Annotated in this window: 40 protein-coding genes (1 of these 40 running past the window's edge); 19 read left to right on the top strand and 21 right to left on the bottom strand. The window is 59.5% G+C overall.

Annotated features, from left to right (window positions below):
- Positions 1–5,220: beta strand repeat-containing protein (locus AC1RME_RS26630; protein WP_493091976.1), on the top strand; the 5,220-nt coding region annotated here is incomplete at its 5' end.
- A gap of 67 nt (positions 5,221–5,287) precedes the next feature.
- Here the strand turns inward: AC1RME_RS26630 and AC1RME_RS26635 are convergent.
- Positions 5,288–5,659, bottom strand: a complete 372-nt coding sequence (locus tag AC1RME_RS26635; RefSeq protein WP_096822247.1) for a DUF6124 family protein — start codon at positions 5,657–5,659, stop codon at positions 5,288–5,290.
- Positions 5,660–6,180: 521 nt separating this feature from the next.
- The gene (locus AC1RME_RS26640) at positions 6,181–9,996 is read right to left on the bottom strand and encodes an immunoglobulin-like domain-containing protein (protein WP_176504893.1); all 3,816 of its coding nucleotides are present in this window, start codon (positions 9,994–9,996) and stop codon (positions 6,181–6,183) included.
- Positions 9,997–10,409: 413 nt separating this feature from the next.
- Here AC1RME_RS26640 and AC1RME_RS26645 point away from each other — a divergent pair, with 413 nt between their 5' ends.
- From AC1RME_RS26645 to AC1RME_RS26655, 3 genes are all read left to right on the top strand, one after another.
- Complete coding sequence (locus AC1RME_RS26645) at positions 10,410–12,335, top strand: hypothetical protein (RefSeq protein WP_096822246.1); 1,926 nt, start codon at positions 10,410–10,412, stop codon at positions 12,333–12,335.
- A gap of 167 nt (positions 12,336–12,502) precedes the next feature.
- Positions 12,503–14,431, top strand: a complete 1,929-nt coding sequence (locus AC1RME_RS26650; protein ID WP_493091977.1) for a hypothetical protein — start codon at positions 12,503–12,505, stop codon at positions 14,429–14,431.
- 243 nt (positions 14,432–14,674) lie between these two features.
- The gene (locus tag AC1RME_RS26655; RefSeq protein ID WP_255261963.1) at positions 14,675–16,909 is read left to right on the top strand and encodes an autotransporter outer membrane beta-barrel domain-containing protein; all 2,235 of its coding nucleotides are present in this window, start codon (positions 14,675–14,677) and stop codon (positions 16,907–16,909) included.
- Positions 16,910–16,978: 69 nt separating this feature from the next.
- On the opposite strand, the gene AC1RME_RS26660 is transcribed toward AC1RME_RS26655, so the two are convergent.
- The 6 genes from AC1RME_RS26660 to AC1RME_RS26685 all read right to left on the bottom strand — a co-directional run bounded on the left by AC1RME_RS26660 (position 16,979) and on the right by AC1RME_RS26685 (position 29,360).
- Positions 16,979–21,493, bottom strand: a complete 4,515-nt coding sequence (locus AC1RME_RS26660; protein WP_255261962.1) for an immunoglobulin-like domain-containing protein — start codon at positions 21,491–21,493, stop codon at positions 16,979–16,981.
- 125 nt (positions 21,494–21,618) lie between these two features.
- On the bottom strand, positions 21,619–23,220 hold the full coding sequence (locus AC1RME_RS26665; RefSeq protein WP_096822244.1) for a hypothetical protein: 1,602 nt from the start codon (positions 23,218–23,220) through the stop codon (positions 21,619–21,621).
- A gap of 32 nt (positions 23,221–23,252) precedes the next feature.
- Positions 23,253–24,161: an immunoglobulin-like domain-containing protein gene (locus AC1RME_RS26670; RefSeq protein WP_096822243.1), complete on the bottom strand. Its 909-nt coding sequence runs from the start codon at positions 24,159–24,161 to the stop codon at positions 23,253–23,255.
- Between the two features lie 70 nt (positions 24,162–24,231).
- Positions 24,232–28,248, bottom strand: a complete 4,017-nt coding sequence (locus AC1RME_RS26675) for an RCC1 domain-containing protein (protein WP_493091978.1) — start codon at positions 28,246–28,248, stop codon at positions 24,232–24,234.
- 118 nt (positions 28,249–28,366) lie between these two features.
- Positions 28,367–28,762: a YbaN family protein gene (locus AC1RME_RS26680; RefSeq protein WP_085710384.1), complete on the bottom strand. Its 396-nt coding sequence runs from the start codon at positions 28,760–28,762 to the stop codon at positions 28,367–28,369.
- Between the two features lie 10 nt (positions 28,763–28,772).
- Positions 28,773–29,360, bottom strand: coding sequence for a UPF0149 family protein (locus AC1RME_RS26685; RefSeq protein ID WP_096822240.1), 588 nt, complete (start codon positions 29,358–29,360; stop codon positions 28,773–28,775).
- A gap of 277 nt (positions 29,361–29,637) precedes the next feature.
- On the opposite strand from AC1RME_RS26685, the gene recQ reads away from it, so the two are divergent.
- The 3 genes from recQ (at position 29,638) to AC1RME_RS26700 (ending at position 34,260) form a co-directional block, all read left to right on the top strand.
- Positions 29,638–31,767: a DNA helicase RecQ gene (gene recQ, locus AC1RME_RS26690; protein ID WP_096822239.1), complete on the top strand. Its 2,130-nt coding sequence runs from the start codon at positions 29,638–29,640 to the stop codon at positions 31,765–31,767.
- Positions 31,768–31,901: 134 nt separating this feature from the next.
- Positions 31,902–32,336 (top strand): MarR family transcriptional regulator, encoded by a 435-nt coding sequence (locus AC1RME_RS26695; RefSeq protein WP_007962151.1) that lies wholly within the window; start codon positions 31,902–31,904, stop codon positions 32,334–32,336.
- Positions 32,337–32,463: 127 nt separating this feature from the next.
- Positions 32,464–34,260 carry a motility hub landmark protein FimV gene (locus AC1RME_RS26700; protein WP_493091979.1) on the top strand — a complete coding sequence of 599 codons (1,797 nt, stop codon included), beginning with the start codon at positions 32,464–32,466 and terminating at the stop codon, positions 34,258–34,260.
- 6 nt (positions 34,261–34,266) lie between these two features.
- Here the strand turns inward: AC1RME_RS26700 and AC1RME_RS26705 are convergent, their stop codons facing one another.
- The gene (locus AC1RME_RS26705) at positions 34,267–36,456 is read right to left on the bottom strand and encodes a patatin-like phospholipase family protein (RefSeq protein WP_493091980.1); all 2,190 of its coding nucleotides are present in this window, start codon (positions 36,454–36,456) and stop codon (positions 34,267–34,269) included.
- Between the two features lie 71 nt (positions 36,457–36,527).
- Between AC1RME_RS26705 and AC1RME_RS26710 the strand changes: the two genes are divergently transcribed.
- A complete protein-coding gene (locus AC1RME_RS26710) occupies positions 36,528–36,815 on the top strand; it encodes an Rdx family protein (protein WP_096822237.1) in 288 nt (95 codons plus the stop codon).
- On the opposite strand, the gene AC1RME_RS26715 is transcribed toward AC1RME_RS26710, so the two are convergent.
- Together AC1RME_RS26715 and AC1RME_RS26720 are read right to left on the bottom strand one after the other, a co-directional pair.
- Complete coding sequence (locus tag AC1RME_RS26715) at positions 36,809–37,702, bottom strand: DMT family transporter (RefSeq protein WP_096822236.1); 894 nt, start codon at positions 37,700–37,702, stop codon at positions 36,809–36,811. The two genes, AC1RME_RS26710 and AC1RME_RS26715, sit on opposite strands and share 7 nt — an antisense overlap.
- A 72-nt stretch (positions 37,703–37,774) precedes the next feature.
- Positions 37,775–38,539, bottom strand: coding sequence for a helix-turn-helix transcriptional regulator (locus tag AC1RME_RS26720; RefSeq protein ID WP_096822235.1), 765 nt, complete (start codon positions 38,537–38,539; stop codon positions 37,775–37,777).
- A 132-nt stretch (positions 38,540–38,671) separates the two neighbouring features.
- Here AC1RME_RS26720 and AC1RME_RS26725 point away from each other — a divergent pair, with 132 nt between their 5' ends.
- Positions 38,672–39,487, top strand: coding sequence for a UDP-2,3-diacylglucosamine diphosphatase (locus AC1RME_RS26725; protein ID WP_007958385.1), 816 nt, complete (start codon positions 38,672–38,674; stop codon positions 39,485–39,487).
- A 14-nt stretch (positions 39,488–39,501) separates the two neighbouring features.
- Here AC1RME_RS26725 and AC1RME_RS26730 read toward each other — a convergent pair whose 3' ends face one another.
- On the bottom strand, positions 39,502–40,092 hold the full coding sequence (locus tag AC1RME_RS26730; RefSeq protein ID WP_096822234.1) for an HD domain-containing protein: 591 nt from the start codon (positions 40,090–40,092) through the stop codon (positions 39,502–39,504).
- 24 nt (positions 40,093–40,116) lie between these two features.
- Positions 40,117–40,428 (bottom strand): Mpo1-like protein, encoded by a 312-nt coding sequence (locus AC1RME_RS26735; RefSeq protein WP_096822233.1) that lies wholly within the window; start codon positions 40,426–40,428, stop codon positions 40,117–40,119.
- Between the two features lie 167 nt (positions 40,429–40,595).
- Between AC1RME_RS26735 and AC1RME_RS26740 the strand changes: the two genes are divergently transcribed.
- Positions 40,596–41,657 (top strand): AraC family transcriptional regulator, encoded by a 1,062-nt coding sequence (locus AC1RME_RS26740; protein WP_217993314.1) that lies wholly within the window; start codon positions 40,596–40,598, stop codon positions 41,655–41,657.
- Here AC1RME_RS26740 and AC1RME_RS26745 read toward each other — a convergent pair.
- Positions 41,614–43,068, bottom strand: coding sequence for a TrkH family potassium uptake protein (locus AC1RME_RS26745; protein ID WP_096822231.1), 1,455 nt, complete (start codon positions 43,066–43,068; stop codon positions 41,614–41,616). The genes AC1RME_RS26740 and AC1RME_RS26745 overlap by 44 nt on opposite strands.
- Positions 43,069–43,189: 121 nt before the next feature.
- On the opposite strand from AC1RME_RS26745, the gene AC1RME_RS26750 reads away from it, so the two are divergent.
- Positions 43,190–43,756: a nitroreductase family protein gene (locus AC1RME_RS26750; RefSeq protein WP_096822230.1), complete on the top strand. Its 567-nt coding sequence runs from the start codon at positions 43,190–43,192 to the stop codon at positions 43,754–43,756.
- A gap of 12 nt (positions 43,757–43,768) precedes the next feature.
- Here AC1RME_RS26750 and AC1RME_RS26755 read toward each other — a convergent pair whose 3' ends face one another.
- The 6 genes from AC1RME_RS26755 to AC1RME_RS26780 all read right to left on the bottom strand — a co-directional run bounded on the left by AC1RME_RS26755 (position 43,769) and on the right by AC1RME_RS26780 (position 47,882).
- Positions 43,769–45,109: a sensor histidine kinase gene (locus AC1RME_RS26755; protein WP_102620316.1), complete on the bottom strand. Its 1,341-nt coding sequence runs from the start codon at positions 45,107–45,109 to the stop codon at positions 43,769–43,771.
- 67 nt (positions 45,110–45,176) lie between these two features.
- The gene (locus AC1RME_RS26760) at positions 45,177–45,626 is read right to left on the bottom strand and encodes a Spy/CpxP family protein refolding chaperone (RefSeq protein WP_102620317.1); all 450 of its coding nucleotides are present in this window, start codon (positions 45,624–45,626) and stop codon (positions 45,177–45,179) included.
- 141 nt (positions 45,627–45,767) lie between these two features.
- Positions 45,768–46,445 carry a response regulator transcription factor gene (locus AC1RME_RS26765; RefSeq protein WP_096822228.1) on the bottom strand — a complete coding sequence of 226 codons (678 nt, stop codon included), beginning with the start codon at positions 46,443–46,445 and terminating at the stop codon, positions 45,768–45,770.
- 7 nt (positions 46,446–46,452) lie between these two features.
- On the bottom strand, positions 46,453–46,863 hold the full coding sequence (locus AC1RME_RS26770) for an SH3 domain-containing protein (RefSeq protein WP_096822227.1): 411 nt from the start codon (positions 46,861–46,863) through the stop codon (positions 46,453–46,455).
- 121 nt (positions 46,864–46,984) lie between these two features.
- Complete coding sequence (locus tag AC1RME_RS26775; protein WP_096822226.1) at positions 46,985–47,284, bottom strand: YciI family protein; 300 nt, start codon at positions 47,282–47,284, stop codon at positions 46,985–46,987.
- Position 47,285: 1 nt separating this feature from the next.
- Complete coding sequence (locus AC1RME_RS26780) at positions 47,286–47,882, bottom strand: septation protein A (RefSeq protein WP_085710410.1); 597 nt, start codon at positions 47,880–47,882, stop codon at positions 47,286–47,288.
- Positions 47,883–47,969: 87 nt separating this feature from the next.
- Here AC1RME_RS26780 and AC1RME_RS26785 point away from each other — a divergent pair, with 87 nt between their 5' ends.
- The 7 genes from AC1RME_RS26785 to AC1RME_RS26815 all read left to right on the top strand — a co-directional run bounded on the left by AC1RME_RS26785 (position 47,970) and on the right by AC1RME_RS26815 (position 55,132).
- Complete coding sequence (locus tag AC1RME_RS26785) at positions 47,970–48,833, top strand: PHP domain-containing protein (RefSeq protein ID WP_493091981.1); 864 nt, start codon at positions 47,970–47,972, stop codon at positions 48,831–48,833.
- Positions 48,834–48,846: 13 nt separating this feature from the next.
- On the top strand, positions 48,847–49,476 hold the full coding sequence (locus AC1RME_RS26790) for an L-threonylcarbamoyladenylate synthase (RefSeq protein ID WP_096822250.1): 630 nt from the start codon (positions 48,847–48,849) through the stop codon (positions 49,474–49,476).
- Positions 49,477–50,295 (top strand): segregation and condensation protein A, encoded by an 819-nt coding sequence (locus AC1RME_RS26795; RefSeq protein ID WP_096822223.1) that lies wholly within the window; start codon positions 49,477–49,479, stop codon positions 50,293–50,295.
- An 11-nt stretch (positions 50,296–50,306) separates the two neighbouring features.
- Positions 50,307–51,320: an SMC-Scp complex subunit ScpB gene (gene scpB / locus AC1RME_RS26800; RefSeq protein WP_493091982.1), complete on the top strand. Its 1,014-nt coding sequence runs from the start codon at positions 50,307–50,309 to the stop codon at positions 51,318–51,320.
- Positions 51,321–51,322: 2 nt separating this feature from the next.
- A complete protein-coding gene (locus tag AC1RME_RS26805) occupies positions 51,323–51,514 on the top strand; it encodes a DUF1289 domain-containing protein (RefSeq protein ID WP_102620320.1) in 192 nt (63 codons plus the stop codon).
- 155 nt (positions 51,515–51,669) lie between these two features.
- Positions 51,670–52,887 (top strand): 23S rRNA pseudouridine(2605) synthase RluB, encoded by a 1,218-nt coding sequence (gene rluB / locus AC1RME_RS26810; RefSeq protein ID WP_096822221.1) that lies wholly within the window; start codon positions 51,670–51,672, stop codon positions 52,885–52,887.
- An 826-nt stretch (positions 52,888–53,713) separates the two neighbouring features.
- Positions 53,714–55,132, top strand: a complete 1,419-nt coding sequence (locus AC1RME_RS26815; RefSeq protein WP_096822220.1) for an amino acid permease — start codon at positions 53,714–53,716, stop codon at positions 55,130–55,132.
- Positions 55,133–55,226: 94 nt separating this feature from the next.
- Here AC1RME_RS26815 and glyA read toward each other — a convergent pair whose 3' ends face one another.
- Positions 55,227–56,576, bottom strand: a complete 1,350-nt coding sequence (gene glyA, locus AC1RME_RS26820; protein ID WP_493091983.1) for a serine hydroxymethyltransferase — start codon at positions 56,574–56,576, stop codon at positions 55,227–55,229.
- Positions 56,577–57,128: 552 nt separating this feature from the next.
- Between glyA and AC1RME_RS26825 the strand changes: the two genes are divergently transcribed.
- Positions 57,129–57,671 carry the 5' portion of a helix-turn-helix transcriptional regulator gene (locus AC1RME_RS26825; RefSeq protein WP_096822249.1) on the top strand. The gene runs 57 nt beyond the window's last position, so 543 of the gene's 600 nt are visible here — the first part of the coding sequence; its start codon is at positions 57,129–57,131; its stop codon lies off the right edge, out of view.

The following is a 57,671-nucleotide window of genomic DNA, read 5'->3' on the forward strand; positions in this document are numbered from 1 at the left end:
GGTGGTGGCAACGGGACCGAAACCTTCACCTACACCATCATTGATTCCGACGGCGATACCAGCACCGCGAATCTGGTTTTGCAGATTCACAACAACGATGATCCAGTGGTTATCAGCGGCCTCGATGTGAACGGCGGCGAACTCACTGTCTTCGAGAAAAACCTCAGCACCGGTAGCGCGCCGGATGCCACCGCCCTGACTCAGAGCGGCACGTTCACCATCACGGCGCTGGACGGTGTGACCACGCTGACCGTGGGTGGCATCGCCGTTGTCACTAACGGTGTAGCCGCAGGCTTTCCGCAATCGGTCACGACTCCGCTGGGCAGCACACTGACGATTACAGGCTTCAACGCTACGACCGGCGTCGTCAGTTACAGCTACACCCTCGACCACAACGATGCCCATCCGACGGCCAACGGCGAGAACAGTCTGAGCGAGCAGTTCGCCGTCACCGTGGTGGATGACAACGGCACCACCGCCAATGCGTCGCTGGACGTGAACATCGTCGACGATCTGCCAAAAGGCGTGGACGACAGCAACGCCGGCACCGCTTCGGAAACCAACCTGACGCTGACCGGCAACGTCCTGACCAACGATGTACAAGGCGCCGACCGCGTCCCAACTGGACCGAATGCCGGGCCGATCACTGCTGGCACTTTCACCGGGACTTACGGCACCCTGGTGCTGAACGCCAATGGCACTTACACCTACACCGTCAATCCGAATGACGCGGACTTCAAAGCCCTGCACGGTGGCGGCAATGGCACTGAAACCTTCACCTACACCATCACCGATTCCGACGGTGACACCAGCACCGCGAATCTGGTTTTGCAGATTCACAACAACGACGATCCAGTGACCATCAGCGGCCTCGACGTAAACGGCGGTGAACTCACCGTCTTCGAGAAAAACCTCAGCACCGGTAGCGCACCGGATGCCACCGCCCTGACTCAGAGCGGCACGTTCACCATCACGGCGTTGGACGGTGTGACCACCCTGACTGTCGGTGGCATTGCTGTCGTCACCAACGGTGTAGCCGCAGGCTTCCCGCAATCGGTGACCACGCCATTGGGCAGCACGCTGACCATCACCGGCTTCAACGCTACGACTGGTGTCGTCAGCTACAGCTACACCCTGGATCACAACGACGCCCACCCAACCGCCAACGGCGCGAATACCCTGAGCGAACAGTTCGCCGTCACCGTGGTGGATGACAACGGCACTACCGCCAACGCCAACCTCGACGTGAACATCGTCGACGATCTGCCAAAAGGCGTAAACGACAGCAACGCCGGCACGGCTTCGGAAACCAATCTGACGCTGACCGGCAACGTGCTGACCAACGACGTGCCAGGCGCCGACCGCGTCCCAACCGGCCCCAACGCTGGCCCGATCACCGCCGGCACCTTCACCGGGACTTACGGCACGCTGGTGCTGAACGCCAACGGCACTTACACCTACACCCTCAACACCAACGATGCGGACTTCAAAAACCTGCATGGCAATGGCAATGGTACTGAAACCTTCACCTACACCATCACTGATTCGGACGGCGATACCAGCACCGCAAACCTCGTACTGCAGATCCACAACAACGACGATCCGGTGATTCTCAACGGCCTGGACGTAAACGGCGGCGAGCTCACCGTCTTCGAGAAAAACCTCAGCAACGGCACTGCGCCGGATGCGACGGCGTTGACTCAGAGCGGCACCTTCACCGTCACCGCCCTCGACGGTCTGCAAACCCTCACCGTCGGCGGTATCGCCGTGGTGACCAATGGTGTAGCCGCAGGCTTCCCGCAATCGGTCGTCACGCCGCTGGGCAGCACGCTGACCATCACCGGTTACAACCCGGCCACGGGCGTGGTGAGTTACAGCTACACCCTGGTGGATCACGAAACCCACCCGACCGGCAACGGCGCCAACAGCATCACCGAGAACTTCAACGTGGTGGCTACCGATGGCGATGGCAGCACCGCGTCCGGGCAGATCAACGTCAACATCGTCGATGACCTGCCGACCGCCAAGGCCGACACCGGCTCGGTGGTGGAGGGCGGCACCGTCAATATCAGCGTGCTGGGCAACGACGTCACCGGTGCCGATGGCCCGGCGGCGGGCGGTGCGGTGGTGGGCGTGCGGGCCGGCAGCAATACTGCGACCTCGGCCATCGGCGGCCTCAACAGCAACATCAACGGCACCTACGGCTACCTGACCCTGGATGCGGCCGGCAACGCGGTCTATCACAGCAACCCGAACTCGGTGAGCCCAGCGGGCGCCACCGACACCTTCACCTACACCATTCGCGACAGTGACGGTGACGAAAGCACCACCACCATCACCGTCAACGTCGCCGACAGCAAACTCGTGGCCTCGGTCGATCAGGACGTGACCGTCTACGAAAAAGCCCTCGACCTGACCAAGGACGGGCAAGACCTGGCCCCCGGCACGGTCACCGGCAGCGATCCGACCAACACCGGCGAAACCGCCACCGGCACGCTGGTCGGCGCGGTCACCGGTGGCAGCGGTGCGATCACCTACACCCTGGTCGGCAGCGCCACCGGCACCTACGGACAGATCTTGCTCAACCCCGACGGCACCTACACCTACACCCTGACCTCGGCGCCGAAAACAACGCCGAACGCCAACGACGGGCCGAACACCCTGAGCGAAAGTTTCACCTACAAAGCCACCGATGCGCTGGGCAACAGCACCACCAGCACCATCGTGGTCAACATCGTCGACGACGTGCCAAAAGCGGTGGCGTCGGATCGTTCGGTGGCGGCGGTGGAGATCGACTCCAACATCCTGATCGTGCTCGACATCTCCGGCAGTATGGCCGACGCCTCCGGCGTGCCGGGCCTGTCGCGGCTGGACCTGGCCAAGCAGGCGATCAGTGCCTTGCTCGACAAGTACGATGATCTGGGCGATGTGAAAGTGCAGCTCGTCACCTTCAGCAGCAACGCCACCGACCGCACGACGGTATGGGTCGATGTGGCGACGGCCAAGACCCTGCTCGCCGGCCTCAGCGCCGGTGGCGGCACCAACTACGATGCGGCCGTGGCGACGATGCAGACCGCGTTCAACACCTCGGGCAAACTCACCGGGGCGCAGAACGTCGGCTACTTCTTCTCCGACGGCAAACCTACCACCGGCCAGGAAATCGGCACCGCCGACGAGACCGCGCTGAAAAACTTCCTCGATGCCAACAACATCAAGAACTATGCGATCGGCCTGGGCAACGGCGTCAGCAACGCCAACCTCGATCCACTGGCTTACGACGGCATCAGCCACACCAACACCAATGCAGTAGTGGTCACCGACCTCAATCAACTGAACTCGGTGCTGTCCGGCACCGTGGTCGGCGCGCCGGTCACCGGTTCGCTGCTGGGTGACAGTGGTTCGTTCGGCGCCGATGGCGGTTTCATCAAATCCATCGTGGTGGACGGCACCACCTACACCTATGATCCGAAAGCCAACGGCGGCCAGGGTTCGCTGACGCCGAGCGGCGGCACCAACCACGGCACCTTCGACACGGTGAACAACACCCTGAGCATCGCCACCAACAACAGCGGCACCCTGGTGATCAACCTCGACACCGGCGACTACAGCTACACCTCGCAAAAAACCACCACGACGGTGATCACCGAGAACATCGGCTTTACCCTCAGCGACAACGATGGCGACCTCGCCAGCTCGACGCTGACGGTGAAAGTGATCCCCAACTCGCCTCCGGTGGCGGTGGACGACCACATCATCACCAACGTGCTGTCGAGCAATGTCGTGGTGCCGGGCGAGTTGCTGCTGGCCAACGACACCGATCCGGACAACGACACACTCAACGCCTCGCCAACCACCTTCAACACCGGTTGGGTCGCCAAGGGGGCGGACTTCACCGGCAGCGGCGCGATCAGCTTCACCGGCACCAGCAACACCGCCGCCAATCAGAACCTGGCGGATGTACGCAATTCCTTCGCAGCCAACACGGCGGCCATGACGGCGGTGCTGGTGGTCAGCGGTTACCTCGGCGCGGTGACCAACGCCAATGCCAACGATGAAGACCTCATCACCGTCAAACTGAAACAAGGCGAGACCCTCAACCTCGACCACAACCTGGCGGCCGGCCACATCACCATGGAGTACTCGGTGAACGGCGGGGCGTTCGTCAGCATCGCCGATGGCGGCACCATCACCGCCAGCGCCGATGGCACGTACCAGATCCACGTGACCAACATCACCAACACCAGCGGCAGCAACACCAATGCTGCGGAAAACTATCAACTGACCATGACGGTCAACTACGCCGGGGCCCACGACATCACCCCGGATTTCCACGGCACCTACACCGCCAACGACAACCACGGCGGCAACGACACCGCCAACGTGACCATCAGCTATCAGGACGGCCACACCCTCACCGGGACTTCCGGCGATGACGTGCTGGTGGCGGGCAGCGGCGACAACATCCTCAACGGTGGCGACGGCAACGACGTGCTCACCGCAGGCTCCGGCAACAACGAACTGCACGGCGGCGCCGGCAATGACTTGCTCTACAGCGGCCCGGGCAATGACCTGCTCGACGGTGGCACTGGCATCGACACCGCCAGCTACGCCCATGCCACCGCCGGGGTGACGGTCAACCTCGGCTTGCTCGGTGCGCAAAACACCATCGGTGCCGGGACGGACACCTTGACCGGTATCGAAAACCTCGTCGGCTCGAACTTCAACGACACCCTCACCGGCGACAACAATAACAACGTGATCAACGGCGGCCTGGGCAACGACATCCTCAATGGCGGTGGCGGTGACGACCTGCTGATCGGCGGCATGGGCAACAACACCCTGACCGGCGGGCCGGGCGCAGACACCTTCCAGTGGCTCAAGGGCAACAGCGGCCACGACACCGTCACCGACTTCACCCCGGGCACCGACAAGCTCGACCTGTCGCAACTGCTGCAAGGTGAAAACGGCACCGCGGCGTCGCTGGATGACTACCTGCACTTCACCGTCACCGGCAGTGGCGCTTCGGTGGTCACCAGCATCGATGTTAGCGCCATGGCCGGCGCCACGCCGAACCAGACCATCGACCTGGCTGGCGTGAACCTCGCCAGCCATTACGGCGTGACACCAGGGGCGGGTGGGTTGATTGCCAGCGGGCATGACACGGCGACGATCATCAACGGGATGTTGAATGATCATTCGTTGAAGGTGGACACGGTGTGAGCCTGGGTTGAAACGACAAAACCCGCCGTCCCGATCTAACGGGGCGGCGGGTTTTTCTTTGCTCTGGCTACAGTGGCGCCTCAGTCTTCAGTTCCAGATTATCCAGCACCCGATTCACCGCCAGTTCCGCCAGCATGATCAGCTGCCCGATGCCCAGCAGCACATGCCGCTGCGGCGTATCGATCATCCCGGCGAAATCACTGGCCATGGTTTTGGCCGAGGTCAGGGTTTCGCAGGCGTCGGCCAATAGTTCTTCGCTTGGGAGGCCGGGGGCGATGAGGTAGCGGGTGTTGGGTTTGAGCAGCGGCTTTCTGGGGTGGAATGGATTGAGGTAGTGGTCGAGGGCGCGTTCGGCGGCTTCGTGGAATTTTTTGGAGTCGAGGGTTTCGTAGGGCGAGGTGGTGTCGGTTTCGGGTGGGTTTGGCGTGGGTTTGACCATGGCGAATCTCCGTGATGGGATTTGGCCGCCACGACTCATCGCTAAACAAGTAAAGGTGGCGGCTGTACGCAGGTTAGCGATCCGGGTCACAGAAACCCCGGGTAGACCCGAAGGTCTCCCACGCACAGCCACCATTACGCCAAGTGCAGAGAAGAGACTGCATTTGAGATGGGGCATTGTTGCGTCTGTAGGGAACCGGATCGCTAAACCCGATCGCTGCTTTTCAGCGACCGCCAAACAATAGAACCCGGCCTCAGGGCGCACAAGCCGGCGGATTCTGGCGGATGCGTAGGCAAAGGCGCAAGGTTGCGTGGCTTTGCGGACATAACCTTAAACACACTTCAACATGGTTTTTCGATGGCGCTTAAAAGAAACCCGCCCTCCCAGTTGAAGGGAAGAGCGGGGGGGCATGGTTGGGACTAGAAAATAAATGCGCCCCATTTATTACGCATTTATTACATTTTTCTTGACTTGTTGCGTCCGCTTTTTCTCGCCGTAAACAAGCGAGTTCACTTTCGGCGCTATTGATTCAAAATTGCAATACTCTCGAATATATCAGAATGCCCTGGAGTTCCGGGCGCAGGGTAATTTCCCTCATGTTGAGCTATGATGTAATAAAGGTTGCCGGAGTATATGTGAGTTGATGCATTCAGTAGTGGTGAGAAAGGCTTGAGGACAATAAATTTGATCTTAAGTATTGTAGTCCAATCGCTAGTCATCTGTTGCCATGATGCGTACGGAGTTGCGTTGTTTTCTCTTGCCCATTGAAGGTATTGGCTGCGATTTATGGGTGAATCGCTTTGTGTATGTACGTATTTTTTTACATTGCTGCAAGTAACTTTATAATTTTTAACTTGGCCTATTTTGTCCTCCACTGTGATGTCGGCCGTTCCGTTCCCCTCACTGCACACCAATCCATTATCATCAACCGAGGCAATCAAACTGTTAGAGGTTTTATATTTGTAAGGACCGACTCCACCTATTGCTTGGCGGATTGAACTAGTTCCGGAAGGATTCCCGACTTTCTCCCATTTGAGCGAAGTGCCCTCGATTGAGATATTGGCTCCGTTCAAATTCATCTGAGATGGATCAATCCATAGTGGAGTTACTACGGTAAAAGTTCGCGCTGCCGAGGTCGCCCCCGGCGCATACAACGCCTTGGCACTGAAGCTATGTGGTGCGGCCGTCAGGTCGGTCGCCGTCAGGCCGGTCACCGTCAGGCCGGTCACCGTCAGGTCGGTCACCGTCAGCGTCCAGATCCCGGTCGTTGGATCGGCAGTGGGCTGACCTTTGGACACGGTGCCCAGCAGCACATCGACCTTCTGGCCCTTGGCGGCGGCGCCGGTCAGGATCACGCTGGTTTCGACGGTGTAACCGGCGTTAGGGATTTCCACATTGCTCGGCAAGCCCTTGACCGAGGTGATGGTCGGCTCCGTGGCTTCCGTTACCGTCAATGAGCGCGGGTCGGATGTCAGTCCTGAACCGTACAACGCTTTTGCAGTGAATGTGTGCAACGTGAGTGTCCGGCCGTTGAGTGTGTGCCGCCAGATGCCGGTGCCGGGATCGGCTGTGGGTTGGCCATCGGGCGTCGCGTCATCGCGTAGCTGAACCTTCTGGCCCTTGGCGGCCGTGCCGATAAGCGTCACGCTGGTATCGACGGTGTAGTCACCGGGCAGGATTTCGTCGCCTTTGGAATCCTCAGCTTTTGTGATGACCGGTTTTACATCTGGAATTGCCTTGACTGTGTAGGTCCGCAACGGAAAAGGTACCGCCTCGGCTTCGTTCGGGCTGCCTCCCAACGCGGCTTTGAATTCGACGACCAACGACGTGGCATCCTTGAGCCCTTGAAGCTCGTTCAGGACCGCAACCGGAATGTTGTAATCGTAATAACCACCGGGAGCGACCCAATTTGGGTTGGTAACAGAGGTCGGTGCCGTGAAGAGCGTTTTCTCGTAGTCACCACCACTGGCCAATGTGCCCTTGAGGCGCAGCCATACGTACTGTCGCAAGGCAATCAGATCCCACCTTGGGGCATGAACTATGGCGGCAGTTTTGATCAGACTCAAATCGAGCTCGGTGCCATCACCGTTATTGGCGGCCTGAACGATCTTCGGCACGTTGGAAAGATCCAGCGCCAGCGACTGTACCGCCAGGGTGCGGATGCCCGAAGGCAACGGTGTCGCACTCCCGCGTTTCATTGTGTAGCTGACCGTCACCGCTTTGTTCAGGTTGAAAGCCACCACGCTGTTGGCCAGTGGAATCTCTTGCGGGCCGAGCACGGTGACGATTTTTTCCGGCGCCGTGTGTGAGCCTCCCGCCGGCGTACCCGCCGCACCGGTGAAGGTGACAATGATTTTGTCCTGCAACTTCATGCCGACATAGTCAACGATAGCGGTCAGGGCATCCTTCGCGGCATTCGGGACCAGGCTGGTGTCGTTCGGCGCTTCCTTGATGCGCGGGGCGGTCAGGTCCAGTGCCACGCCCACACTGAAGGGCTTCACGTCGGAATAACTGGTAGGTCGCCCATCCGCCCATTTGATGTAGTAGGACGCCTCGATCGTCCCGCCTTCATTGTCCTTGATCAGCTCGGCCTTGATGGTGAACGGCACCGGTTGGCCGGCGGTAAACGAGGACAGCTTGACCGAGTCAGTGTCCGGACCGGTTTTCGATCCATTCCAGACGCGGAAAACCTCGTCATCCTTGACCGTGTTCAGGTATTCCACGGTCAGCGTGGTGCCGTCCGTGTCTGCCGGCAATACGCCGTTAACCACGCCGTCCACCTTCGGCTCTGGCAGCTCTTTCCTCGGTTCGCCGACGTTCAGGATCTCGGCGTGGATCGACTCGCGAATGGCATGGGTGGCGTTGACGCGGTTCATCGTCCCCAGCACCGCGTCCTCGACCAGCAAGTGGTAATACAGCTCCAGCGTGCCACCTTCGATCTGTTTGAGATGAAGGCCCGGGACGTTGATCAGCAAGGGCACGCCGGCCTTGATATCGCCATCGCTAATCGGGCGCAACGGCAGGTCGGGTAAATAAGTGCTCAGGTCGGCTCGGGTGCCGAGCCAGAACAGTCTGATCGCCTGGCCGGCAACGAAGGACTTGTCGAATGGAATCTCGATGCGGGCCTGTGTAAGGTCCGGATCGAGGGCGCCTTGCAATGCGTCGCGGGCGACCGGAGCCAGCAGACGCTTGATCTCGCCAATGACATTGATGAACTGGGTCTTCGACAGCAGGTCGGCGGAACCGTCGGCTTTTTTCAGGCGAAAGGACAAGCCGATCTGGGTCTTGGCCAGTTGCCGCAGAGCGGCATTGGGTATCTTGATTTCGGGGATGTTCGGCACGCTGACCAGCGGCTCGCCGGTGACCTCGATGTTGATCGGTGCCCCTTCAACCGGTGTGCCCTTGAGCCGGACGATGGGGGTGTCACCGACCTTGAACTTGCTGCCGTCCACGGCCAGGATCTGCGCCGTGCCATCGGCATCTCCCAGTTTGTCGGCGTCCAGCACATTGTTCAGCGTTTCCTTGCACAGTGGTGCACCCAGTCTGTCGGCGTCGACGGCCACCACCACGCGTTGCTCGTGACTCCAGTCTTCGGAGCGGTTGTCGACAGCGTCATAGACCTCGAAGGCCACGGCGAGACCGGCATCCCCGGAGTCCTCGGCATCGCGAATGTCCTGCTCAGTGACGTGTACGACAACCGGAATTTTGCCGTCGGCCTCATCCTGAGTCAGCGGTCCGTAGAGCACGAAAACCCCGCCCCAGGTCACCTGAATCCAGTCGCCGGCCGCAGCGTTGAGGTAAGGCTCTGGCCCGTCGTCAGAGGGACCGATCGTGATCCACACGCCGTCGGCAACGTTGTCCTTGTCGATGCCGCCCTCGAGAATCTCCTTGGGGATGGTCATTTTAAGGTTCGGGTGGCCTGGGCCTCCGTCGCTGTCATGGCCGCCGGGGCGGGTGAGCTTGACCCGTACCTGCATCACTTCGGACGGTTCGGGCGTTCCGCCCTGTCGGGTGACGGCGTAGGACAGCGTGGACGAGCCATCACTGAAGCGCGCGGCGGGCACAAACATCGACAGCGTCGTGTTGACTTCATGCTCGTCGACGGTTTTGTTGAATACCGATTGCCCGCCCAGGGAAATCACCAGCTTGTCACCTTGGCTCATGACCCCCCACGGCCCGGCGCGACACAGCAAGCCCTGTCTGGGAAAGTTGTCCTGCACGGCCGCAATGTTGAGCCCCCACACATCAGGGTTTTGCGAAACGGGGCCGGTGCGGCCGGGAACGTCGAGTTCGGCGAGCACCAGCGGTGATGAGCCAGCGGGGTTGTTGACAGCCATGGCGCGTACTCCGATCGAATGGTGGGACGATGGACGCATTGAACGGTGAGGTGGCGGAGTTGGCTACTGTCAGAAATTACAGGTGCGTGTGGGTTTAGGACGAGTGGTTGGGCCTAAGCGCTGAGACAACAGAACCCGCCGTCCCGATCAATCGGGACGGCGGGCTTCTAGGGTGGGGCTGGTAAATAAATGCGTCCCCTTTTCCGCTTTCCGTATCCCCTTTTCCGTAATGACGTTCTGCCAAGTTGACAGTGGCCGTCAATCTCCGACGAGCGGTAGCAAAACCTGTAATTTCTGACAGTAGCCAGCGAATGTGCAACGCCGTTAAATCACGTCAGAGCAACGAATCCTCAACCTGCAGATAACGTGCAGTTGTTCAGGGAGCGTGACCATTTCGTGAGAGGGCGTCTGTAATGCCGATTACTCAAGACCAGATCGACCTTGTAGTTCCAAAGCTGGAAAAACCCAGGGTTCCGGTCATTCTCAAGGATGAGTACGGCGATGAAAGTCCCGATGGGCTGCTGCCGCGCAGTGCGTTGAGCGATGATTTGCAAGTGATTGTCCCCAACTGGATACCGCCCCCCGTCGCTGATCCCATCCCCTACATCATTTCCATCAGTTGGGTGCTGGAGGGCGGACCGTTCACTCCGGTGTACAAAGAGACATTCGATACGCCGGGTGAGAAGGTCTTGAAAGTCCCGCGGGACAAGCTGGCGCATGGCATTTACGCCTTGTCCTACGAGTTGAATTACGGTGGGAACAAGCAATATTCCTTTGATACTCGAGTGACGGTTGATCGGCTGCCCCCGGATGATGGGCAAAGCCCAAGAGCCTTGGTCATGCTGAACGTTCCCGGCGACATCACCGACGACTATCTCACCCGTTTTGGCGAGGTCAGGTTTCAAGTCACGTTCTATCCGGATGCCAGGGCCCGGGACCGTGCGATCTATTTCCTGACCGACAACGACAACCCGCCGGACTCCGAGCAGGAAATTAGTGAGCAAGCATTCAGCCAGCAGGACATCGATCAGAGGCAACTGATCATCACGATTTATGAAGTGGACATTCGGGCCAAGGAACACGGCCAACGTTACGTTTATTACAGGTTGCGGGACTGGGCGGGCAACATCGGACCGAACTCTATTCTGTTGCCGGTGTTCGTCGATCTGAAACCCGGGCCCGGCAAACTCAAGCCGCCACGTGTGCCTTTGTCGGCCAGGGGATTGATCGACCGCGAGCATGCCCGCGAAGGGGCTACGAACCAGAAGGCTGTTACGGTCGAAATCGATAACTATGACAATCCGGATGCTTTCGATCAGCTTTTGATCCAGTGGAATGGTCATGATCTTGCACCGCTCGATGTCGATCCTTCGAAGCCGGTACAGACCGCGACCGTGCCTTGGGCAACACTGACGGCCGACGGGCTCGGTCCCATGGACGCGCGTGTCGACTACCGCGTCAGTCGGGGCGGGACGCCGACGCCGCCGTCACCCGAAACACGCGTGTCCTGCAACTTTAAAGTCGCAGGTCAAGACCATCCCGACGCGCCCGCACTGTTGAACACCAGACTGGCGAAAATCGAGATTTACGGCGCCGTTTCAAAACAGCTGAACAAGCTGCTTCCGGATGACTACGAATTGCCCGCCGAAGGGCAACTGGCGCTCCATGACAATCCCGTACCGGGGGAAAAAGTCTTTCTGTATTGGGGGGCCATCAGTGCACCCGTCGCGGAGTATGAGGTTCAGCCCGGTGATACGGCCGGGAAAATCATTCCCTTCAGCATCCCTTGGGAGTCTATCGACCAGGACAAGGAAAATCCGGCGCTGCCTGTGCGGTACTTCACCGATAACGGTGTGAACCAGCAGTTGGCGCCGACAACCCTGGTGAACGTGGCAATCATCATCATCAGGAATCTGCCCGAGCCGACCTTCCCGGATGGCGGGCGACAAGGGCTACTCAATTGCTGCGCCAACCCGCGGTTGTGGGTGCATGTAAAAGTCCATGTCAAAGGGAATGACGCGTTCGACAAGAACGACGTTGTCGAGCTGCATTGGCAAGGGTGTCTGGGCCCCAACGGTACTTCTCCTATTCCCGGCGTCGCGGACTCTTTCGAAACGACGCTGACTCTTGATCAGGCACGCAATGGTTTTGACGTGTTGGTGACGAACTATCAAAAGTTGATTGAGCCCATGGTCAATAACGGATCGGCGCTCTGTCGTTACTTTTTGAGAAAGAGCAATGGTGGACGGGGTGAGTCGAGGCCGGATTTCGTGGTCATCAATAGAACCATGCCCAGCGGGGAAGTCTGTGGGCCGGATAGTGATCTTTGTGATCAGTGATTTCGCCGAAGGGGCAAGTGTTTCAGGAAGTTGGTGCGTGTAATAACTGCTGATGCGCACAGTCGTGCCAATGCAGTGTTTTTTGATTTGCGGTTGGTTCCAGGTGTTCTGGCACGGGGCTGCAATACCCTTTGTCATTTAATCAAGTCATTGAAAGGATGAACAAGATGAACAATGTCATTAAGTTGACCCCGGTACAAAGTCGTGAGCGTTATTTGAGTATTCTCCGAAATTCACCGAAAGCGGACTTTGCAGCGCCTGTGCTGGATGATGACAATCCTCTGCTGGCTGATGAGGTGGACGATGAACCGAATCAATTGCACAAACAGTATCAGGGTTTTGAATTGAAAGTGAATGTCCTCAGGTTCGACGGGGCTGACGATGATCCTCCCGTTGACGGGTTTATACATCTGACTTGGGATGGCACTCGGCAAGGCACCCGGTATACCTACCAAACCCCTCTTGATCCTGCGCTTCTTGAAATTCCAATGGTATTGCCAGCAGGGCTTACGAATGTCTCAGGCCCCCACTTGTTGAGCTATGTACTCAATCATGGCGGGAACACTAAAGATATTCCGGATCTGCTCATCAATATCGACACTACGCCACCTGATGTCAGCGGTCTCGTTACCCTTCCTGCCGAGGTGGATGCCAACGGGATTACCAAGCCTTATCTGGATGCCAACGGTTTTGTCCTGATTACCATGCCAACAGTCGCCGATATAAAAATAGGGGACAAGTATGAATGTTATTTTGGCTCGACATTTCCGACCCCGGTATTCGTAGGGGAACTTACTGTTGTCGATCCTCTTCTTCCCGTTACCTTTAATCTGACGACCGTAATGGTCGGAACTGAAGAGGGTGAGAAAGCGATTTTTTACTATCGTACGGATCGGAAAGGTAACCGAAGTCCAAATTCGCCTTTCAAACGAGTGAGCGTAACATTGACGGATCCTCCAGCGAATCTGGAGGATCCAAGCATTCCGCTGTTTGATAACGACACGGCACCGAAGAAGATCGACCTCGCCGACGCTCGGATGCGTCCAGGAGTAGGGATCGAAGCTGAGTACGACAATTTTGTGGAAGGTGATGAACTTGAGGTCACCGTCGATCGCGTTGTAGTGCCAGCACAAAAAATCGCTGGCTTCCCTACTTATGTAAAGATTCCTTATTCGTACTGGCATAACGGTGATCTCGGAGAAAAAACCATTGAGGTCAGCTATCAAATAAAACGTGGAACGGTTCGACATCCTGCCAGTAATCCCCCCAAAAACGACGCTGTACTAGTCGATCTGCGTCGGCCAGGGGACGGCGAAGGTCCAGATGACCCAAATCCCGATTTTCTTCCAGTCGATGTTCAAGGGGCGGGCGGCAATCCGATAAACGTTTTGACGGTGCTGGACAAGGATCAGGATGTTGACGTAACAGTGGCCGCTTACCCGGGTATCAAGGATAAGGATATTGCCACTCTGATCTGGAACGGAGTTGAAGTAACAGACGCTGAAGGCGGTGTTCTTCAGTTGGATGGTACGGAGACTGACCTGGATTGGACAATTGATTGGTCAGTTGTAGATGCTGGTGGGAACGGCACTAAAGTTCCAGTGACTTATAAGGTCACCAATCCTGATGTGAACGATAACGAAGAACGCTCACTGCCGCGGGATGTAGATGTGTTCATCAGACCGGGGAGTGTGCCTCAGGCAACCTTCCAGCATCTCGATCCGGATTTTGGTTATTTGAATTGCCCTTCATTGCAAAGCCATCCAGTGCTTATAAAATGTATCGAGGTTTTTATTCTGGGGGGAGAGCCGCAACTGGAAGGTCAGACGTTGATTTTTACTTATCAGGGCTACAGTGATTCCGCTGGTAATACTGTGATACCGAATAATAAGGATGAAGTTACATATCAGCCGGATTCTTCGGATGTGCAAAATGGTTTTACCATACGCTTTCCGTATCAGCAGTTTCTTAATACAGGAAATGCATGGGGGGCGGTGAGTTACAGCGCCGTGATTGATGGGCGGCCTACACCGTCAGTGCGACACCTGGTCAGGGTGCTCATGAGGAATGGTGATACGACACCTTGTAGTATTTGAAAGAAAAAACGGGAGGCTGTTGCCTCCCGTTTTTTTATAAAATCAGTGTCAGGGATTTTTCTTCCTTGTTTATCGGACTTGTCCTACATTTTTTTGTGAGGAATCCGATTAGCTTCCGCGCTCTATTTTTTCACGCAAATGCATTTCGCACTTTTGCACCGGTATATCAGAGGTGGGTAAGTCATGAGAATATTTGGCGGGCGGCTTGAACGTCTTTCTGTAAAAGACGCGTTGAGTATTCTGATGGTCATGCCAGCCATTTCCATTTCCAGCGGCGGCATACTGGCAGCCACCATTGTCGATAACACGACGCTGAATATCGATTCGACGACAACGCCGATCGATTATCTGGTGCGTAACAACGCAGTGTTGAATGTCAATGATGCCACCACCCAGTCAATTACCATCCAATCCGGATCGACGCTGACCATCAATGGCGCTACGGTCGTCAGCAATCCCGGCGTCGAAGGCATTCTGGTCACCAGCAGCCGCGGCACCATCAACCAGGCCACTGTGACCAGCGATGACATCGGTCTGGCCGTCAACCGTTCTTCGATTGCCGCTGGCGGCTCCACTGTGGATGTTTCCAACAGTCAAATTCGCGGTGACGTCTTTGGCGCACAGGTCACCGGGTTGAGCACTTTGTCGTTGGTCAATACGCAAGTGACTGGCGCGGGTACCAGCGGCATCGGCGTGAACATTCTGGGAGGGCAGGTGAATGCCTCCGCCGAGACACAGATCACCGGACAGACCACAGGCGTGCGCATGGTCAACGATACGGCCAATGTCGGCGCTCGTACGCTCTCGCTGGATAACGCCACTGTTCAAGGCGTCAACGGTTCTGCGGTTCTGGTTGATCGCGGGACCAATGCCACCATCAACCTGTCGAACGGCGCCCGGCTGCTTGCCGGGAACAACAATCTGCTCGACGTCCAGGGCGCCTCCACCGCCGACCTGACCGTCGGCAACAGCGAGTTGCAGGGCAACATCAACATCGCCGGCAACAGCACCGGCAACCTGACCTTCGATCAAGGCCGCATGACCGGCGATGTGCTGGTCGAAAACGGTTCGACCGCCAACGTCTCCCTGCAGAACAGTTCGCAATTCACCGGCCGTCTCGACAAGGTCAACGGCGTGACCGTCAACAGTGGTTCGATCTGGACCCTGACGGGCAACGACACCGCAGGAACGCTCGCCATGAATGGTGGGACGGTTCGCTTTGGTGCGCAGGATGTGCCGAATACCTTCTATCAGTTGAATGTCGGTACGCTCGCTGGCTCGCCGGATGGTTCCAGTACTTTTGCCATGAAGGGCAACTTCGCCACGGGGCAGCATGACTTCCTAAACGTTACCGGTGTGGCGACCGGGCAGTTCGGCTTGCTGGTGGCGGCGTCCGGCCTTGATGCGCTGAATCCGCAGCAACTGACCCTGGTGCACACGGCCGCGGGCGATGCGCACTTTGCACTGAAGGGCGGGCGAGTGGATCTCGGTACCTGGTCCTATGACCTGGCCCAGCGACAAAGTGGAACGGGCGGCACTGAATGGTTCCTCGATCCGACCACCCAGGTGATCAGTCCCGGCGCCAGTACGGTACTGGCCTTGTTCAACTCTCCGATTACCCTGTTGTACGGCGAAGCCAGCTCATTGCGCAGCCGCATGGGCGAGTTGCGGTTCAACGGTGGCCAGTCGGGTGCCTGGATTCGCACCTATGGCAATCAGTACAACGTGGCCCAAGGTTCCGGTGTGGCGTACAAGCAAAATCAGCAGGGGCTTTCCCTCGGTGCCGATGCCCGGTTGGGTGACAGCAATGTGCTGCTGGGTGTGACGGGTGGTTTCAGCGAGTCCGATCTGAATGTCGAGCAAGGGACGTCGGGTACGGTCAAGAGTTACTACTTCGGGCCCTACGTGACGTGGATGGACCGCGACACCGGTTACTACGTTGACGGTGTGTTGAAATTCAACCGTTTCCGCAACGAGGCCAAGGTCGGTTTGAGCGACGGCACACGTGCCAAGGGCGATTACGATAACTGGGGTGTCAGCGCATCGGTGGAAGGCGGTCGTCATATCAAGTTGAGCAACGATTACTTCATTGAGCCGTTCGTTCAGTTGTCGGCAGCGCAGATCCAGGGCAAACGCTTCAGCCTTGACAACGACATGGAGGCCGATGGCGATCGCACCCGCTCATTCCTGGGCAAGGCAGGCGCCACGGCCGGCCGCAACTTCGACATTGGCAACGGTGCTGTTGCGCAACCTTATGTACGTGCGGCGATAGCTCACGAGTTTGCCAAAAACAACAAAGTGAAGGTCAACAACAACGTGTTCAACAACGACCTGTCGGGTTCACGGGCGGAGTTCGGCACGGGTGTAGCGGTGGCACTGTCAGACAAATGGCAAGTGCATGTCGATCTGGATTACGCCAATGGCGAGCATATCGAGCAGCCTTGGGGGGGGAATGTGGGGGTGCGGTATAACTGGTAAGTCGCTGAGTCTTTTAAAAGCGCCTCATGAACAATGAGGCGCTTTTTTCGTTCTACAATTGCAGCCGTTTTATCTTATGCCCACCCCGTTTGCGTTACCGTAATGTTGAACGTGAGCTTCCGTTCCGGTGACGAGGTTTTTCATGTAATAACGGGTTATGGGAAACGAGGCCGCCAGGTCTGTTGACCAGTAATAATAATTCCCCATGGGCCAACGGCTTCCATAAAGGTTATGGATCTCCCTGAGTTCGCCCAGGGAGGGTAATCGGGCGCCGTTGTTGGCAGCATTGTTTCTCATGGTTGTCCAGTTACCCTGTCCGAGCCCTATGCAATGGATGACGCCTGTCACGTTTACGGTATAGCTCTTTGACTGGTTGGCAGCATCCGTGGCTGTAATGCTTGCTGTACCTCTTCCCCTTACGGTTACCAGACCGTTTCCATCAACATGAGCCACCGCAGCGTTACTGGATGAATACCTATAACCGGGTTGGCCGCCAGATGCTTGATGCTGAACGTAGGTTCCTGGGCCGAAAGCAGGAAGGATCTGCGGGTTGCCGGGAATCAGGTAGATCTTGCCGCTCAAAGTGACTGGGCTGGTATTGAAATTCAGTGGCGGAATCGGCGATATGACCCTGAACGTGCGCGCCCCCGTGGACTGTCCGGTACTCACGGCCTTCGCCGTGATTGAGTGACCGCCCAGCCCGACGCCCAGTGTTGTGTTCCAGATATTGCCGATGGCACGCACCGTGTGTTTGGGCGTGTTGTTGTCGTAGATTTGTACCTCGTGGTCGGGGGTGACATTACCTCGCAGTGTGACGGAGGTGCTTTTGGTTTCCGCACCATTCTGCAGCTCACTGATGCCATCGTGCACAGACGTGATTGTCACCGGGGTGTGGGCGGCAACATTGAAGTTGAACGGCTGACTTTCTACCGGATCAACGGGGTAGAGCGCCTTTGCGGATAGGCTGTGTGACGTCACTCCCAGCCCTGTAGCAGTTGAGCGCCACTGCCGATTGGCACCGACAGTGACAGGCGCGCCGATAGGCGTGCCTTTGTTGTAAACCTGGATCTGTTCTTTGGGCGTCGCCTGTCCCAGCAGGGAAACCGTTGAGTCATAGGTGGTTCCGCCGGGATTGACCGGCCCTCTGCTGTCAGTCACCGAAGTGATGGTCGGGGAAATGAAGGCGGCAACCGTGAACACTCTCGGCGGAGCCGATACAGGCTCGCTGCCGTATTCGGCTTTGGCCGTCAGGTTGTAGGTTTTCAGCGACAGGTTGCTGTAGATGTAATCCCATTCACCATCGGATTTCACGCTCACGGTATCGATTGGGCTGACCCCGTCGATCAGTGTGATCTCTTCATCGGGACTGGCTTTGCCTTGCAGGGTGACGTTCTTGTAGTAGGTCGTCCCGCCCGGCTCGACGTCGCCTTTGGCATCGACCACACGAGAAATGGTCGGTGTGACGGCTCGCTCGACGCGGAAACGATAGGCTGGGCTCAGTGGTGGCTGAATGTCATACAGCGCCTTGGCATTGAGTACGTAACTTTTTACCGTCAATCCGGAAAGCGTATGACGCCAGATTCCGTTTGCGTCGACGGGGAGGTCGATGATCGGCGTGGTGCTTTCTTGAAGCTGAATCCGCTCGTTGGGTGTAGCGCTGCCTTCGATCACGACACTGTTGTCGTAGGTAATGGAACCAGGTGTGACCGGACCTCTGGAGTCGGTAACTGTATTGATCTCCGGGGTTTCAGCGAACTTGACCTCGAAGGTTCTGGGATTGCTGGTCACCGGATCAGCGTCGTACAACGCCTTTGCAGTAATGCTGTAGGTTTTCTCGGTCAAGCCGCTGATGATGCGGGTCCATTCGCCTTTTGCATCCACGGGCGCGGTGCCCAGGGATGTCGAAACTGCATCAAAAAGTTCAACCGTTTCACCGCGAGTTGCAGTGCCTTTGACGGTGACTTCCTTGTAACGGGTCTTTTCGCCTTCGGGGACATCGCCGCGGGCATCTGTCACACCGGTGATGACAGGCGTCACCCAGTCGTATCGGGTTCTGACCGTCAACTGTAGCGCTGGGAAGTCAATGGCATCGTCCTCCTTCGTACTGCCGTCAAAGGCGACCTTGCAAACCACTGTTGCCTGTGTGGAATGTCCCAGTTTCATCAACTCGCTTCGGAGCAGCACTTCATTCAACCCGCTGCCGAATTGCGCGGAGGTGATTTCCACGCCATCGAGCATCCGGATGATGTAGTCGCTGCCCGTTGCTGTCTTGCCTTCCAGCCTTAGCCAGAGGCATTGCTTGAGTGCAATGAACGGCCATTTCACTACGAGAGCGCTCGCATCACCGCTGAACGTCATCAGATCAAGAACATCGCTGTTTGCCAAAGGTACTTGCGGACGGGGCCAGTCGTTTTCAGGATCCTCGAAGTTGGAAACATACAAGTCCAGTGACTCGGAGGGAGTGGTGAAGCCATAGCGTGTCACGCCATAACCGACGCTCACTCGTCGGTCGATGTTGGCGCCGATAACCGAGCCATCTATATGAAAAGTGACGGTTCCACTGGCATCCCCCGGTAATTCAAGATCAGTCGAGGTGCCAGCACCCTGTGTGCCGATCCAGCTGAGGTTGATGTTATCCAGAACGGGTTTCATGTTTTCGTAACTGACGCGTACGTCGACGCCGTTGAGGCCGTCTTTGGGGTTCAAAATGTCATCAGGGGCCTGAATCACTTTGGGCGGGAGCAGTTCGCCAACCAATTCACCAATTAACAGATTGAGCGTTGCGGAATATTCGTAGCGCTGAGTGGAGGGGCGCCGCAGCACATATCGCACCTTGACGTACTGCCCGATATTGCGCGTGACGTACTCTTCGGGCACTCGAAAACGCAGCGGTTTCCCGGCGCTCAGCGAAGTGATGGGCACCCAGTCGCTGATGCTGCCGAACGGATGGGTCGCTTGCCAGTACCAGGTCACGATGTCGTGTGTTTGCGTCGGCGGATTTTCGATGAATATGTGGACGACATCGAAGACTTTGGAAGGGTCGAGCACATCGGGGTTTTTGTCGGCTTCCTCCACCTCGGGCCTGGGCAGTGTCGCGGTGACGGCTTGCACCTTGACCAACAGATGCTCTGAATCACTGACGCCGTAGAGCTCCGGCTTGTCATTGGACACGGAGTACCAAAGATCGAGTTTGCCCTTGTCGAGTACGCTGATGTGCTCTTTGTCGACGTAAGCAGTGAAAAAGCCTTCTTTTGCCTCACTGTCACTGACGGTATGAGTGAACTCATGGACATAGGTCTGACCGTTGGACTTTTCACCTATCCAGTGACCGGCGACCAGATCGCCATTGGCGATGGTCAGGTAATTGATCAGTACCGTGGCATAGGGCCTGTCCGACTCGAGTATGTCGCCCAGCAACTCGACAATCGTCGGTGCGTCCGGCATCGAAACGTCACCCACCACGTCGGCGAACTCACGTTTGGAGGATAGCGGCGGACTTCCGTCTGCTTTCGTCAGCACGTACGAGGCATCGGCCCGGCCCATGGCGATGGCGCGGACTTGCGCGTACGCCACCTTGAATTCCATGACACTCGGGATGTTCGCCACCGGTTTGGTTTCCGTGTGAATCAACGGCTTGCCAGTGAAAGGGGTGCCGATCCAGGTCATTTTTACTGAGTCGTTCAGCGCGAAATCCGAGCCCTGGATATGAACCTGGACCGTGACGTCCCGCTGGTTCAAGTCGATGATCGTGATGATCCCATTGACCGATTCCTTGATAATCGGGGCAGCCAGACGCCAGGCGCCGGCGTCGACGGCGATTCGTGTGCGTTTGGAGTGCCGGGAAGACCAGTTCCATACTTCATCGTGAGGGTCGTACTTGATTTCCAGTGCCGCGCTGTCGCCACCGGCCAGAATGTCTTCCTGTCTGGCGACGATCACGATGGGGTCCCTGCCTTCCGCCTGCGGTTGTGTGACGAGGTGCGGCGCGAGGGTATGGCTGCCCCAGCGCATCAGAATCGTGTCTCGCACCCTGATTTCCGGATAGGCACGAACCGTCAGGGGAACCCCTTTTTTTGCCCACGCCGCGTCGATCACTCCCTGATCGATGATTTCCTGCGGCAGTTGCGCAATGTGCAGTTCGGAGTGCCCGTCGGGTAGATGGGGTTCCCTGTCTCGGCCACCGGGGCTGGTGAGTTTGACGAAAAACAGCGACACCACAGAGGGATCGTCCGGCGCGGTTTCGCCGAACCGGGTCAATTCATAAAAGCATTCATGCAGACCAGGAGTGAACAGCGCCTTGGGCAAGTAAAAGAACAGATGTTTGTCTTTCTCTCCCGGTTCAACCATTCGGGTGAACACCGGAACGTCATCCCAGTAAACGACATTTTTATCACCCTCCAGCATGTCGAGGTACGCCACAATTACGCAAAGCACCCCGCTGGCGCTTTCCTCGACCACTGCAATATTGATCCCGCCATCGGCATCCTCGACTGGCGTGACTGCGCCGCTGATCTGCATGGGTCGAAGCGCCAGGGTGACGGGCTGGTCGAGATCGGGAAACAGAAGCGGATTGTGGGTGAGCATGACGAAACTCCTGAACGAGCACGCAACGGGATCGCGGACGGTTTTTTATTGAACCTGAGGGGAAGGAGGAAGGGGTACTGTCAGATCTGACAGGTGCAGGCTGGTTTGCGACGAACGGTCCAGGCTCACGGTGTTTCACCGCCAACAAGCTGGTCTTGCGGATCGAATTCGAACGTGTAGGCGTTATCGGTAGCGTTGAAGGTCAATTGCACCACTGGCAGGAAACCTGCGGTTTGCTCGAAGTAATCCTTCTGAAAGTACCGGGCGCTCGGCTTACCCGCAGCGCCGGTGTAGAAAAACGCCTGGAGCGGAATTTTTTCAGGAATGTTCTGCGGCCAGTCCGCGATGATGGATTCGTTATGTACCCGTTGATCCTGCGCCGAAAACAATGCGCGAACCTGGATGCTTACGGCGAAAGGCGCTTGCTCGCCTTTGAGGCTGCATCCGGCGTAGCGATTGGCCAGTGCGTTGAAGTGAGTGAGGTAGGCTTCAACCGTGGTAATGCCTTGCTCGTCGCATGGACGACTTGTCGCGGGGGCTTGCGAGTTTTCATTGCAACTATCGCTTCGATAATACGTAGCACCGTCAAATGGCCATGCGCAGCGCAGTGTCAGAGGATAAGCCGCAGGTGCAGACAGCTCTTTAAGGATCAGACCCTGCGGCTTTGACCAGGCCAGAATGGGAAGGTAAATGTCGGCTCGCAAATAGGAAAAAGAAACCCCGTTGCGCTCTACCGACCCAGGGCTGGAATTCCACGCATGGTATTCGGGCGTTGCACTGGTCGTGCGTAACAGGACTCCGCTGCACTTGTAGGCGGGTTCATTATCAGGACACGTCATGGTCGTATTGGCGTAGCGGGCATTCAAATTCGCGGCGACCTGGTAGCCGATGTACAACTGATCCTGCAGTTTGAAACCGAACACCCCACCTGCCGGCTGGCTCAAATCCATGCGCAGGATCGGCAGCCAATCCCCCGTAGTCCTGAAATAATCACGCTGATCTTTCTGTGCCCCGAGCAGTGAACCTGCCTGCGTCACGTCATAAAACAGCGCTTGCAGCGGCATCTTCGCCGGTGTCTGTTCATCCCAGTTGCGGATTTGCACCTGCATCGGTCGTGCAGACCACGTGGCGTCGAGCCCTTGGTGCGCGATCAGGCTGGCCTTGAACTGTGCGGGGTTTTCGCTGCTGAGTGAGCATTGCGCGACGGTCTGATTGCCTTGCTGTGCGAAGTGTGCGAGCCAGCCTTGTGCGTCAGTCACGCCAAGCGCCGTGCAAGAGCTGATGTCCTGTGCTCGTTGCTCGGCGGCGGCGGTCCAGCCGCAGCCCATTTCCGGTCTGGTGGCGGGTATCGGAAATTCGAACGGATAGGCGCACAGGGCATCCAGCGATTTGCCCAGACCGATCGCGGTGAACCGATCACTGAACACTGCGCCGTATGCGTGCACCAGCGTGCGGGTGCCGAGATCGGCACGCAGATAGTTCAAGCCCTGTGCGCCGAGTTGTATGGCGGGCGCACTGTGTTTCCAGAACTCTGCTGTTCCTGTGCTCCCAAGCAGCAATACACCGCTGCAAAAATACGCCGGGTTGTCGCCCGGACATTGGCTGAGGGTGTTCTGGTAGCGCTGGTTGAGCAGGTGAGCGGTTTCCGGGCCTGTTGCGGCCTGGCTGACACTGCCGAACAGCGCCAATGCGAGCAACAGACATCTGATTCGCAACGAGATTTGCATGGCGATCTCCACAAGTCTTTGGTCGCAGCCGCTCAAGCCTGGGAGACACCCAAAACTTGCCAGAACGAGGCGACGTCCTGGCTGGTGGCGTTGTCATTGACCGAAGAGCCGTTGAGGTCGTATGTCCAGGCGGTGTCGGCACCCAGGACGTCGGCGGTCCATACCGGGTAGTTCAGCCACTCGAGGAAGTCCGCGACGGGGCCGCTGTCGGGAAAATAAAGCGTCCATAGCCGTTTCGTCTGGGCGAGGGTGATCGGTTGCAGTTTTGCAGCAGTACAAATTCTGGTCATGCCCTGCCAATCCGCGCCGGCACTGAGGAAGTGCACCTCCTGAATACCCTTGACGGTGAGTGGGTACTCTCGGCTCTGGCTCTGGCTGTCGGTCGCGCGGATCCTGCAGGCGCCGTTGCGCAGGGCGGTGATCTCGCCCGATTGTGCATCGGCACTGGCAATCAGCGGATCGGTGCTGTCCCAGGTGTAGGGAGCCTGGCCCCAAGTGGCTTCACGGGTCATGCGCGCCGCCGGGGGAGGGGCAAGCGGTGGCTTGTCGACGGAGACGACGTAGTTTTCAGTGCTCAGATCCAGTGTGGCGTCGGCGTCGAAATCCGTCGGCAATTTCAGATCCAGAGTGTCCGATGGTTCACGAGTGCTCTGATAGAGCTGCACTTCGTAGCGAATCGGTACGATGTCATTTTCGTTGGCAGCAAATTCCCGGGCTTCAACTTTGAACACGACATCCTTGTCGACTGCGCCGGCGCTGATCGGCAGATCATCGGTGTAGGTGTCGCCGACGAACAAGTAAACGTGATCGCGGAACGTCATGGGCGTCCAGGGCTTTATTCTGACGGTCGCCCCACCGGGTGGCAGTGTCTGCGGATCCAGAATGCCGTTGGGCGCTTCGTCTACATTTGGCGCTCGCAGATTGTTGTGGGTCTGGCTCATGTCACCCTCTCTTCAAATCAGATTGGCGGCGCTCGGGTGAGCGCCGCACAGCAAGGCATCGTCGAGGATGTCAGGGGGTATTGAGCCTGGCCAAACGACTGGCCTTGAGCGCCAGACCGCGGGTGACCGCATTGGCGTAGTACGACACCTGGCCTTTGAGCCGGTCTTGAGCGGCACTGCTGTCGCCGCCGGCGAGAGAATTGCCCCAGGTCACGACTTCGCCGTCGGAAGTGAGTGCGGTAAAGGCATGACGGTTGGCGTAGATCGCGGTGACGTTGACCAGTTTGGCGGCGACGGGCGTGGTATCTCCGCCGAGCAATGGGTCTCCCCAGGCCACCACGGTTCCATCTCTGCACACTGCGGCGAACGCTCCGGCGGTGGCGGCCAGTTGAACAAGATCGTCTCTGCCGGCGATCGCGTCAGGTATCAGGCCACCCGAATTGGCGGCGGGCCATCCGACGACGTGACCGCTGTGTCGAAGCGCTGCAAACGCATTCGAACTGGAGACTACCGAGTCGATATCCGTCAGGGAGCGGATTTCCGCAGGTATTGTCCCGCCATACGTTACTGGCCCCCAGCCCGCGATTTGTCCGCTTGTGAGCATGACGACAAAGGCTTGGGCATTTGCGCAGGCCAGTGTCTTGATGTTGGTCAGGCCGGCGACATCGTCGGATACGGTGCCGCCTTTCGCGGCATCCCCCCAGGCGACCACACTGCCGTTTTCCCGAAGCGCAGTGAAAGAGAAGCCGTTGCCGATAACGTGTTTGATATCGGTGAGGCTGGCAATCTCTGCAGGAACAACGCCGCCAAACCCCGCTCCACCTCCCCACGCCATCACCTGACCGGTTGCCCTGAGGACGGCAAAGGCATTTCCGGCCGGGGTCAGTTCGACTGCGTCTCTCAAGGCCAGAATCTCGGCAGAGGGCGTACCGCCGTTGGTAGCATTGCCCCACGCATGGACTGTTCCATTGGTTTTGATGCCCGCAATTGCAACGCTGTTGCCCGCGAGCACTTTGAAGTCCGTAGGAACCACCGAGCCCATTTCTCCACCCTGACCTGCAGACCCGGGCCAGGCGACAGTGAAGTTGTTGGTACGAATCACCGCATAAGAACTGCCGGAACAAGCAGCCTTGGCAATGTCGGTGAACGTCTGAAAGGTTGGCGGGATTTTCTGGCCATTCAACGGGTTACCCCAGGCTGCCAGATTGTTCTTGTCCCGCAGCGCCACGAATGCCCCGTCATTGGCGGGAGTGCCCGGGCCACCGGTGCCAAATATATTCACTCTGTTCAGGGTGACCTGATCGTCGCTGGTGCGAACTTGCAAGGGGGCATACGGATGGGTATCAACCCAGGTCTCCGCTTTTGTCCAGGTGCTGTCGTCAGCGTATTTCCACTCGGCCTGCACGCGTTGCAGGGTCTGTGCATTGAAGGCGGAAATGAGCCAGCTGGAACTGCTCTCCCGATAAATTCCCTTGTTGTAGCGGGCTCCCATGACCCGCAACTTGCCGCTGCCGATTACCTTGCGCACGTCGTACACCGACGGACCGGAAGGCCCATCGGTTCCACCGGCCTCGCGTTCGATTTTGTAACTCAAGACGATGCTTCTGCCGTCGTTGGCGTTGATCACGCTATGCGGCACCTTGATCACGGCCAGCTCTTTGTCGGCTTGTCCGGACGTCACCGTATGTGGATAGGTGGTCGTGGTTTGACCCTCTACCTCTACCGTGATTTTGTCTTTCTCCTTCAGAAGGGCGGTTGCCGGTATCACCACCGTTGCGCCGTCTGGATAAACATCGTCAGGGTTCAACTGATCTTTTTGAGGGCCGGTTGCCTCCTTGAACGTGGCGTCTGGCAGATTGAACTCCGTCGCCTCGACTCTCAGCGGATAATCCTCACCGGGGACTCGGTCACCACCCTCGAACAGTTCCACGTCATAACTGATCACCACATCTTTGTTCAGGCAGGCGAGCACGATGGATCGCTCAACCGTGAACTCGACGGGTTTGCCCTTGTTGTTTGTGGTGACGGGTTTGTCGTCCCTGTGCACTGTCACGTTGTCCGTCGTGGCCCACGTCATAAAAAAATGATCGCCGGCGTTTTCTGGCCGATTGGCGGCAATTCTGACGGTAGCGCCGTTCGGGGCGTTGGCGGGGTCCAGGATTCCATCGGGGGCTTGCACCACTTCCGCTGGATCGAGCAGTGGTTGCTCTGCCTTGCCGACGACAAAGGTCAGCGGATTGGAATAGCTGGTGGTATCGGTTTCCTTGCGCCAGATCCGGTAAGTGGCAGTTATTTTTTTTCCGCGGTTGGGTTCAATGTCTGTCGCTACGAATGCGGTATTCAGTGTGAAGGGCACATCCTTGTTGGCCGTGAGGGCGTTTAGCGTGACGAAGTCTTCCTTCTTGCCTGTGAGCTCGCCATCCCACGTATAGGTTACGATGTCGCCAGACTTGCTTGGCGTACCGGTGGGTCTTGGCGCAGTCAGTCTACTGGCGCCTGCGGGCAGGTCGCCGGGTTCCAGTTCGCCACTCTGCTCTCCCAGAACGATGGGCTTGACCAGTTCAAACTGCGGTTCGCCGACATTGACTGGGGCAGCAGACCGGGAAAGGCGCTTGATGATTTCACCGTCCTTGTCCATCAGCAGTGTGTAGGACGCGACGACTTTTCCGCCTTTGAGGGTGTGAATGTGTTTGCCGTCGATGGGGATGACAAAACCGTCTGGGTTGTCCACCTCTGACTGGTCCGGGAAATGCCACTCATCTTCGAAGTCGGGATCATAGGTACTGCCATCGGGTCGCGTACCGAACCATCTGACTTCGATTGCCATATCGACTTCAATGACCGGATTGTGCGGGATTCGCAAAGTGGTACTCGGGAGGTCCTCGGGAATCGCACCGTTTTGTGCATCGTCGAGAATCGGAGCAGCCAGTTGATCGGCTTCGCCCACAATCTGCACGAACTGGCCTTTGGATCGCAGAGGGTCGGAGCTGCCATCGCGTTTCAGGTGGTAAGAGAAAGTGGCTTGGGTTTTTGCCAGCTTTCGCGCATCCGAGTTCTTGATTATCAACTCGTAGGTGTGTGGCAAGTTGTCAATGGTCACCAAGGGAGCAACGGCTTCGAACAGATCGCCATCTACTGTGGTGCCGCGCATCTTCAGTTCGATTTTGTCGTCATGCTTGAAATCTGGACTTCTGGCTACCACTTGAGCGATGACGTCGTCATCACCCAGCTTCTCAAGATCAAGAATATTGTTGAGGGCCCGTTCGACAATAGGGGCGAGCAGAAGATTTATGCCCACTGAGACTCTGATCCGGGTTTCCTTGCACCAGTCTTCTGCGTAATTGAATACCTTGTCGCGTGGCCTGAACGTTACAGCGAGACCGGAATCGTCGGTGTCGCCGGCCTCTTCGATGACACTTTTGTCTATCAGGATTTCGATCGGGTTGTTGTCTGGGTCATTGATTTGTTCGGCAGTCAGAGGTGGAGACTGCACGAATACACCACCCCAGCTCGCGATGTTCACGTCCTCTTCTGCGGCATTGGGGTAAGGCAGGCCGGTGCCGGACGCGGGGCGGATGACAATCAACACACCCTCATCTGCTATGTCCTTGTCCACGATGCCGTTGACGATTTCCGGATCGATATACATGAACAGTTCGGAGTGTCCGGGTCCCGGCAGCGTATCTTGTCCTCCCGGAATCTCGATTTTTATGTATATCTTGGTCGCCGGTGTCTGCGTTTCCGGCGCTTGATTGAGCCGGGTGATGCGGTAGGACAGGGTATGCGAGCCGGTCTGGGCGTGCCGGGAGGCCACGAACAGTGTTACTCGTTGCCCCACCTCGGCGTCTTCGTTGATGTTGATCTGATCAACAACATTGCCATCCATCAGCAGTTCGGCTTTGTCACCTTTACCCATCTGGGTCCAGGGGTAAATGTAAGTTTGCAGACCTCTCTCTGGATGTACCCCCATCGCTGCAGCCCAATTGATCCCCCACTCACCGGATGGCAATTGTTCTGGTTGTTTGTCGGGAATTTCCAGCTCGACAAGTGCCAAAGCGGGAATTCTTTTCGCAGGTTTTTTCAACATGGCAGACACTCCTGTCGAGGGATGGGCGACGGAGTGATTTAACGAATGAAAGCGATCGCCTGGCTACTGTCAGATCTGACAGGTGAGCAGGGTTTTACGACCAGCGGTTGCTGAGCGCTCAGCGTTTGTGCAGGGTTTTCTGTCGCAGAATGTAGACCGTCACCAACACGGCACTGGTCAGCATGAACCCCCGCGCCCACGGCAGCGGCACCAGGTAGCACGAGAACAGAATGCTCGCCCACATCAGCCCGATCGCGTAGACCTTGCCCTTGAGCGGTATGCCGTTGCCATCGAGGTAATCGCGGATCCATGGCCCGAGCCGGGGATGCTCGACCAGCCATTGATAGAAGCGCGGAGAGCTGCGGGCGAAGCAGGCGGCCGCCAGCAGGAGGAAAGGGGTAGTGGGGAGAACAGGCAGGAATATCCCGATCACCCCCAATGCCACGCTGAGCCAGCCGATGGCCAGCAGGATGTAGCGCAACATCAGGGGGCGGTTGCCTATGGGGTTGTCCATAGGCCGGATCTTAGTGGTGACGTGGCTTGAGGATCGCCGGTTTTTCGTCGGGTGCCTGGCACAGCAGGTACAGCGCGGTCAGGGCTTCCGGGATCTGCACGATCATGTCGTCCATCAGGTTGGCGTCCCTGGCGATGTCTTCGAACTCTGGCTGTTCGTCGAACAGGCCCGAACCGACCATGATCGGCAGCAACATTTCGCTGACTTCTTCTTCGGCGGTTTCGAACCAGGCCGCTTCGCGCAGGAACACGCCTTCCATGAAACCGATGCACCAGCCGCGCAGTTCGGAATCGTCCGGCTCGTCGCCCAGGTCCAGTTCGCACGGCAGCTCGAATTCTTCATCGGAGGCCAATTGGCGGGCGATGTGGGCCTTGAGGCCGATCAGCGTGGCTTCGATCTCTTCACGCTGGGCTTCGCTGCTGTAATGCGGCTCTTCGGCGAACAGGGCGTCGATCCACTCACGGTCCGGCACCTCGTCGGCGCAGATCGACAGCGCGGTCAGGTAACCGTGAGCGGCCACGTAGTCCAGCGCCTCTTCATGCAGCTCGTCGGCGTCGAGGAAGACTTGCAGGCGGGTTAGTTGCTCGGCGAAGGACATTAAAGGGCTACCTTGGGGGAATAAACAATGCGGGAATTCTAGGCCTTCTTGAGCCCTCAAGCCAGCCGCACGGCAGATTTGCGCCCACAAGCTTCTTATCGGCGGTGCCCTTTGCCGGGGAGGGCTCGGGTATACTGCCGCGCTTTGCGATCCCTGCCGGTGTCGCGGCTGAATCTGTACGGCGTCATGCAATGCGTCCTTACGTTTTGTTTAAAGCAGCCTCGGCTGTCTTGAACCAGCCTGTGCAGGGATGTTTCGGTGGATTTTTGGAGTTTTTATGCTCGAACAGGCTCAACGCGTCCTCAAGGACATCTTCGGCTACGACAGTTTCCGTGGCCGTCAGGGTGCAATCATTGAGCGCGTGGCCAGTGGCGGTGATGCCCTTGTCCTGATGCCGACCGGCGGCGGTAAGTCCCTGTGCTTCCAGGTGCCGGCGCTGCTGCGCGACGGCCTGGCGGTGGTGGTGTCGCCGCTGATCGCGCTGATGGACGATCAGGTCGCCACCCTCGAAGAGCTGGGTGTGGCCGCTGCCGCGTTGAACTCCACGTTGAGCGCCGAACAGCAGCGCGACCTCGCCAACCGGATCAAGCGCGGCGAAGTGAAAATGCTCTATCTGGCGCCCGAGCGTCTGGTGCAGCCGCGGATGCTGTCGTTCCTGCAAGGCTTGAACATCGCCCTGTTCGCCATCGATGAAGCGCACTGCGTGTCGCAATGGGGCCACGACTTCCGCCCGGAATACCTGCAACTGGGGCAGTTGGCGGAAATGTTCCCCGACGTGCCGCGTATTGCCCTGACCGCCACCGCCGACAAGCGCACCCGCGAAGAAATCGTCACCCGTCTGCATCTGCAGAATGCCGAGCGTTTCCTATCGAGTTTCGACCGGCCGAACATCTTCTACCGCATCGTGCCCAAGGAGCAGCCGCGCAAGCAGTTGCTGGCGTTCCTTGCCGAGCGCCGCAGCGATGCCGGCATCGTCTACTGCCTGTCGCGCAAGAAGGTGGAGGAGGTGGCCGCGTTTCTCACCGAGCAGGGCTTCCCGGCGCTGCCGTATCACGCCGGTCTGCCCAACGATCTGCGCGCCTATCACCAGAAACGCTTCCTCAACGAGGAAGGCCTGATCATGGTCGCCACCGTGGCGTTCGGCATGGGTATTGACAAACCCAACGTGCGTTTCGTCGCTCACCTCGACCTGCCGAAATCCCTGGAAGCCTATTACCAGGAAACCGGACGCGGCGGTCGTGACGGTCTGCCGGCGGACGCGTGGATGGCCTACGGTCTGCAAGACGTGGTGATGCTCAAGCAGATGCTGCAGAACTCCGAAGGCGACGAGCGCCACAAGCGTCTGGAGCAGCACAAGCTCGACGCTATGCTCTCGCTCTGCGAAGAAACCCGCTGCCGCCGACAGGCGCTGCTGGCGTACTTCGACGAAGACATGCCCGAGCCGTGCGGGCACTGTGACAACTGCACCGACGGCGTGCAGACCTGGGACGCCACCGAGCCTGCACGTCAGGCGCTGTCGGCGATCTATCGCACTGGCCAGCGTTACGGTGTCGGCCATCTGGTGGACGTGCTGCTGGGCAAGGACAACGAAAAGGTCCGCAGTTTCGGCCATCAGCACCTGTCGGTGTACGGCGTGGGCAAGGCGCTTAGCGAGAGCGAATGGCGCTCGCTGTTCCGCCAATTGGTTGCTCGCGGCCTGGCGGATGTCGATCACGAAGGCTACGGCGGGCTGCGTCTGAGCGACACGTGCCGGCCGCTGCTCAAGGGTGAAGTGAGCCTGGAGCTGCGCCGCGACCTCAAGCCGCAAGTCACCGCCAAGAGCGGCAGCAAGAGCCCGGCCAGTCAACTGGTGCGCTTTGAGGAACGCGAACAGTGGGAAGCGCTGCGTGCCCTGCGCCGCAAACTGGCGGAAGAACACGGCGTGCCGCCGTACGTCATCTTCCCCGACTCGACGCTGCTGGAAATGCTCCGCAGCCAGCCGACCTCGCTGGCGGAAATGGCCCAGGTCAGCGGCGTCGGCGCACGCAAGCTGGAGCGCTACGGCGAGGCCTTCCTCGAAGTGCTCGGCGGCGAGGCCGAGACACCGAAAGTGGTGGCCGATGTACGCCACGAATTGATTACCCTGGCCCGTGCCGGTATGACGCCGTTGCAGATTTCCGGTCAGTTGCAGTGCTCGGAAAAGAACGTCTACACCATGCTTGCTGAAGCCATCGGCAAGCAGCAATTGTCGCTGGAACAGGCGCTGGACTTGCCGGAGGACCTGATGGGCGAAGTCCAGGACGCGTTCCTCGACGGCGAAGGCGAGTTGCCGTCGGTCGCTGAAGTGGCGGAGCTGTTTGCCGGTCGTGTACCGGAAGGCGTGCTGTATTGCGTAAGGGCTGCGCTGCAATCTGAATTCGAGATGTGAGCCTGGGCTTACACAAACCGTTGTACAGATGTAACGATTCAGTACAGGGCGGCTCTTGCCTATAGCCAAATGTCATGCTTAGCTGACTAATAATTAGTTTTTCTCTATTTCTTCAGTCTAACCATGAGTGTTTTATGCCGTTAACCGATCAACACCGCTTTGGCATGCAACTGGCCCAGATGTCCCGTGGCTGGCGTGCCGAACTGGATCGCCGGCTGGCCGGCCTGGGTTTGTCCCAGGCGCGCTGGCTGGTGCTGCTGCATCTGGCGCGTTTCGAAGACGCCCCGACCCAACGGGAGCTGGCGCAAAGCGTTGGCGTCGAAGGGCCGACCCTTGCCCGCCTGCTCGACAGCCTGGAAAGCCAGGGCCTGGTGCAACGCCAGTCCGTGATGGAAGACCGTCGGGCGAAAAAAATCGTGTTGTGCGCCCCGGCACTGCCGCTGATCGAACAGATCGAGACCATCGCCACGCAACTGCGTCACGAATTGTTCGAAGGCGTCGACGAGGCGGATTTGAAGGTGTGCATGCGGGTTCACGGGCACATTCTGGCCAACCTGGAAAAGTCTTGAGGCACAACCGCGTGCCGTTTTTTTGAGAGATCGCGCTGGGCAGACTATAAGAACTACTGGGCAATATCGTGTTCGTACCGGATGTGCGAACCCATAGAAGTCGGTTTTGCTTATTTAAGGGATGCTCATGCTCGACAGTCGGCACGTGGTACTGCGTTGCGCCAACTCACTGCTGGTGGCCGGTGTTCTCACCTGGTCCACGGCGTCACTGGCGCTGGGGCTCGGTGACATTACCGTGCACTCGGCCCTCAATCAGCCGCTCAAGGCCGACATCGCGCTGGTGGATGTCGCCGGGCTCAGCGAAAGCGAGCTCTCGGTCCGTCTGGCCACGGCGGACGAATTCGGCCGTGCCGGGGTCGAGCGGGTGTTCTTCCTCAATGACCTCAAGTTCACCCCGATCCTGCGTGGCAATCGCAATATGATCCGGGTGACTTCCAGCAAACCGGTCAACGAACCCTTTCTGAATTTCCTTGTGCAGCTCAATCAGCCCAACGGCCACCTGCTGCGCGAATACACGGTGCTGATTGATCCGCCGGGTTCGCCGGGCATCGTGCCGGCCACCGACGAGCCCGACGTCCGCGCGCAATCGTCGGAGTTTCCAACGCCTGAGGCACCTGCTGCCGGCACCCAAAGCAAGTCTGCTGCGCCACCCGCCGCGCCAGTGCCGCAAACGGCTGCGACCAACGACGCGCAAGCCGAGCAGTTGGCCGCCAGCGTGCTGCAGAACCAGCAACTGCAGAAAACCATCGATGAGCTGAACGTGAAGCTTCAGGCGCAGGAAATCCTGATCGCCGACGGCAAGAAACAGCTGGGTGATTTGCAGGCCCGTCTGGCGGAAGTGCAACAGGCGCCGCCGGCTCCGGTAGCACCTGTGCAAGCCCCGGCTCCGGTTGCTGCGCCGGTAGAGTCGCAGGAAGACTCCGTCAGCTGGCCGCTGCTTGGCGGTTTGCTGGTGCTGTTGGGCGGGTTGGGGGCGGTGTTGTATGTACGCCGCCGACGCCAGTCTGAAGCGAATCTTGTCGGGCCTGCGGTGCTGGCACCCCAGCGCAGCGAACCCGCGCTCAATGAACCCGAAGTCGTTCGTCAGAACGTGGTTCAGGAGGCCGTCGAGCACCGTGACGAACAGGCCGCAGGCGATGTACTGGAGGCGGTCGGCATTTATCTGGCGTATGGGCGGCTCGGTGAAGCGCTCGGTTTGCTGCGCGACGCCTTGCAAAAGGAGCCGGAGCGCATCGATCTGGGTGTGCAGATGCTCGAGGTGCTGGGGCGCCAGGGCGACCAGTCAGCCTATGACGAACAGGAAAACCACCTGCGCCAGCTCGGTGTCGAGGAACAGCGATTGCTCGATATCCGGGCCCGCTACCCGAAACTGACCAGGAGTGAACCTCCGGCTGCGGCGGCTCCGGTCATTGCCGCGCTGCCCGTTGAGCAAGCTGCACCCGCCACACCGTTGGCCAAGGATGATTTCGAGCTGAATCTGGAGCAGCTGTCGATGGATTCCAGCTGGGATCTGGAAGACAGTCGTCCGGCAACGGACACACCTTCGTCGACCCCGCCGGCACTGGGTTCCAGCCTGCAAGTGCTGCCACAGGATTTCGAGCTGCCGCAAACCGCCAACGATGACGCTGAGGCGACGGAGCTGGAGTGGATCGCCGAACCGGATGTGCAGCCGATAGACGATGACTTCCTCAACGAATTTGGCGATCCCGGTCAGTCGCTGAAACTGGAGCCACTGGATCTGCAATTACCGGAAGCCGAGCCGGGCCCGACCGAGACCGCCAACGCCGGAAAGCTCGAGCAGGCCCAGACCTGCATCGACGACGGCGACCTCGACAGTGCGATCGCCTTGCTCAATGAGCTGCTGAAGGAAGGCGATGAGCCCCTCAGGCAAACGGCCCGAACCCTGTTGGCGGGGATTCGCTGATCCGGGTCAGAAGGTCTGCCCCAGATTCAGGTAAACCGCCTGTTCGTTGGCATCGTTCAGGCCATAGCTGAAGTTCAGCGGCCCCAGCGGTGTGTCGAAACCGATGAATACGCTGGCGGCATTGATGTAGCCGCTGTCGAACTCGTTGTCGTTGTTCCAGGCCCGGCCGCGCTCCAGCGAGCCGCCGGCATACAGCGGGAAATCCAGCGGCAGATAAGCGCGCGGCGTCAGACGGCGGTAATACACCGCCCGCATCAGGCTGACGTTCTGCCCGGAGATGGCATCTTCGCGGAAACCGGACAGTTGTCGGGCGCCGCCCAGCAGGAAGCTCGACGTCACCACATTCGCATCGTCCAGCGTGCGCCCGTAACGACCGCCCAGAATCAGCGTGTTCGGCCCGCTGCTCATGGCCTTGTCCAATTTGAACTCCCATTGCCGGTAGCGCGTGTCGGAGCCCAGGCTCGGTTCGAATTGCATCAGGGTCAGGCTGATGTCCTTGCCGTCGTGGGGGAAGTACACATTGTCCAGTGAGTCGAACGAGTACTTCAGCGCATAGAACCCTTCGTTGAAGTGTTCGCTCGGCAGATTCTGATCGCCGATTCGCACATCCGCTTTGCCCCAGGCCTCGCCGACACCAAAGCGGATTTCACCGTTGTTGCCGATCTGGCGGCCGACATTGAGGCCGAGGCCATAGCGCTCGACGCGATATTGGGCGATCGGGTCATTGTCGAGCACCGAGTCGACGTTCTGGGCTTCAAACGCTGCATACGGTGCGACGAAGTAGCGCGAGCCGACGTCCAGCGGCTGATAGAACTCGGTATAGAGCTCCTGCTTGTCGCCGATCTGCGCCCGGGTCAACCATTCAGCGCCGAGGCGGTTGATGCCGTTCATTCGGTAACTGGCGCCGAGGTTGAAGGCGCTGTCGCCGCGCATGTCGTCCGACAGGTTCAAGCCGACGCGAAGGTAGTCGGTGCCGCTGCGCTTGCCCCGGGCGCTGATCACCAGCGTATGTTCCTGGCCCTTGTGCACCACGCGGTATTGCACCTGTTCGAAGTAATCCAGGCCGTACAAGGTGCCCATGTCCGAGTGCAGACGCCCGAGGTCCAGCGGCTCACCGATGGGCTGACGGATGTAGTAACGGATCACGTCGTCGCCGACTTTCGAGTCGTTCTCGACCCTGATCGCGGTGATGATCGGCGTGCGCTGGCCCGGTGCGCGTGCGGCGTTGAGCTCGGCGTCCTGAGACATGGCGGGTTTCAATCGGGCGAGGCGGGCGTCGAGGGCCTTGGCGGCGCGGTAGCCGGCATCGATCATTTCCTCGGCACGACCGAAATCGGTGGCGCCGAAACTGGCCAGCGGCGGCTGGATCAGCACGTCATTCGGGTGCAGCGCCGCCAGTTGTTCTTCGGAGTTGCGCCGGGTCATCAGGGTGATCGACTGGTTCAGCACATCGACCACAGTGGTCAGTTGCTTGCGGTTGCGCAGCGGGGTGCCGATGTCGACCACGATGGCTACGTCGACGCCCATTTCCCGGGCCACATCGAGGGGGATGTTATCGGTCATGCCGCCGTCCACCAGCAGCTGGCCATCAAGCTCGACCGGGGCGAACACCGCCGGGATCGACATGCTGGCGCGGATCACCTGGGGCAGGTGGCCTTTGCGAAACACCACTTTTTCGCCGTTGGCGATGTCGGTGGCCACGGCGCGGAACGGGATCGGCAGCTTGTCGAAATCACGGGTGTCGCTGGTGTGGGCCAGCAGGCTTTCCAGCAGTAACGCCAGGTTCTGTCCCTGAATCACCCCCAGTGGCAGGCCGAGGCTGCCGTCGTCGCGAAAGCTCAGTTTCTGCTTCACCAGAAAATCGCGGTCATCCTGTTTGCGTCGAAACGGTACGTCTTCCCGAGGTGGAGCATCGGATAGGGCCTGCTGCCAGTCGATGCTCAGGGCGAGTTTTTCCAGTTCGTCGATCTTGTAACCCGAGGCGTAGAGGCCACCGACCACTGCACCCATGCTGGTGCCGGCAATCGCATCGATCTTGATGCCTTGCTCTTCCAGCGCCTTGAGCACGCCGATGTGTGCCAGCCCGCGGGCCGCACCGCCGGACAGCACCAGGCCGACTTTCGGTCGCGGCGCTTCACTGGCATGGACGAACAGCGGAAGGAAACCAAGCAAAAGGCAGATCAGCAGACGACGCATTGTGAGTCTCGGGGCAAGCGTTAAAGCCGGCTATTATAGCGGCGCCCTCTGGCTCAGGAGTTTCAACGATCATGACCGCCACAAAACCGGAAATCGTCATCACTTATTGCACACAATGCCAGTGGCTGTTGCGCGCGGCGTGGCTGGCGCAGGAGTTGCTCAGCACTTTTGGCGACGACCTTGGCAAAGTGTCACTGGTGCCGGGTACCGGCGGGATCTTTCACATCAGCTGCGACGGCGTGCAGATCTGGGAGCGCAAGGCCGACGGTGGTTTCCCCGAGGCCAAGGTGCTCAAGCAGCGAGTCCGCGATCAGATCGACCCTGAGCGCGACCTCGGCCACAACGACCGCATTCAGTGAGATGCAGCCTCGGCCTCCACCGTTTTTTTGCTGGCGCTGCCTGACATCTGGCTCGACACAACGATGGCGACGATGATCAGCGCGCCGCCGAGCAGCATCCGCAGGGTCGGGTTTTCATCGAACAGCAGCCACGCGACGGTAATGCCGTAAACCGGCTCCATGGCGAACACCACCGCCGCAGTTCGCGCCTTGATCACGGCGAGACTGGCGACGAACAGGCTGTGGGCGACGCCGGTACAGAACACACCGAGCAGGGCGATCCACAGCCAGTCGATGGCGCGCACTTCACTCAGTTGCGGCGCCGCCACCGGCAGCAGACACAGCGCTACCACCACGTTCTGACACAGCGCTGCCTGCACTGCCGGGATGCGCCCGGAACTGGCACGGTTGGTCAGCGACAACAGTGAAAACAGCAGGCCGGAAAGAATCGCCCAGAGCAGCCCGGTGGTGGCGCCGCTGGCCAGGTCGAACGCCGGGGTCACCAGCACCAGGCCGACACTGACCAGCGCCACCAGAATGATTTCGTTGGCACGGATGCGTTCGCGGAAGATCAACCCTTCGAGGATGACCGTGAAGGCCGGGAAACTGGCGAAACCCAGGGTGGCCACCGCGACGCCGGCTACCTTCACGGCAATGAAGAAGCTCACCCAGTGACCGGCCAGCAGCACACCGCTCAGGGCCAGTCGTCGCCAGTCCACGGCTTGCAGTTTTTGCCAGCCGTGCTGGCTGGCGAAACGGGCAAAGAACGCCAGCGCAAGAACGGCAAAGGCGGCCCGTCCAAAGACGATGACCGCCGGCGTTGCGGCGGCGAGTTTGCCGAAGACGCCGGTCAGGCCGAACATCAATGCGCCGATATGCAGGGCGCCGAGGGCAGTGCGGGGAGTCATTGCAGTCCTTTTTTCAAACACCATTTCAGGCACACATTGAAGCGTGTAGCGGCCGAAAAGTCTGTCGGCAGACTATCGACTTTTGTCGTCAGCCTCGCGTCGCAATTGTGTAGGAGAGGTACCGAATTCACGCAGGACGGCGGCCGAGAACGCACTTTGCGATCCATAGCCTACACGGCTGGCCACTTCCCCGATGGCTAGCGTGGTTTCCCGCAACAGCGTGACGGCCTTATGCAGCCGTCGACTGCGAATGTAATCCATGGGTGTCTGCCCGCATTCGGCGACGAACCGCGCATGCAATCGGGCGCTGGATAGTCCGGCGACACGCGCCAGATCCGCGACCTGCAGCGGGTAGGCCGCGTACTGCTCGATGTGCGCATCGAGGGCCGCGTAGGGCAGGCGACGGGCGCAGACCTCGGCAGGTTGCGCGTGATTCAGGCTCGCCAGCAACAGCACCGCACCCTGTTGCGCAATCAGCGGATCGTCCACCGGGCTGTTCGCCAGCCAATTGACCAGTTGGCCCTGGCCGGCATCCAGCGACAGCCGCGCGGCGTTGTCCAGCAGGCGGCGGCTGGCGTCGGCGTGATCGCCCAGTGAGCGTGACAACCATTGATCGTCCGGCACGTCCAGTACCAGACAACGGCTGCCCTTGGGGCTGCCGCACGCGTGATGCGCGCCGGAGGGAATCACCACGAAGCTCTGCTGCAATACCTGGCTGCCATGCCCTTCGACTTCGAAATCCAGCGCACCCGACAGGCCGAACACCAGTTGGGCGTGGTCGTGACTGTGGACGATCAGGTCGTGGGTGTAATGGCGCAGGGTCAGGATCGGTGGCATGGCGGTCTCCGGGCGAGCTGCCAGTCTACACCGGCGCAGGGGCGACGCGTTTGTCACAAGACTGACGCACGCCTGTCATGGTCGATTAACCGGGCTCGCGCACAGTGGCGAAAACATCGCAGAGGGTTGCCCATGACCAGCGCCGAGCTCGCCAGACCCAGCCGTAAACAAAGGGTTCGCACCTTGTGGATTTCCGACGTGCATCTGGGCACGCGGGATTGCCAGGCCGAGCATCTGTCGCAATTTCTCAAGGGTTATCACGCCGACAAGATCTACCTGGTCGGTGACATCATCGACGGCTGGAAACTGCGCGGCGGCATGTACTGGCCCCAGGCGCACACCAACGTGATCCGCCGCTTGCTGACCATGAGCAAGCGCGGCACCGAGGTGATCTACGTCACCGGCAACCATGACGAATTCCTGCGTCGCTATTCGAAGCTGATCCTGGGCAACATCCAGTTGGTCGACGAAGCGGTGCACGTCACGGCCGATGGCCGGCATTTGCTGGTGATCCACGGCGACCAGTTCGACGTGATCACCCGTTATCACCGCTGGCTGGCCTTTCTCGGCGACTCGGCCTACGAATTCACCCTGACCCTCAATCGCTGGCTCAATCACTGGCGGGCGAAATACGGTTACGGCTATTGGTCGCTGTCGGCCTATCTCAAGCACAAGGTGAAGACCGCAGTGAGCTTCATCAGCGACTTCGAAGAAGCCATCGCTCATGAGTGCGTGAAGCGCGAATTGCACGGCGTGGTGTGCGGGCACATTCACCATGCCGAGATCCGCAAGGTCGGCGAGGTGGATTACCTCAATTGCGGTGACTGGGTGGAGTCGTGCACGGCGCTGATCGAACACTGGGACGGCACGATCGAGCTGTATCGCCTGGCGGATGCACAGGCGCGGGAGGCCGAACTGAAAGCGGCCAAGGTTGCCGAGCTGGCCTGAGTGTCCAGATCAACTCAGGCCGGCGCGTGTTCTTCCATCGCAGCCTTGTAGATGGAGTTCTTCGGCCGGGCGAACAGGCGCTCCATCATCGGTTCGAAGAAGCTCAGCGGCAGGGTGTCGTAATCCGGGTCGAATGCCGCCGCGTCGTATTTCGCGCAGAATTCCGCGGTCGCCTGATACTGCGGATGACCGCTGAACTGCTCGCGCAGGTGCCGATCCATGCCCAGGTGATGGAAGAAGTAGTAGCCCTGGAAGATCCCGTGCTTTTCCACCATCCACAGGTTCTCGGCGCTGACGAACGGCTTGAGAATGGCGGCGGCGATGTCCGGGTGATTGTAGGAGCCCAGCGTGTCGCCGATGTCGTGGAGCAGGGCGCAGACCACGTATTCCTCGTCGCGTCCGTCGCGATATGCACGGGTCGCGGTTTGCAGCGAGTGTGTCAGGCGATCCACCGGAAACCCGCCGAAATCACCTTCGAGCAATTTCAGGTGCGCCATGATCCGGCCCGGCAGTTGACGGGCGTAGGCGCTGAAGTCCGCCGCGATGATCGCCCAGTCTTCCTGCGTGCCGTCCTTCATGTGGGTGAAACGGGCATTGGCATTCATCGGCAATCCTCTTGGTCAGGGTTTCTAGAACGCCACGCGGCCCAGGATCATGTCGCGGTACATGACGAAATCCCCCAGCAGGCTGTAGAACGGATGCTGGAATGTCGCCGGCCGGTTCTTCTCGAAAAAGAAATGGCCGACCCAGGCGAAGCTGTAGCCGGCCAGCGGCAGGGCCAGCAACAGCAGCCAGGCGCCCTTGGCGATGGTCATCGCGAGAATGAAGATCACCAGCGTCGTCCCGATGAAATGCAGGCGACGGCAGGTGCTGTTGCTGTGTTCGCTGAGGTAATACGGATAGAACTCGGCGAAGCTGTTGAAAGGCTTGATGGTTTCCACGACCGCGATCTCTGTGGTTATTGTTCTGATTGCAAGTTGTTCGGTGGGTAGCTTATTTGAGTCTAGAGTGATCATTGGCGTCGGCCAGTGACAATCGGCGCCACTTTACTATCCTTGGGAAATCGGCCGTAGTATGCGGCTCACCATGTCATCCAAGAAAAAACGCCATGAGCGAACGAACGACATCTGCAAGCTGGGCGATGGGGATTGTCAAAGCACTGGAAATGGACGGCCTGGATTGCCGGGTTCTGTTCAAACAGCTGGGGCTCGACTACGCGGCGCTGGAGGATCCGGACGCACGCTTCCCGCAGGATTCCATGACCCGACTCTGGCAACGGGCGGTCGAGCTGTCCGGCAATCCCGCCATCGGTCTGAACATGGGCAAGGTGGTGCGACCGGCGTCGTTCCATGTGGCGGGCTACGCGCTGATGTCCAGCAACACCCTGGCCGAAGGCTTTCAGCGACTGGTGCGTTATCAGCGGATCATTGCCGAAAGTGCCGACCTGAGTTTTCGCCTGCTCGACGAAGGTTATGCATTGATTCTGACGGTGCACGGCGATCATCTGCCGCCGACCCGGCAAAGTGCCGAAGCCTCGCTGGCCTGCGCACTGGCGCTGTGCGGCTGGCTGACCGGGCGCACGCTGCACCCGCGCAAAGTGCTGGTGCAGGGCGACGAACCCGATGATCTTCAACCCTACAAACAAGCCTTCCATGCTCCGCTGGTGTTCAACGCGCCGTATGACGCGCTGATCTTCGAACGCGCCGACATGGAGGCGCCGCTGCCCACCGCCAACGAGGCGATGGCGCTGCTGCACGACCGGTTTGCCGGGGAATATCTGGCGCGGTTTTCCGAAAGCCGCGTGACCCACAAAGCGCGCCAGGTGTTGTGCCGTCTGTTGCCTCAGGGCGAGCCCAAGCGCGATACGGTGGCGCAGACCCTGCACTTGTCGCAGCGCACCTTGCAACGGCGTTTGCAGGAGGAGGGCACCAGTTTTCAGCAGTTGCTCGACGACACGCGCCGAGAACTCGCCGAGCAATACCTGGCGCAGCCGAGCATGACCTTGCTGGAGATTGCCTATCTGCTGGGGTTTGCCGATCCGAGCAATTTCTTCCGTGCCTTCCGCCGCTGGTTCGACACCACGCCCGGCGATTACCGGGCGCGGTTGCTGGAGGCGCCAAACGCGATCAGTGACGCCAGAACGCCGGAATACACAGCACAAACACCGTAATGATCTCCAGTCGGCCGAGCAGCATGCCGAACGACAGAATCCACTTGGCCGCATCCGGCAGGCTGGCGAAGTTGCCGGCCGGGCCGATGGTTTCGCCCAGCCCCGGGCCGACGCCGGACACGGTGCTGGCGGCGCCGGTCAACGCGGTCATCCAGTCCACGCCCAGCAGCGATAGCAGCAGGGCGATCACGCAGATGGTGATGGCGAAGAAGAACGAGAACGTCAGGATCGACCGGACGATTTCCTCGTCGAGGCGATGACCGTTGTACTTCTGCTTGATCACCGCACGCGGGTGGATCAGCTGGTTAAGGTTGGCCTTGAGCAGGATGTAGGCGACCTGGAAGCGGAAGATCTTGATCCCGCCCGCCGTCGAGCCGGAGCAGCCACCGACGAAGCCCAGATAGAAGAACAGCATCAGCGAGAAATTGCCCCACAGGCTGTAATCCCCCAATGCGAATCCGGTGGTGGTGACCACTGACGTCACGTTCAGCGCCACATGGCGCAACGCGTCAAGCCAATGCAGGTTGGTGGTCCACCAGTACCAGGTGCCGAGCACTAGCCAGGTCACCAGCAACATGCCGAGCAAGCCCTGCACCTGCTGATCCTTGATCAGCGCCCGACGGTTGCCGCGCAGCGTCGCCACGTACAGGGTGAACGGCAGGCTGCCGAGGATCATCACCACAACTGCCACCCAGTGCACCGCCGGTTGCGTCCACTTGGCCAGGGATTGGTCGGAAGTCGAGAAACCGCCGGTGGAGATCGCCGACATCGCGTGGTTGATCGCATCGAACGGGCTCATGCCCGCCCACCAGAACGCCAGACTGCCGAGAATGGTGATGCCCACGTAAGCCGCCACGATCAGCCGCGCCACCATGTGCGAGCGGGGCATGACCTTTTCCGAGCGGTCCGAGGATTCGGTCTGGAACAGGCGCATGCCGCCGATGCGCAGCAGCGGCAGAATCGCCACCGCCATGCCGATGAAGCCGATGCCGCCGAGCCAGTGCAGCAGCGAACGCCACATCAGGATGCCCGGGGACATGGTGTCCAGCCCGCTCAATACGGTCGAGCCGGTGGCGGTGATGCCGGACATGCTTTCGAAGAATGAGTCGGTGTAGCTGATGTGCTGGGTCAGCAAAAACGGCAGCGCCGCGAAGATGCACACCACCAGCCAACTGGTGACGGTCAGCAGGTACATGTCGCGGGGACGCAGGTGAATGTGTTCCGGGCGCCCGGGAATCACCAGCGCGAGGCCAGCGAGGAAGGTGATCATGCTCGCCCAGAGGAACGACGGCAGATCGCCGGTGCGGTCGAAAATCACCAGGGTGGCCATGGGCACGACCATGGCGATGGCCAGGGTGATCAGGAAGATGCCGATGATGAAACCAATGATCCGTAAGGTCGGCAACGCCATGAAGTCCGCTCGGGCTGATGTGGGAAAGGCGCCATTCTACCTGCGGGGCAAGGCATGTAAACCGACGCGGCCGGATCACTTGCAGCTAGAATAGCCGGACATTTTTTTCAGGAGGTGGCCGATGCAGGCTCTCGACGCTTTGCTCAACCGTGTTTCCGTTCCACGACTGATCGATCCGGCCCCCACCGCCGAACAGCGCGAAGTGCTGTTTGCCGCCGCGACCCGTGCACCGGATCACGGGCATTTGCAGCCGTATCGCTTCCTGACCGTCGAAGGCGCGGCGCGTGAGCAGATGGGCGAGTTGCTGGCCGAAGCGGCGCAGATGCAGGAAGGCGAAGTCACCGAAGCGATGATCGACAAGGCGCGCAACGGCCCGCTGCGGGCGCCGCTGGTGGTGGTGGTCATCGCCAAGTTGCAGGAACACGTCAAATACCCGAAGGCCGAGCAGTTGCTGGCGGCGGGCTGTGCGGCGCACGGGATTCTGCTGGCGGCCTACGCGCAGGGGATTGGCGCGGTATGGCGCACCGGTGATCTGGCTTACTCGAAACATGTCGCCAAGGGTTTGGGGCTGACGGATGGCGAAGAGGTGATTGCGTTCCTGTACCTCGGCACCCCGCAGAAAGAACCGCGAGTGGCCGAGAAGGTTGATCTGGCGGAGTTTGTCAGTGCCTGGCCGGGTAAGGCCTGACACTGAGGATCATCAGGGCTGTACAACGGCCCCCGGTTCCAGCGGCAATTCAAGACTGGCCACAAACCCGCCCTGCGGGTGATTGGCCAGCACCAGCGTCCCGCCATGGCGCTCCGCCGCTCTCCGGGCGATCGCCAGGCCCAGGCCATGCCCGGCCGCAGTCTGCCCCGGTGCCCGATAAAACGGTTCGCCCAACTGATTCAAATGTTCGGCCTGCACCCCCGGCCCGTGGTCGCGCACGCTGACCACGATTCGCTCGCCCTGACGTGAAGCCTGCATTTCGATCGACTGCCCCACCGGGTTGAAGCGCTGGGCATTGCGCAGCAGGTTGTCCACGGCGCGCTCGATCATGGTCGGCCACCCCGTCATGTTGAGCTGCGGTTCGGCCTCCAGGCGGACGGTCTGCTCCGGCGAGCCGAGTTGTGCGTCCTTTTGCAGAGAGCCCAGCAGAGCATTCAGGTCCACGGCTTCGGCACTGGCGTTGTCGGCGTCGACCCGCGCCAGCACCAGGATTTCACTGATCAACGCTTCCAGCCGATCGCACTCGCGGGTCAGGCGTGGCCAGAGTTTTTCCCGTTCTTCCGGGCTCGCCCGTTCAGCCAGTGCCAGTGCGATGCGCAGACGCGCCAGCGGTGAGCGCAGCTCGTGGGACACGTCGCGCAGCAACTGGCGCTGACTGCCGATCAGGCTTTGCAGGCGTGCGCCCATGCGGTTGAAATCGTTGGCGAGCACGCCGAACTCATCGCGACGGTTGGCCAGTTTCGCCAGGCTGTTCTGCTGATAGGTGGTCTGCCCCAGATCGTGCACCGCGCCGCGCAAACGGCTGAGCGGACGGGTGATGGAGAAGGTCACCAGCAGGCTGAACAGGGTCAGCACCACCAATGCGATACCCAGCGCACTCAATGGCCAGAGCAGGCTTTCGCGGTGCCAGGCATCGAGTTCCGGGTGCGGGATGCGGTAGATAAAGAGGTAGGTGTCGCCGCTTTTTTCGCTGGTGAATTCATCGGTCAGCCGTCGCCATGGCAGGCGTCGGTCGTCGTTGTTCTGCCGTGCTTCGAAGGCGGCCGCGCGACGGGGGAAGGTGCCGCGCACCACCGGGTCGCCGCTTTCGTTCAGCACTTGCACGTCGATGTGATATTGGCGTTTGCGTTGTTCGAGGATGTCCTGGGCGGCGTCTTCGCCTTGGGTTTCGTAGGTCTGCGTCCAGTCGGCGGCCAGGGTGTTCAGGCCCGGATGGCGGCTGAGGATCCATGCGTCCTGGTTGAGCATGTGCCCCAGCAGAATGGAAAGCCCTGCAACCAGAGCGATGGCCAGCCAGAAGCTCGCGAGAATACGCCAGAACAATGAACGCACGGAAAGTCCTCAAACAAAGAAAACCCAACGGCGGCGAGCCGTTGGGTCGGGGCGTGACGCTAGAACATTATTGCGCCTTTTGCGGTTGTTGCGCTTTCCAGGCCTTGAATTCAGCCCATTCGGCGCGACGCTCGTCCTGTTTCTTCTGGATCTCGTCGAATTTCTTCTGTTGATCGGGCTTCAGCACGGCGCGGACATCGGATTCGGCTTTCTTGTGGTTGGCCGCCATCTCGTCTTTCATGGCTTTCTGGTCGGCTGGCGAGAGTTTCTCCAGGTATTTCTCGACCGTCTGCTTACGCTCGTGCATCTGCTCGCCCATGATCTTGCGGATCTGCTCGCGCTGTTCGCGGGACAGGTCCAGCTGGCTGTACGGGCCTTTGCCGTGCATGCCGTGCATCTGACCGCCGTGGCGCCAGCCACCGTCCGGCCCGCCCATCGGGCCACCATCCTGCGGCACGGCCATGGCGACGGTTGGCAGAGCGGCAGCGAACATCAGAGCGATAAGAGTCTTGCGCATGGTGTATCTCCTTGTCTCGTTCCCGGTACGTTCCGGATGAGTCCAGATTACGGAGATCAAGGTCAGCGGCGGTCAGCGCTGGGTAAAGCTTGGGTAAAGACGCTTTGTCATCAAACTGACAAAGCGTCCGGGTGCGGGGATTCAGAGGCTGTAATAGTAGCCGCGGCTGCGCAGGGCGACGATGCGCGGGCGGCCGTCGGCGTGGGGGCCGATCTTCTTGCGCAGGTTGCTGACGTGCATGTCCAGGCTGCGGTCGTACAGGGTCAGCTTGCGGCCGAGGGCGATCTGCGCCAGTTCCTGTTTGTCCAGCGGCTCGCCGGGTTGCTTGAGCAGGGCTTCGAGCAGGCGGCTTTCGGAAACGGTGAGGGTGAATTCCTTCTCGTCGATGCTGACCACGCCACGCACCGGGCTGAAACTCAAATCACCCAACTCAAGTTGGGTCGAGACGGCGGCCGGGTGACTGCGGCGCAAAACGGCGCGCAGGCGCGCGGTGAGCTCGCGCGGGTCGCACGGTTTGGCCAGGTAATCGTCGGCGCCCAGTTCCAGGCCGAGGATGCGATCCAGCGGCTCGCCGCGAGCCGAGAGCATCAGCACCGGCAGATCGGGGTGGTCGTTGCGCAGTTGCTTGAGGAGTTCCAGACCGCTGCCGTCAGGCAGCATCACGTCCAGCACCACGGCGGCAGGCGCGGTCTCGGCCAGTGCCTTGCGGGCGCTCTGGCCGTCGTGACACGCACGGACCTGAAAGCCTTCCTGGCTCAGCCAACTGCTCAGGAGCTCACACAGCTCCTCGTCATCATCAATCAGTAACAGCTCGCTCATGACTCACTCAATTTAGCCATTGTCGACGTTTTCGACTTGCACCACTGGCAAAGATACCGCAGAGCAGGGCCAATAGCGCTACCCCGGCACCGGTGACGAACCATTGCTGCTGTTCGGTCAGCAGGCGCGGCAGCGGGCTGGCCTGGGCTTCCTTGAGTTGCAGCTTCAGGCGCTGGTTCTCTTGGCGCAACCGGGCAAGCTGGGCGCTTTCGCGGGTGTTGTCGGCATCTTGCAGTTGTTTGCTCAGTTCTTCCCGTTGCTGCTCGCTGGCCTTCAGGCGCTGCTGCAACTCGGTGATCTGGCTGCCGGCGCTCAACGAAAGCGGCGTGGAGTTACCGCTTTCGGTGGTTTCTACACCATGGGCGGGCGCCACGATCGACAACGTGACCAACATCAGACACAACGGACCCTTGCGCATCGCGACTCCTGTTACCAAATGGATATTGGGCAGGTTGTCGGCCGGCAAACGAGAATAATGAGCGATTGAGAACGCGATGAACCGACAAGGTTCATCGCGTGGGGACACGGTCGGGGGAAAGTTACGGCAGGACTTGCTTGAACGGCTTCACGACAACATTGGCGTAGACACCGGCGGCGATGTACGGATCGGCATCGGCCCAGGCTTGCGCAGCGCTCAGGGAGTCGAATTCGGCGACGATCAGGCTGCCGGTGAAACCCGCAGCGCCCGGATCATTGCTGTCGACGGCCGGGTGCGGGCCGGCCAGGACGATGCGGCCTTCGCCCTTGAGCACTTGCAGGCGTTCAAGGTGGGCCGGGCGAGCGGCGAGGCGCGCGTCCAGGGAGTTGGCGACGTCGGTGGCAATGATTGCGTAGAGCATGTCAGTCCTCGGTTTTTGGCGTTGTGGTATCGGCGTCGTGCAGGTGACGGGACAGGTAGATGCCCTGAGCGACCAGGAACAGCACGGTCAGGCCCAGGCTGCCGAACACCTTGAAGTCCACCCAGTAGTCCTGGAAGGTGAACGCGACGAACAGGTTGGCGGCGCCGCAAAACAGGAAGAAGCCGATCCAGGCGATGTTCAGGCGCGTCCAGACAGCGTCCGGCAGTGTCAGTGCGTGACCCATGATGCGCTTGATCAGCAGACGATCACCGATGAAGTGGCTGCCGATGAAGGCCAGGGCGAACAGCCAGTTGACCACCGGGGCTTTCCACTTCAGGAAGGTTTCGCTGTGGAAGGCCAGGGTCAGGCTGCCGAACACGAGGCAGGCAATCAGGGTCAACCACTGGCTCTTTTCCAGCTTGCGCTGCTTGATGAAGAGCGCGCCATAAACCACCAGGGAGCTGATGATCAGCACGGCGGTGGCGCTGTAAATGCCGCCAACCGTCAACTCATGACCGGCGACGTCGACGGTGCGTGGATCGAGTTTGTAGACGATGAAGAACAGCAGAAGCGGGATGAAATCGATGAATTGTTTCACAGTGAGAGCCAGAAGCTGGATGTGGCGGCATAATAACAAACATATGGGCGCGCGATAGCGCCAGCTGATTTGAGGTTACACATCCCCGTGAATGTTGATTTGCACTGCCATAGCACGGCCTCCGATGGCGCCCTGGCGCCTGCGGCACTGGTTGCGCGTGCGTTCGAGAACGGCGTGCGAGTCCTGGCCCTGACCGATCACGATACCCTCGAAGGCCTGGCCGAGGCGCGCATTGCGGCCACGGAACTGGGGATGCAACTGGTCAACGGCGTCGAGCTGTCCTGCACCTGGGGCGGTGCCACCATTCATGTGCTGGGCTACGGTTTCGACGTCAACGCCACGCCGCTGGTCGAGGCGATTGCGAAATTGCACGACGGCCGCTGGCTACGGTCTGAAGAAATAAGCCGCAAGCTCGCCCTCAAGGGCATGCCGAATGCGCTCGACGGCGCACGGCAGATCCAGCAGGAACTGGGCGACAGCGGCAACGCGCCGGCCCGTCCGCATTTCGCCGACTGGATGGTGCGTGAAGGTTTCGTCAAGGATCGCGCCGAGGCGTTCCGCAAATGGCTCGGCGCCGGCAAACTGGGGGACGTCAAGCAACACTGGCCGACCCTCGAAGACACCGTCGGCACGCTGCGTGCCGCCGGGGCGTGGGTCAGCCTGGCGCATCCCTGGCACTACGATTTCACTCGCAGCAAGCGCCGAAAGCTGATTGCCGACTATATTCAAGCGGGCGGGCATGCGATCGAAGTGGTCAACGGTCATCAGCCTGCGGAACAGGTGGGCAGCCTTGCAATCCTTGCCCGTGAGTTCGGTCTGCTGGTCAGCGCCGGCAGTGATTTCCATGGCCCTGGTGGCTGGTCCGAGATCGGCCAGTACCGGCCGGTGCCGGAGGACCTTCCACCCCTGTGGTGTCGGTTCAAACATGACACAGTTATTGCCGCCGTCTGAACAGGTAGAGAATGTGAGTCAATTTTTCCAGATCCATCCGGAAAACCCGCAAGCGCGCCTGATCAAACAGGCGGTCGAAATCATCCGCAAAGGCGGGGTGGTGGTCTATCCAACGGACTCTTCCTACGCAATCGGTTGCCAGATCGGCGACAAGAACGGCATCGAGCGCGTTCGACGCCTGCGTCAGCTCGACGAAAAGCACAACTTCGCGCTGATCTGCAGCGACCTGTCGCAACTGGGCAATTACGCCAAGATCGACACCGGCACCTTCCGTATTCTCAAGGCTCATTTGCCGGGGCCTTACACGTTCATTCTCAATGCCACCCGCGAAGTGCCACGGCTGTTGCTGCACCCGAAGAAGCGCACCATCGGCCTGCGGGTGCCGAGCCATCCGATCGCTTTGGCGTTGCTTGCCGAACTGGGCGAGCCGCTGATGAGCGTGACCCTGATCATGCCGGGCGATGAAGACCCGCTGAGCGATCCGTACGAAATGCGCCAGTTGCTCGAGCATCAAGTGGACCTGATCATCGACGGCGGTTTCGGCGGCATCAAGGCCTCCACCGTGATTGACCTGACCGGCGACGATCCGGAAGTGGTCCGCGTCGGTTGCGGCGATCCGGCTCCGTTCATGGTCGAGGCCTGAATGTCCGCAGTGGAAACCGTTGATCCCCAGGCCGGTGCCCAGCAGGAACTGCCGTTTGCCATGGTCTATGGCCAGGCCGTCACGGAAATGCCGCTGGACCTGTACATCCCGCCGGACGCCCTGGAAGTCTTCCTCGAAGCCTTCGAAGGCCCGCTCGATCTGCTGCTGTACCTGATCCGCAAACAGAACATCAACATCCTCGACATCCCGGTGGCGGAAATCACCCGCCAGTACATGGGCTATGTCGAGTTGATGCAGTCGGTGCGCCTGGAACTGGCCGCCGAGTATCTGGTGATGGCGGCGATGCTGGCCGAGATCAAGTCGCGGATGCTGCTGCCCCGGGCCGAAACCGTCGAAGAGGAAGAGGACGACCCGCGCGCCGAACTGATCCGTCGTCTGCAGGAATACGAACGCTTCAAGGCCGCTGCCGAAGGCATCGACGGCCTGAGCCGGGTCGGTCGCGACGTGATCGTGCCCAAGCTCGACGCCCCGGAAGCCCGGGCGCGCAAGCTGTTGCCGGACGTGGCGCTGGAAGAAATATTGATGTCCATGGCCGAAGTGCTGCGCCGTGGCGACATGTTCGAAAGCCATCAGGTCAGCCGCGAGGCACTGTCCACCCGCGAACGCATGAGCGACGTGCTGGAACGGCTCAAGGGTGCCGGATTTGTGCCGTTCGTCGAGCTGTTCACCGCCGAGGAAGGTCGGCTCGGTGTGGTGGTGACCTTCATGGCGATCCTTGAACTGGTCAAGGAATCCTTGGTCGAGCTGGTGCAGAATGAGCCGTTCGCCGCGATCCACGTGCGAGCCCGAGCCGAATAACGAGTCCCGATATGAACCTGAGTGAACCCCGCGAGCTGGCGCCCCTGCTTGAAGCCTTTCTGTTGGCCTCGGGAAAGCCGCAAACCCTTGAACGCCTGTACGAGTTGTTCGAGGAAGGCGAACGGCCGGAACCGCCGGTCTTCAAGAAAGCCCTGACCCTGCTCGGCAAGTCCTGCGAGGGGCGGGCGTTCGAGCTCGTGGAGGTTGCCTCCGGCTATCGCCTGCAGATCCGCGAGAAGTTCGCGCCATGGGTCGGCCGCCTGTGGGAAGAGCGCCCGCAGCGTTATTCCCGGGCCCTGCTGGAAACCATGGCGTTGATTGCCTATCGCCAGCCGATCACCCGCGGCGAGATCGAAGACGTGCGTGGCGTGGCGGTCAACACCAACATCGTCAAGACGCTGATGGAGCGTGAGTGGATCCGCATCGTTGGTTACCGCGATGTGCCGGGCAAGCCGGCGATGTTCGCCACCACCAAGCTGTTCCTCGATCACTTCAACCTCAAGAGCCTCGACGAGTTGCCGCCGCTGGCCGAACTGCGCGAGATCGAGCCGGATCCGGTGCTCGACTTCGACGACGCTCCAGTGCCGCCGGGCTTGCAGGAATTGGCCGATGCCAGCGCCGAACCGGAAGAGCCGAAGGAGGAAACCAGTTTCCACACGCTGCTGCTGGAGCTGGACAGCATGGAGGAGGGGATCAAGACCGACTTCGACGATTTGCTGCGTGACGTCGCGGATGGCGAGCCGATGCCGTCGGGGTTTGAGTCCGACCTGATTGAACCGCCAGTCGATGTGGAGCCTGAGGTAGAGCCAGAGGACGATTTTGAGCCTGAATCGGAATTTGAGCCTGAGCCCGAGCAGGAAGACGATGTGCTCGGCGTGGCCGAAGCCCGGGAAAAACTGCTGGCCGCCGTCGCCCGGCTTGAACAACCCGCACCAGATCCGGAACCAGAACTGAGCGAAGAAGAAGCCGAAGCCCGCGCCCTGGCCGAGGCCATCGAAGCCGAGCGCCGCGAGTTCGAAGATTGAGCATGAGCTCAGCCAAGGACCCGTGCATCAGCCTCTGCAAGTTCAGCGACGACGTCTGCCTTGGCTGCGGTCGCAGCAAGCGCGAGATCAGGGCCTGGAAGAAACTCGACAAGGACGACAAGCGCACGGTGCTCGCCGAAGCTTCGCTGCGCCTGATCAAGCTCGGTGCCACCGGTCGGCGGAAAAAGAAATAACCTTGCCTCGATCGACTAGTCTCTGATGCGCGAACGAACACATCCGCGTATGATTCGCGACCCTTCGGCGATCCCTTCGCCCGAAAACCCAGATTTCAACGTTTCAGCGGGCTCAATCCTGAGCCGCTGAACAGATCACACCGGGAGGTGCCCAGATGAGTGACAACCAGAAAGACGACCAGGAAATCGGCCCAGCAGGCGAAAAACTGCAGAAAGTCCTCGCCCGTATCGGCGTCGGCTCGCGCCGTGACGTGGAAGCGTGGATCAGCCAGGGCCGGATCAAGGTCAATGGCAAAGACGCCACCCTCGGCCTGCGCGTCGACATGCACGATGCAATCACCATTGATGGCAAGGTCATCAAGCGTGAAGAGGCTGCCGAGTCGGTCCGCCGCGTGATCATGTACAACAAGCCCGATGGCGAGATCTGCACCCGTGACGACCCGGAAGGCCGTCCGACCGTGTTCGACAAGTTGCCGCGTCCGAAAGAAGGGCGCTGGATCAACATCGGTCGTCTCGACATCAACACCACCGGCCTGCTGATGTTCACCACCGACGGTGAGCTGGCCAACCGCCTGATGCACCCGTCCTACGAGATGGACCGTGAGTACGCGGTCCGTGTTCGCGGCGAAGTCGATGACGAGATGATTGAACGTCTGAAGGCCGGCGTTGTGCTGGAAGACGGCCCGGCGCGTTTCACCGACATCAAACAGGCACCGGGTGGCGAAGGCTTCAACCACTGGTATCACTGCGTGGTGATGGAAGGTCGCAACCGTGAAGTGCGTCGTCTGTGGGAATCCCAGGGTCTGGTGGTCAGCCGCCTGAAGCGCGTGCGTTTCGGTCCGGTGTTCCTCAACTCCGACCTGCCGATGGGCCGCTGGCGCGAAATGAGCCAGTACGAAGTCGATATTCTGAGTGCTGAAGTCGGCCTGACCCCGGTGGCCATGCCGCAACTGAACGCCAAGAGCAAAGACAAGCTCGACCGCATGCAGCGCAAGTCGTCGCGCCCGATGGCCCGTACCGAGCGCGTGCGCACCTTGCGTCCGGCCAATGGCGCACCGGCGGCTGCCGGCCCGCGTCAAGTGCGTGAGCCACAGATCGAAGGCGAGCGTCCAGGTCGCAAGCCTGCAGCACGTGACGGCGAGCGCGCTCCGCGTCCGGCCAATGGCCGCACCGAGCGTGGCGAGCGGGGTGCTCCGGCCGGTCGCGGTACGCCGGTGGCGGATCGTCCAGCCGACACCAAGCGCCCGGCCAAGCCGGCGCCGAAGCGTCCAGGCATCAAACTGGCTGACGATGACAAGCCGTCGGGCAAGCGCCGTGGCGCACCGGCCGGTTCCGGCCAGCGTCCGGGTTTCGGTCGCAAGAAGCCTGAATGATCGTATTCAGCGCTGAATGAAAAAACGCCAACCTTCGGGTTGGCGTTTTTTTTTGGATTTTTTATTTCTTTTTTTGAGCGGTTTTTTCTTATTTGAAAACAAAAAACCTGGAGCACTTTCAAATAGTTAGCGAGCTAACAGCCACGGGCGGACCCCTTCTCGATTCGTCTGTTGTGGAAACTTTACGTTACGCGCTGTCAGCAAATATTTACGGAAAAAGCCCCGGAGTCCCGTGGATCGTGCGCCTTTGCAAGGCTGTAAGGAAAACCTGCCGAAGCCCTGTCGATATGGGCCGGCGCAGGGCTCTGGCGTGCTTGTTTCAGGCTCGTTTGAGAGGTGAGATGCGCCCCATGCCTGTCGTGCAGGTGCATAACAAGAAGGAGGCGCAATGAACGCCGATATCCATTTTCACTTCTCTACGTGGGACGGATTTTTCATCGTCCACGCCGATGGCCTGCAAAGGCCTGACTCAATTTTTGCAGCCGCCCGAGCCTCTCGGGGCGGACACACGCAATCCCGGCAACCGACACGCTGATCCAGCGGGGTCTGGCAGCAGGGGGTTAGCGGTGTACAATGCGCCGCGTTTTAACTGTGACCCTCTGCGTAATCGCGCATACCTCAAGGCTATCCGCCTTGTTCACTCCGTCGCGTCACGAGCGTGTCGGGTTCGATTTCGTCACAGATAAAAACAAACAGGTGACGCATGACCGTTGTAAAAAAGCTGAATTCCTGGTGCCTGCGCTGGGGTTTGATCAAGGTTGGTTGAAATCGCAACCTTGCAGCAACGTCTACTGAACATCATCAAACCTTGCGTGAGACCTTTTTCATGAGTGGACAAAACTCGCAATCAGGCGAGCTGAAACGCGGCCTGAAAAATCGCCATATTCAACTGATCGCCCTTGGTGGCGCGATCGGTACCGGATTGTTCCTCGGCTCGGCCGGGGTGCTGAAATCCGCCGGCCCGTCGATGATCCTCGGCTATGCCATCTGCGGCTTCATCGCTTTCATGATCATGCGCCAGCTCGGCGAGATGATCGTCGAAGAGCCGGTGGCCGGCTCCTTCAGCCACTTTGCGCACAAGTACTGGGGCGGCTTCGCCGGTTTTCTGTCGGGCTGGAACTGCTGGATCCTGTACATCCTGGTGGGCATGTCGGAGCTGACTGCGGTCGGCAAGTACATCCACTACTGGGCGCCGGAGATCCCGAGCTGGGTCACCGCCGCCGCGTTCTTCGTGCTGATCAACGCGATCAACCTGGCCAACGTCAAAGTCTTCGGTGAGGCCGAATTCTGGTTCGCGATCATCAAGGTCGTGGCGATCGTCGGCATGATTGCCCTGGGCAGCTATCTGCTGGTCAGCGGCCATGGCGGCCCGCAGGCTTCGGTCAGCAACCTGTGGTCCCACGGCGGCTTCTTCCCGAACGGCGTCAGCGGTCTGGTGATGGCCATGGCGATCATCATGTTCTCCTTCGGCGGCCTGGAAATGCTCGGTTTCACCGCCGCCGAAGCCGACAAGCCGAAAACCGTGATCCCGAAAGCGATCAATCAGGTGATCTACCGGATCCTGATTTTCTACATCGGCGCACTGGTGATCCTGCTGTCGCTGACCCCATGGGACAGCCTGCTGGAAACCCTCAATGCGTCGGGCGACTCCTACAGCGGCAGCCCGTTCGTGCAAGTGTTCTCGATGCTCGGCAGCAGCACCGCCGCGCACATCCTCAACTTCGTGGTGTTGACCGCCGCGCTGTCGGTGTACAACAGCGGCACCTACTGCAACAGCCGCATGTTGCTGGGCATGGCTGAGCAGGGCGATGCGCCGAAAGGCCTGGCGAAGATCGACAAGCGTGGCGTGCCGGTACGTTCGATCCTGGCGTCGGCGGCGGTAACGCTGGTGGCCGTGTTGCTCAACTACCTGATCCCGCAACACGCGCTGGAACTGCTGATGTCGCTGGTGGTTGCAACGCTGGTGATCAACTGGGCGATGATCAGCTTCTCGCACTTCAAGTTCCGCCAGCACATGAACAAGACCAACCAGAAGCCGCTGTTCAAGGCGCTGTGGTACCCGTACGGCAACTACATCTGCCTGGCGTTCGTCGCGTTCATTCTGGGTGTGATGTTGCTGATCCCGGGCATCCAGATCTCGGTGTATGCGATTCCGGTGTGGGTCGTGTTCATGTGGGTCTGCTACGTGATCAAGAACAAGCGTGGTGCGCAGCAAGCGCTGTCTGCAGCAGGCGCTTCCAAATAAGCGACTCTGCAGAAACAACAAACCCGGCCAAGTGCCGGGTTTTTTGTGTTTGCAGATTCTGGAGGCTTTTCCGAGTTACGAGCCACTCCAGCTGCTATGCGTAGTCAGCGATGGGATACAGCGTGCACAGCGCTTCGGTCTGTAGGCGGAATTGCTCCCTCAGCGTGGGCTCCAGCGTGTAGTCCTGCTCGCCGAGCGGCGTCACGTTGTCCAGAATCCGGCACATCAGATCGACAATCTGCCGGCATCCCCGGGCGTCGATGTGGCGTTGCGCGATGGAGCCGGTGCCGATGCGCAGCCCACTGGTCACGAGGGATGATCGGGTCTCGCCGGGGACGCGGTGTTTGTTGACGATAATCCCGCAGTGCTCCAGCGCTGACTCCGCAATGGCGCCGGTGATACCGCTGCGCAACCGAAGCAGAATCGCGTGGTTCTCACTGCGCCCGCCCACGACCTCGTAGTCATGTGCCTGAAACGCACTGGCGAGTTCATCGGCCGTGCTCCGGATCCGCGCCATGTAGGCGTCGAACTCGGCCGACCTTGCATAGCCCAGTGCCGCCGCCTTGGCCGCGATCATGTTGACCGCCGGCGCGCCCTGCATTCCGGGAAACACGGCTTGATCAAGGGCACGACTGAAGGTCGTCCTCAGGCCGGGTACCTTGGTGTTCGCGTCCCGGCCGGAAAGGATCAGGCCGCCGCGGGGGCCCATGAGTTGCTTGTGCGTGCAGGTCGTGGTGACGTGTGCAACGTTGATCGGGCTCGGATGTCGCCCGGTGGCAACCAGTCCGGCGATGTGCGAAATATCAGCGAGCAGTATCGCTCCGGCCTCATCGGCAATCTCACGGAATCGTTCGAAGTCCACAACCTGTGAATAGGCGGTGGCGCAGCACATGATGATGCGCGGGCGGTGGTCGAGGGCCAGTCGGCGTACGTTGTCGTAATCGATCAGGCCGTCGGCGGTCGTGCCGTACTGGATCGCCTTGTAGTGGTCGCCCGAAAACGCGGCGGTGCTGCCGTGGGTGAGATGACCTCCGTGTTCGACGGCCATTCCCAGCAGCGTATCTCCCGGCTCAAGCAGGCCGGTGAGCACCTGGTAGTTGGCGTTCGACGCCGAGTGTGACTGCACGTTGGCGTACTGGGCGTCGAACAGCTCCCGGGCTCTTCGGATGGCCAGCGACTCGACCCGGGTGACGTTCTCGCACCCGGCGTTATAGCGCCTGCCGGGCATGCCCTCGGCCGTCACGTTGACCAGCGCCGACGCCGATGCCACCAAGGTGCGAGGCTTGACTGCGCAAGAGGAGGAGATCAGCGAGAGAGTCCGGTGTTGACGCGTGACTTCAGCGTCGAGGATCTGTGCGAGTTCGGCGTCTTCCGCCCGAAGATCCGCCAGGCCACGTCGCAGTAAGTCGGCCTGGTTCGTAAGCTGTTCGGTATTGACTGGCATTGTCTGTATTCCTTCCCTGTTTGTTGCGCGCAACGAACAACCGCGCGTCTTCCCTGGTCCTGCGTGTGCGTACCTGCGTCCATGTTCTGCCAAGCGCCATACAGGCCGATCCGTGTTCTGGCGGCGATGCGCGCAAAACTAAAGCCTGTTTAAACAGCCGGTTTTCATGACCTCTGCTCGTAACCGTGAGGAGAGAATCGCCGGATGCATCATAGATTTTTTGCTTGGGAACGCCACAAGATTAATCAGAAAAATGAACATTGTTCAAATAAAATGATTCTTTTTGTCCCCCTGAAGGGTGTAAAACTGCAGCTCGGCAGGCGTGACTTTCCAGGTGTCACGGGTGACGACAAGGAGAACTAACAAGTCAGTACAGATTTTGCTGACCTGGACTATGCGGTGTCGTTTAGTCACTCAAGGAGGGAGGATGCTATGATCGCGCGCGGCTTTGATACGGATAAAACTGTAATGACCCACTTGACTTGAGTGATCCATGAGTGAGCGCTCGGGGTGTGATGTCAATTACAGTTATAAATGGATGGTAAGCACTTCATGCACAGAAGAGAAAGATCGGAGAATCTGAAAAACAACATCAAGTACTTGATTAAAAGTCGTGGGGAGACGCAGCTGTCCTTGTGCAACTCCAGTGGCCTGACCCGAACCACCATCTATAATATTCTCGAAGGGAAGGTGGTCAACGTACAGCAGTCCACGGTTCGCAAGATTTCTGATTTTTTCGGCGTTTCTTATGAGGAAATAGAAACGATCGATTTTGAAGAGAAGGAGATAATAGAAAGCAGTATTTCTCCGCAGGGCAATATGAACCCGGCGGCAGTGCCTATCATAAAAGAGAGCCTGGTTATCCAGAGTCTGGATAAAAGGATAGGCGAGTTGGCCACGATTTACCCGTTGACTTACTATTTCGGCACCTCCTTCAACTTGATAGGTGTGCTGCTGGAGAACGAGATCAATGGTTTACATGAGCCAGGCGATCTATTGATCGTGCAGAAAGGCTCGTCGACCGGCGACAGGGAAAAGCTGGTGTATGACAAGATCACAAACAGGCTGCTTATAACCAAAGAGATCAGCGTTGCT

It is taken from the genome of Pseudomonas sp. GW822-FHT03F08, assembly GCF_058801265.1.

Excerpts from the sequence above, each read along its gene's own strand:
- AC1RME_RS26635 (WP_096822247.1), bottom strand. The coding sequence starts at position 5,659 with ATGGTCAAACCCACGCCAAACCCACCCGAAACCGACACCACCTCGCCC.
- AC1RME_RS26640 (WP_176504893.1), bottom strand. The coding sequence starts at position 9,996 with ATGGCTGTCAACAACCCCGCTGGCTCATCACCGCTGGTGCTCGCCGAA.
- AC1RME_RS26645 (WP_096822246.1), top strand. The coding sequence starts at position 10,410 with ATGCCGATTACTCAAGACCAGATCGACCTTGTAGTTCCAAAGCTGGAA.
- AC1RME_RS26650 (WP_493091977.1), top strand. The coding sequence starts at position 12,503 with ATGAACAATGTCATTAAGTTGACCCCGGTACAAAGTCGTGAGCGTTAT.
- AC1RME_RS26655 (WP_255261963.1), top strand. The coding sequence starts at position 14,675 with ATGGTCATGCCAGCCATTTCCATTTCCAGCGGCGGCATACTGGCAGCC.
- AC1RME_RS26660 (WP_255261962.1), bottom strand. The coding sequence starts at position 21,493 with ATGCTCACCCACAATCCGCTTCTGTTTCCCGATCTCGACCAGCCCGTC.
- AC1RME_RS26665 (WP_096822244.1), bottom strand. The coding sequence starts at position 23,220 with ATGCAAATCTCGTTGCGAATCAGATGTCTGTTGCTCGCATTGGCGCTG.
- AC1RME_RS26670 (WP_096822243.1), bottom strand. The coding sequence starts at position 24,161 with ATGAGCCAGACCCACAACAATCTGCGAGCGCCAAATGTAGACGAAGCG.
- AC1RME_RS26675 (WP_493091978.1), bottom strand. The coding sequence starts at position 28,248 with ATGTTGAAAAAACCTGCGAAAAGAATTCCCGCTTTGGCACTTGTCGAG.
- AC1RME_RS26680 (WP_085710384.1), bottom strand. The coding sequence starts at position 28,762 with ATGGACAACCCCATAGGCAACCGCCCCCTGATGTTGCGCTACATCCTG.
- AC1RME_RS26685 (WP_096822240.1), bottom strand. The coding sequence starts at position 29,360 with ATGTCCTTCGCCGAGCAACTAACCCGCCTGCAAGTCTTCCTCGACGCC.
- recQ (WP_096822239.1), top strand. The coding sequence starts at position 29,638 with ATGCTCGAACAGGCTCAACGCGTCCTCAAGGACATCTTCGGCTACGAC.
- AC1RME_RS26695 (WP_007962151.1), top strand. The coding sequence starts at position 31,902 with ATGCCGTTAACCGATCAACACCGCTTTGGCATGCAACTGGCCCAGATG.
- AC1RME_RS26700 (WP_493091979.1), top strand. The coding sequence starts at position 32,464 with ATGCTCGACAGTCGGCACGTGGTACTGCGTTGCGCCAACTCACTGCTG.
- AC1RME_RS26705 (WP_493091980.1), bottom strand. The coding sequence starts at position 36,456 with ATGCGTCGTCTGCTGATCTGCCTTTTGCTTGGTTTCCTTCCGCTGTTC.
- AC1RME_RS26710 (WP_096822237.1), top strand. The coding sequence starts at position 36,528 with ATGACCGCCACAAAACCGGAAATCGTCATCACTTATTGCACACAATGC.
- AC1RME_RS26715 (WP_096822236.1), bottom strand. The coding sequence starts at position 37,702 with ATGACTCCCCGCACTGCCCTCGGCGCCCTGCATATCGGCGCATTGATG.
- AC1RME_RS26720 (WP_096822235.1), bottom strand. The coding sequence starts at position 38,539 with ATGCCACCGATCCTGACCCTGCGCCATTACACCCACGACCTGATCGTC.
- AC1RME_RS26725 (WP_007958385.1), top strand. The coding sequence starts at position 38,672 with ATGACCAGCGCCGAGCTCGCCAGACCCAGCCGTAAACAAAGGGTTCGC.
- AC1RME_RS26730 (WP_096822234.1), bottom strand. The coding sequence starts at position 40,092 with ATGAATGCCAATGCCCGTTTCACCCACATGAAGGACGGCACGCAGGAA.
- AC1RME_RS26740 (WP_217993314.1), top strand. The coding sequence starts at position 40,596 with ATGAGCGAACGAACGACATCTGCAAGCTGGGCGATGGGGATTGTCAAA.
- AC1RME_RS26745 (WP_096822231.1), bottom strand. The coding sequence starts at position 43,068 with ATGGCGTTGCCGACCTTACGGATCATTGGTTTCATCATCGGCATCTTC.
- AC1RME_RS26750 (WP_096822230.1), top strand. The coding sequence starts at position 43,190 with ATGCAGGCTCTCGACGCTTTGCTCAACCGTGTTTCCGTTCCACGACTG.
- AC1RME_RS26760 (WP_102620317.1), bottom strand. The coding sequence starts at position 45,626 with ATGCGCAAGACTCTTATCGCTCTGATGTTCGCTGCCGCTCTGCCAACC.
- AC1RME_RS26765 (WP_096822228.1), bottom strand. The coding sequence starts at position 46,445 with ATGAGCGAGCTGTTACTGATTGATGATGACGAGGAGCTGTGTGAGCTC.
- AC1RME_RS26770 (WP_096822227.1), bottom strand. The coding sequence starts at position 46,863 with ATGCGCAAGGGTCCGTTGTGTCTGATGTTGGTCACGTTGTCGATCGTG.
- AC1RME_RS26775 (WP_096822226.1), bottom strand. The coding sequence starts at position 47,284 with ATGCTCTACGCAATCATTGCCACCGACGTCGCCAACTCCCTGGACGCG.
- AC1RME_RS26795 (WP_096822223.1), top strand. The coding sequence starts at position 49,477 with ATGTCCGCAGTGGAAACCGTTGATCCCCAGGCCGGTGCCCAGCAGGAA.
- scpB (WP_493091982.1), top strand. The coding sequence starts at position 50,307 with ATGAACCTGAGTGAACCCCGCGAGCTGGCGCCCCTGCTTGAAGCCTTT.
- AC1RME_RS26805 (WP_102620320.1), top strand. The coding sequence starts at position 51,323 with ATGAGCTCAGCCAAGGACCCGTGCATCAGCCTCTGCAAGTTCAGCGAC.
- rluB (WP_096822221.1), top strand. The coding sequence starts at position 51,670 with ATGAGTGACAACCAGAAAGACGACCAGGAAATCGGCCCAGCAGGCGAA.
- AC1RME_RS26815 (WP_096822220.1), top strand. The coding sequence starts at position 53,714 with ATGAGTGGACAAAACTCGCAATCAGGCGAGCTGAAACGCGGCCTGAAA.
- glyA (WP_493091983.1), bottom strand. The coding sequence starts at position 56,576 with ATGCCAGTCAATACCGAACAGCTTACGAACCAGGCCGACTTACTGCGA.